The sequence below is a fragment of the Sulfitobacter sp. TMED3 genome (assembly GCF_002167505.1).
Classification (GTDB): Bacteria; Pseudomonadota; Alphaproteobacteria; order Rhodobacterales; family Rhodobacteraceae; genus Sulfitobacter; species Sulfitobacter pontiacus.
Window position 1 is genome coordinate 1 of record NZ_NHBI01000063.1, and the last position, 42,756, is coordinate 42,756.

General features: G+C 60.5%; 36 protein-coding genes and 1 pseudogene. 23 read left to right on the forward strand and 14 right to left on the reverse strand.

Annotated features, from left to right (window positions below):
* The 6 genes from CBB63_RS14855 to glmM all read left to right on the forward strand — a co-directional run.
* On the forward strand, positions 1-237 hold a 237-nt coding region (locus CBB63_RS14855), incomplete at its 5' end, for a DALR anticodon-binding domain-containing protein (protein ID WP_286699698.1).
* A gap of 104 nt (positions 238-341) precedes the next feature.
* The gene (locus tag CBB63_RS14860) at positions 342-2,864 is read left to right on the forward strand and encodes a putative PEP-binding protein (RefSeq protein WP_286699724.1); all 2,523 of its coding nucleotides are present in this window, start codon (positions 342-344) and stop codon (positions 2,862-2,864) included.
* Between the two features lie 128 nt (positions 2,865-2,992).
* The gene (locus tag CBB63_RS14865) at positions 2,993-3,628 is read left to right on the forward strand and encodes a cell wall hydrolase (RefSeq protein WP_037944544.1); all 636 of its coding nucleotides are present in this window, start codon (positions 2,993-2,995) and stop codon (positions 3,626-3,628) included.
* A gap of 108 nt (positions 3,629-3,736) precedes the next feature.
* Complete coding sequence (locus CBB63_RS14870; RefSeq protein WP_286699699.1) at positions 3,737-4,660, forward strand: dihydroneopterin aldolase; 924 nt, start codon at positions 3,737-3,739, stop codon at positions 4,658-4,660.
* Between the two features lie 3 nt (positions 4,661-4,663).
* Complete coding sequence (gene folP / locus CBB63_RS14875) at positions 4,664-5,680, forward strand: dihydropteroate synthase (protein WP_286699700.1); 1,017 nt, start codon at positions 4,664-4,666, stop codon at positions 5,678-5,680.
* Positions 5,677-7,023 (forward strand): phosphoglucosamine mutase, encoded by a 1,347-nt coding sequence (glmM, locus tag CBB63_RS14880; RefSeq protein ID WP_286699701.1) that lies wholly within the window; start codon positions 5,677-5,679, stop codon positions 7,021-7,023. The genes folP and glmM overlap by 4 nt, the downstream gene beginning before the upstream one ends.
* Before the next feature lie 120 nt (positions 7,024-7,143).
* On the opposite strand, the gene CBB63_RS14885 is transcribed toward glmM, so the two are convergent.
* On the reverse strand, positions 7,144-8,070 hold the full coding sequence (locus CBB63_RS14885; RefSeq protein ID WP_286699702.1) for a DMT family transporter: 927 nt from the start codon (positions 8,068-8,070) through the stop codon (positions 7,144-7,146).
* 104 nt (positions 8,071-8,174) lie between these two features.
* A complete protein-coding gene (gene ilvC, locus CBB63_RS14890) occupies positions 8,175-9,197 on the reverse strand; it encodes a ketol-acid reductoisomerase (protein ID WP_286699703.1) in 1,023 nt (340 codons plus the stop codon).
* Between the two features lie 135 nt (positions 9,198-9,332).
* Between ilvC and CBB63_RS14895 the strand changes: the two genes are divergently transcribed.
* From CBB63_RS14895 to CBB63_RS14905, 3 genes are all read left to right on the forward strand, one after another.
* Entirely contained in the window at positions 9,333-9,788 is a 456-nt protein-coding gene (locus CBB63_RS14895) for an Lrp/AsnC family transcriptional regulator (protein ID WP_286699704.1), read from the forward strand.
* The gene (locus CBB63_RS14900) at positions 9,785-10,246 is read left to right on the forward strand and encodes an Lrp/AsnC family transcriptional regulator (protein WP_286699705.1); all 462 of its coding nucleotides are present in this window, start codon (positions 9,785-9,787) and stop codon (positions 10,244-10,246) included. The genes CBB63_RS14895 and CBB63_RS14900 overlap by 4 nt, the downstream gene beginning before the upstream one ends.
* A gap of 49 nt (positions 10,247-10,295) precedes the next feature.
* The gene (locus CBB63_RS14905) at positions 10,296-11,423 is read left to right on the forward strand and encodes an aminotransferase class V-fold PLP-dependent enzyme (RefSeq protein ID WP_286699706.1); all 1,128 of its coding nucleotides are present in this window, start codon (positions 10,296-10,298) and stop codon (positions 11,421-11,423) included.
* Positions 11,424-11,441: 18 nt separating this feature from the next.
* Here CBB63_RS14905 and CBB63_RS14910 read toward each other — a convergent pair whose 3' ends face one another.
* Together CBB63_RS14910 and CBB63_RS14915 are read right to left on the reverse strand one after the other, a co-directional pair.
* Positions 11,442-12,644 carry a UbiH/UbiF family hydroxylase gene (locus CBB63_RS14910; RefSeq protein WP_286699707.1) on the reverse strand — a complete coding sequence of 401 codons (1,203 nt, stop codon included), beginning with the start codon at positions 12,642-12,644 and terminating at the stop codon, positions 11,442-11,444.
* Between the two features lie 9 nt (positions 12,645-12,653).
* Complete coding sequence (locus CBB63_RS14915) at positions 12,654-13,301, reverse strand: pyrimidine 5'-nucleotidase (RefSeq protein WP_286699708.1); 648 nt, start codon at positions 13,299-13,301, stop codon at positions 12,654-12,656.
* 98 nt (positions 13,302-13,399) lie between these two features.
* Here CBB63_RS14915 and CBB63_RS14920 point away from each other — a divergent pair, with 98 nt between their 5' ends.
* Positions 13,400-14,053 carry a GntR family transcriptional regulator gene (locus CBB63_RS14920; protein WP_286699709.1) on the forward strand — a complete coding sequence of 218 codons (654 nt, stop codon included), beginning with the start codon at positions 13,400-13,402 and terminating at the stop codon, positions 14,051-14,053.
* Here CBB63_RS14920 and CBB63_RS14925 read toward each other — a convergent pair.
* Positions 14,050-15,999: a glycosyltransferase gene (locus CBB63_RS14925; RefSeq protein ID WP_502695950.1), complete on the reverse strand. Its 1,950-nt coding sequence runs from the start codon at positions 15,997-15,999 to the stop codon at positions 14,050-14,052. The genes CBB63_RS14920 and CBB63_RS14925 overlap by 4 nt on opposite strands.
* A gap of 64 nt (positions 16,000-16,063) precedes the next feature.
* Positions 16,064-17,224: a glutamine-hydrolyzing carbamoyl-phosphate synthase small subunit gene (gene carA / locus CBB63_RS14930; RefSeq protein WP_005854180.1), complete on the reverse strand. Its 1,161-nt coding sequence runs from the start codon at positions 17,222-17,224 to the stop codon at positions 16,064-16,066.
* A 199-nt stretch (positions 17,225-17,423) separates the two neighbouring features.
* Here carA and CBB63_RS14935 point away from each other — a divergent pair, with 199 nt between their 5' ends.
* Complete coding sequence (locus CBB63_RS14935) at positions 17,424-17,882, forward strand: GatB/YqeY domain-containing protein (protein WP_286699711.1); 459 nt, start codon at positions 17,424-17,426, stop codon at positions 17,880-17,882.
* Positions 17,883-17,885: 3 nt separating this feature from the next.
* Here the strand turns inward: CBB63_RS14935 and CBB63_RS14940 are convergent, their stop codons facing one another.
* From CBB63_RS14940 to CBB63_RS14950, 3 genes and pseudogenes are all read right to left on the reverse strand, one after another.
* A complete protein-coding gene (locus tag CBB63_RS14940) occupies positions 17,886-18,368 on the reverse strand; it encodes a DUF2244 domain-containing protein (protein ID WP_286699712.1) in 483 nt (160 codons plus the stop codon).
* 104 nt (positions 18,369-18,472) lie between these two features.
* Complete coding sequence (locus CBB63_RS14945) at positions 18,473-18,940, reverse strand: VOC family protein (protein WP_502695951.1); 468 nt, start codon at positions 18,938-18,940, stop codon at positions 18,473-18,475.
* Positions 18,864-22,306 (reverse strand): annotated as a pseudogene (locus CBB63_RS14950) (pyruvate carboxylase). Before CBB63_RS14950 ends, CBB63_RS14945 begins: the two are co-directional and overlap by 77 nt.
* Before the next feature lie 349 nt (positions 22,307-22,655).
* Between CBB63_RS14950 and CBB63_RS14955 the strand changes: the two are divergent.
* On the forward strand, positions 22,656-25,076 hold the full coding sequence (locus CBB63_RS14955; RefSeq protein WP_286699714.1) for an ATP-dependent helicase: 2,421 nt from the start codon (positions 22,656-22,658) through the stop codon (positions 25,074-25,076).
* 220 nt (positions 25,077-25,296) lie between these two features.
* Here CBB63_RS14955 and CBB63_RS14960 read toward each other — a convergent pair whose 3' ends face one another.
* Positions 25,297-25,509: a DUF1127 domain-containing protein gene (locus CBB63_RS14960; RefSeq protein WP_009824940.1), complete on the reverse strand. Its 213-nt coding sequence runs from the start codon at positions 25,507-25,509 to the stop codon at positions 25,297-25,299.
* A gap of 514 nt (positions 25,510-26,023) precedes the next feature.
* Between CBB63_RS14960 and CBB63_RS14965 the strand changes: the two genes are divergently transcribed.
* From CBB63_RS14965 to mraY, 8 genes are all read left to right on the forward strand, one after another.
* A complete protein-coding gene (locus tag CBB63_RS14965; RefSeq protein ID WP_009824939.1) occupies positions 26,024-27,094 on the forward strand; it encodes an Mrp/NBP35 family ATP-binding protein in 1,071 nt (356 codons plus the stop codon).
* A 768-nt stretch (positions 27,095-27,862) separates the two neighbouring features.
* Positions 27,863-28,366 carry a division/cell wall cluster transcriptional repressor MraZ gene (mraZ, locus tag CBB63_RS14970; protein ID WP_081781250.1) on the forward strand — a complete coding sequence of 168 codons (504 nt, stop codon included), beginning with the start codon at positions 27,863-27,865 and terminating at the stop codon, positions 28,364-28,366.
* Positions 28,367-28,371: 5 nt separating this feature from the next.
* On the forward strand, positions 28,372-29,364 hold the full coding sequence (rsmH, locus tag CBB63_RS14975; protein ID WP_037953772.1) for a 16S rRNA (cytosine(1402)-N(4))-methyltransferase RsmH: 993 nt from the start codon (positions 28,372-28,374) through the stop codon (positions 29,362-29,364).
* The gene (gene ftsL / locus CBB63_RS14980; RefSeq protein WP_005854161.1) at positions 29,361-29,714 is read left to right on the forward strand and encodes a cell division protein FtsL; all 354 of its coding nucleotides are present in this window, start codon (positions 29,361-29,363) and stop codon (positions 29,712-29,714) included. The genes rsmH and ftsL overlap by 4 nt, the downstream gene beginning before the upstream one ends.
* A complete protein-coding gene (locus CBB63_RS14985) occupies positions 29,711-31,498 on the forward strand; it encodes a peptidoglycan D,D-transpeptidase FtsI family protein (protein WP_005854159.1) in 1,788 nt (595 codons plus the stop codon). Before ftsL ends, CBB63_RS14985 begins: the two co-directional genes overlap by 4 nt.
* 16 nt (positions 31,499-31,514) lie before the next feature.
* Positions 31,515-32,996: a UDP-N-acetylmuramoyl-L-alanyl-D-glutamate--2,6-diaminopimelate ligase gene (locus tag CBB63_RS14990; protein WP_286699715.1), complete on the forward strand. Its 1,482-nt coding sequence runs from the start codon at positions 31,515-31,517 to the stop codon at positions 32,994-32,996.
* A complete protein-coding gene (locus CBB63_RS14995; RefSeq protein WP_286699716.1) occupies positions 32,993-34,429 on the forward strand; it encodes a UDP-N-acetylmuramoyl-tripeptide--D-alanyl-D-alanine ligase in 1,437 nt (478 codons plus the stop codon). Before CBB63_RS14990 ends, CBB63_RS14995 begins: the two co-directional genes overlap by 4 nt.
* Before the next feature lie 31 nt (positions 34,430-34,460).
* Entirely contained in the window at positions 34,461-35,543 is a 1,083-nt protein-coding gene (gene mraY, locus CBB63_RS15000) for a phospho-N-acetylmuramoyl-pentapeptide-transferase (RefSeq protein ID WP_286699717.1), read from the forward strand.
* 160 nt (positions 35,544-35,703) lie between these two features.
* Here the strand turns inward: mraY and CBB63_RS15005 are convergent, their stop codons facing one another.
* Positions 35,704-36,615 (reverse strand): glutaminase, encoded by a 912-nt coding sequence (locus CBB63_RS15005; protein WP_286699718.1) that lies wholly within the window; start codon positions 36,613-36,615, stop codon positions 35,704-35,706.
* A 46-nt stretch (positions 36,616-36,661) separates the two neighbouring features.
* Between CBB63_RS15005 and murD the strand changes: the two genes are divergently transcribed.
* Positions 36,662-38,065 carry a UDP-N-acetylmuramoyl-L-alanine--D-glutamate ligase gene (gene murD / locus CBB63_RS15010; RefSeq protein ID WP_184581777.1) on the forward strand — a complete coding sequence of 468 codons (1,404 nt, stop codon included), beginning with the start codon at positions 36,662-36,664 and terminating at the stop codon, positions 38,063-38,065.
* A gap of 274 nt (positions 38,066-38,339) precedes the next feature.
* On the opposite strand, the gene CBB63_RS15015 is transcribed toward murD, so the two are convergent.
* The 3 genes from CBB63_RS15015 to CBB63_RS15025 all read right to left on the reverse strand — a co-directional run bounded on the left by CBB63_RS15015 (position 38,340) and on the right by CBB63_RS15025 (position 40,587).
* Positions 38,340-38,852, reverse strand: a complete 513-nt coding sequence (locus tag CBB63_RS15015) for a hypothetical protein (RefSeq protein ID WP_286699719.1) — start codon at positions 38,850-38,852, stop codon at positions 38,340-38,342.
* A 12-nt stretch (positions 38,853-38,864) separates the two neighbouring features.
* A complete protein-coding gene (locus tag CBB63_RS15020) occupies positions 38,865-39,866 on the reverse strand; it encodes a YHYH protein (protein ID WP_286699720.1) in 1,002 nt (333 codons plus the stop codon).
* 175 nt (positions 39,867-40,041) lie between these two features.
* Positions 40,042-40,587 carry a TetR/AcrR family transcriptional regulator gene (locus CBB63_RS15025; RefSeq protein WP_286699721.1) on the reverse strand — a complete coding sequence of 182 codons (546 nt, stop codon included), beginning with the start codon at positions 40,585-40,587 and terminating at the stop codon, positions 40,042-40,044.
* 126 nt (positions 40,588-40,713) lie between these two features.
* Between CBB63_RS15025 and CBB63_RS15030 the strand changes: the two genes are divergently transcribed.
* Together CBB63_RS15030 and CBB63_RS15035 are read left to right on the forward strand one after the other, a co-directional pair.
* Positions 40,714-41,394, forward strand: a complete 681-nt coding sequence (locus CBB63_RS15030; protein WP_286699722.1) for a cupin domain-containing protein — start codon at positions 40,714-40,716, stop codon at positions 41,392-41,394.
* A gap of 189 nt (positions 41,395-41,583) precedes the next feature.
* On the forward strand, positions 41,584-42,669 hold the full coding sequence (locus CBB63_RS15035) for a flavin monoamine oxidase family protein (protein ID WP_286699723.1): 1,086 nt from the start codon (positions 41,584-41,586) through the stop codon (positions 42,667-42,669).
* Positions 42,670-42,756 lie beyond the last annotated feature (87 nt).

The window sequence follows — 42,756 nt, forward strand, 5'->3', positions numbered from 1 at the left end:
GCCCTGTTTGCCGCCCTTGATACCGCAGAGGCGCAGATCAAACCGGCGATGGAGGCACAGGATTTCGGCACAGCCATGTCCGCGATGGCGTCCTTGCGCGGCCCGATTGATGCTTTCTTTGACGCGGTGCAGGTGAACTCTGATAATGCGACGGTCCGGCGCAACCGGTTGAACCTGCTCAGCCGTATCCGCACGATCTGTAGCTCGGTCGCGGATCTGACGAAAATCGACGGGTAACGCAGCAGACCCGACACGTGGGCAAGGCGATCACGCCTTGCCACACCACGGCGAAAGCCTATGCTGCGCAGGAACCAAAAGGTGCCGCAGTGCAGAAAGCCGCCATGACAACCCTTGTGACCCAAACCGCCCCCATTGCGAATGATACGCATGGGGGGCGTGCGAAATGTCTGCAACGTCTGGTCCGTCTTGATCTGCCGGTGCCGCGCACCGTGGCGCTGCCCTTTGATGTCGTGCTCGAGATCGCGCAGGGGCAGATCCCCGATCTGCAAGCGGTCGCTGATGAATTCCCCCAAGACGCGCTGCTATGCGTGCGCCCCTCTAGCCAGGACCCGGATTGGGGCGGGCCGGGGGCGGTGATGAACATCGGCATGAACGATGACCGCTATGCCGACTATTGCGAACGCATGGGCGAGGGGCCCGCATCGGCGCTTTATACCCGTTTCGTGCAATCCTATGCCGTCAATGTGGCGCGGCTGGACCCCGATATGTTCGACGACGTCGAAGGCGACGGGCGCGAGGCGCTGCTGCAATCCCTGCGCGCCTACGAGCTTGAGACCGAAGAAAGCTTTCCCCAGGACCGTGTGACCCAGTTGACCGCCGTGCTTAGTTCCATGGCGCGGGCGTGGGAGGGCACCTCGGCGCGGCTGTTGCGCCAGGCCAAGGGGGCACCTGCAGATGCGGGGCTGGGCCTGATCGTGCAGCAGATGGTGTTCGGTGTGGGCACGGGGATTTGCGGCTCCGGCGTGTTGCAACTGGTGGACAGCACCACCGGCCTGCCACAGATCACCGGGCGGTACCTGAGCCAGTCGCAGGGGCGCGACGCCTTGCAGGACACCGCCGATGCGCTTTACCTGACGCGCGATCCACGCGGCCCGTCGCTTGAGGAACACGCCCCCGAAGCTTTCGAGATGCTCAAACAGCACGCGGCGCTGATGCGGGTGCGGCTGCGCGCCGAGATGCAGGTGGAATTCGTCATCTCTGACGGAGAGTTGTTTATCCTTGATGGCGTGCGCGTGTCGCGGTCCTCGCGGGCGGCGGTGCGGATCGCGGTGGCGCTGGCGGACGAAGGGATCATCCCCCGCGAAGAGGCGCTGATGCGTGTCCAGCCCCGCACCCTGACAGAGCTGTTGCACCGGCAGGTTGACCCACGGGTGAAACGCGATGTGATCGGGCGCGGCATTGCCGCCAGCCCCGGTGCCGCCACCGGCCGGATCGTGTTCAACGCGAATGACGCGCAAGCCAGTGCCGCACGGGGCGAGAAATGTATTCTGGTGCGCCGCGAAACCTCGCCCGAGGATATTCGCGGGATGCACGCCGCCCAAGCCGTGCTGACCGAACGCGGTGGCATCACCAGCCACGCCGCGGTGATCGGGCGGGGCATGGGCTTGCCCTGCGTCGTCGGCGCCTCGTCGATGCGGTTCGATCTGGTCAAGGGGGTGATCACGGCCCCTGACGGGCGGATGTTCAAGGCAGGCGATGAAATCACCCTCGACGGCACCTCGGGAGAGGTGCTGTGCGGGGCCGCGGATATGCTTGAGCCGCTGCTGGACGCGACCTTCCAAAAGCTCATGTCCTGGGCCGAAGACGCGGCCGACATCGGGATACGTGCCAATGCCGACACCCCTGCCGACGCGCAAACCGCGCGCAATTTCGACGCGCAGGGGATCGGGCTGTGCCGGACAGAGCATATGTTCTTTGACCCCAGCCGCCTGACCGTGATGCGCGAGATGATCTTTGCCGATACCAGCGAAGGCCGCCGCGCCGTGCTAGAACGCTTGCTGCCAATGCAACGCGATGATTTCATTCAGCTTTTCCGCATCATGCAGGGTCAGCCGGTGTGCATCCGTCTGTTCGATCCGCCCTTGCACGAATTCCTGCCTTCGACCCGCACCGGTCAACGCGATCTGGCCGAGGCGCTGGATTTGCCGCTGTCCAACGTGACCCGGCGGATTGAGGCTATGACCGAATATAACCCGATGCTCGGCCTGCGCGGCGTGCGTCTTGGCGTGACGGTGCCCGAAATCTACGAGATGCAGGCCCGTGCGATCTTTGAGGCTACGATCGAAGCCAGCCGCGATGGCGACCCCGTGGTGCCCGAGATCATGATCCCGCTTGTTTCAGCCAAACGCGAGGTTGAGCTGATCAAGGCCAGCGTCGACAAGATCGCAACGGCTGTGAAATCCGAACGCGGCGCGACCTTTACCTACCGTTTGGGCGTGATGGTCGAAACACCCCGTGCCGCCCTGCGCGCCGGAGAGATTTCGCCCCATTGTTCCTTCCTCAGTTTCGGGACAAACGACCTGACGCAGATGACCTATGGGTTGAGCCGCGATGACGCGGGACGGTTCATGTCGACCTACGTGCAGCAGGGCGTTTTCCCCGAAGATCCGTTCCATATGCTGGACCGTGATGGCGTCGGAGAGTTGCTTCAGCTTGGTGCCGCGCGGGGGCGGGAAGCACAACCTGGGATTACCTTGTCGATCTGCGGAGAGCACGGCGGCAACCCCGAATCGATTGCTTTTTGCCGTGCAGCGGGATTTGACTACGTTTCTTGCTCACCTTTCCGTGTTCCGGTCGCCAGATTGGCGGCGGCGCAGCTCGCAATCGCGGACAAGATCGGGTAGTTTTGCGCGGCTGATCGCCTATATGTTGTTTTCCTGTGCGGGTTCCCGCGCAGGCGGTTTCGGCAGGGTTTACGCTTGGTGCCAGTTTGGGTAGGGGGCGCTGTCCGAAACTACTTGCGAGGCGCTCAATGCGTTCTTTTCAGAAATTCTCGTCCTGCGCTCTGCTGGCGCTGTCTTTGCTTGCTCCTGCCGTGGCGTCCGCCAGCCCGCAACAGGCCAAAGCACTGGCTGACATCGAAGCCAAAGGGCTGCGCTCTGTCGGGTCGGAACGTCTGGAGAGCATGATCGCATCGAACAACGCAAGCGAGGTGGAGTTCACGCGCGCATGGCTGGCCGAACAGCCGAAAGCATCGGGCGGCGAACAATGGCGCTGTCTGGCAGAGGCGCTGTACTTTGAAGCGCGCGGCGAGACGGTGAAGGGCCAGTTCGCTGTGGCCGAAGTGATCATGAACCGTGTGAAGTCCGCGCAGTTTCCCGGGTCTTTGTGCAGCGTGATCAATCAGGGGACAGGCCGCAAGTACCAGTGCCAGTTCACCTACACCTGCGATGGCAATGCCGAAGTGATCGCCGAACCGCGCGCCTATGCGCAGGTTGGCAAGGTCGCGCGGGCGGTTCTGGACGGCAAGGCACCATCGCTGACCGGCGGGGCAACGTATTATCATACCACCGCCGTAAGCCCCCGTTGGTCGCGCGTCTTTACCCGCACCACCAAGATCGGCGTGCACATGTTCTATCGTGACGGCGTTCAGACCGCGTCGAACTAAGCGGCGTTTCTGTCGTCTTTGACGGCTGGCCAGCCGTGTCTGGCTTTGGTACATCCGCGCAAACGGTCTAGGATCGTTTGCGAGTGAGACAAGCAAAGGCCCAAACCCATGACAAGTGACACGCGGCTTGCCTTTGCGCACCCGTCCGAACGCGCTGCTGCGACGGCGGGGCCTGAACCTCTGGACCGGATTTCCCTGCGCGATCATATCGTTGAGGTCGAGATCGGCGCCTTTCAGGCCGAACGTGGTGTAACGCAGCGCATCTGTTTCAATGTCGTCGTCGAGGTGCAGCCGCTGACCGGCCCCGTGGACGACGATGTGGACCGTATCCTGTCCTACGACCGCGTGACCGAAGCTATCGCCTATGAGCTGTCGGACGAACGGCTGAACCTGCTCGAGACGCTGGCCGAACGGGTCGCGGATCGTATCCTGCTGGAACGGCAGGCGATGCGGGTGTTTGTGCGCATCGAAAAGCTGGACCGTGGCCCCGGTGCTTTGGGCGTCGAGATCGTGCGCGCCCGTGATGATACCCCCGACAGTCAGGCCGAAGCGCGCGAGGTGCCACACCCCGAGCTGGTCTATCTGAGCAATGATGCCATCGCCTCGCCGCATCTGGCGGGGTGGCTGGACCAGTTGCACCAGATGGGGCGGCCCTTGATCCTATGTGTCGGCGCTTCGGACACCGCCGCGCCGCAGGTCGGGCATAAAATGGCGCAGCGCCGCATTGATCTGCTGGCGATTGAACAGAANGCCTGGGTGCTGGCCGCAAAGGATGATCGCTGNGTTGTNGTGGCGACGCGGACAGAGCTGGATTGGGCNATGAAGAACGGCCAGACGAGNGTTTGGGCNCCGTCGAAGATCGTGCTTGATAGCGTGGATACCCCCTCGGCGCAGCCGCGCGATGCCGTGGCCCTGGCCGCGTGGTTCGCCGCCAGTTTCGACGCGACAGAGATGTTGGTGATCGGGGCGGACCTGCCGGCTGACGCCTCTGTTCCGCTGCGCGCCGTNGCGGTGGACCANGNCAGGCTGTGAGACATGACCGATTATTTNCGACCTCTCGTCCAGATCGGCCCCGCGCGGCCTGACACNGCGNTGTCTCTCGCNGGGGGGTGGGGCTGGTTCACCCATGCCGAGGTCTTGTCGCGCAGCACGCCGCCNCGNGTTGTNCCCGCGGCCGATATCCCGGCNANCGTGATGGCANGGCTGACCGCGCCCNGACCCGCGATGGCAGGGCTGACGCTGGACCGCCCGCGCATCATGGGCATTCTGAACACGACGCCCGATAGTTTCTCGGACGGGGGGCAGCATAATGCCGTGCCCGATGCGCTGCGCGTCGCNCAANAGATGGTNGCCGCCGGCGCGGATATTCTGGACATTGGCGGCGAGTCCACGCGCCCCGGCGCGGATTTTGTGCCCGTCTCCGAAGAGATCACGCGCACCNCTCCNGTCATCGCCGCATTGCGGGGGGCGGGGATGCACACGCCGATCTCTATCGATACCCGCAAGGCCGCCGTGGCCGAGGCCGCGGTCAGCGCTGGTGCCAATCTGGTAAACGACGTGTCNGGNTTCACNTNTGATCCCGCCCTNGGNCCNCTGTGTCAAAAACTGGCGCTGCCGGTTTGCGTTATGCATGCCCAAGGCGATCCCGCGACCATGCATCTGGACCCACAGTATGATAACGTGCTGCTTGATGTTTTTGACGCGCTGGAGCGGCAGATCAGCATGCTGGAGGCATCAGGCATCCCGCGGGGGGCCATTCTGGCGGACCCGGGCATCGGGTTTGGCAAGACGCAGGATCACAATCTGGCTCTGCTGGCGCGGCTGAGCCTGTTTCACGCTTTGGGGACGCCTATCCTGCTAGGCGTTTCGCGCAAACGGTTCATCGGAACGATCGGCAACGCGCCGCAGGCACAGGACCGCGCGCCGGGGTCGATCGCCGTGGCGCTTGCAGGATTGGGGCAGGGTGTGCAAATGATCCGTGTGCATGACGTNGACGACACCCGCCAAGCGGTCGCTCTGTGGCATGCCGCATATTTTGGGAGCATTTTATGACAAAATTATTTGGAACAGACGGTATTCGCGGAAAGGCCAATGTGCATCCGATGACAGCCGAGGTCGCCCTGAAAATCGGGGCCGCTGTGGGGCGCTATTTTAGCGCNGGTCGTGACGGTGTGCACCGTGTGGTGATTGGTAAGGACACGCGGTTGTCGGGCTATATGTTCGAAAACGCGCTGACGGCGGGGCTGACGTCCTCGGGGATGAATGTGCTGCTGCTGGGGCCGGTGCCCACGCCTGCGGTCGGGCTGCTGACGCGGTCGATGCGGGCTGATCTGGGGGTGATGATCTCGGCCAGNCACAATCCGGCGACGGACAATGGCATCAAGTTCTTCGGCCCNGACGGNTTCAAGCTGAGCGACGCTGTNGANGCAGAGATCGAGGCGCTGATCGAAGGCGGNGTGGAGTTGAACCCCGCCGANAANATNGGCCGTGCCAAGCGGATCGATGACGGGCGGTTCCGCTATGTCGAGCGGGTNAAGTCATCGTTCCCGCGCCAGATGCGTCTGGACGGGCTGAAGGTCGTGATCGACTGCGCCAATGGGGCCGCACACCGCGTCGCCCCCGAAACCCTGTGGGANNTNGGGGCCGAGGTGATCGAGATTGGCGTGTCGCCGAACGGNTTCAACATCAACGAGAANTGCGGCTCGACCCACCCCGAACGNGCNGCAGCGGCNGTGGTNGAGCACGGTGCCCATGTGGGCATTTGTCTGGATGGCGACGCGGACCGCGTGATCCTGATTGACGAAACCGGCAAGGTCGGTGACGGGGATCAATTCATGGCCCTTATGGCGTCCCGTTGGGCGGCCGAAGACCGGCTGGCCAATGGCGCCTTGGTNGCCACCGTGATGAGCAACCTTGGCCTTGAANACTTCTTGCAGGGCAAGGGGCTACGGCTTGAGCGGACNTCNGTCGGCGACCGCTATGTGGTCGAGCGGATGCGCGAAGGCGGGTTCAATCTGGGCGGCGAGCAATCGGGCCATATCGTCATGACNGANCACGCCACCACGGGTGACGGTCTGATGGCGGGGCTGCAGTTTCTGGCAGAGATGATCCGGTCGGAAAAGACCTCGTCCGAGCTGCTGAATAACTTTGAACCCGTGCCGCAACTNCTTAAGAACGTNAGGTTTTCNGCCGGTCAGGTGCCGTTGGAAGACGCGCAGGTGCAAGGGGCCATCGCACAGGCCGANGCCGATCTGGCCGGTCAGGGGCGTTTGCTGATCCGCAAATCCGGCACCGAGCCGCTGGTNCGTGTGATGGCAGAACATGAAGACGCGCAGCTGATGGANCGNGCNGTCGATTCCGTGGTGGATGCGGTCACGGCGGCTGTCGCACCTTAANCTGATCGCAGGGTNGCTGGCGGGGGTGTCCTGCGCGGCGGCCCTGCCGCACCCTCGCGGGACGCGTCGCCTGCGGTGGCTGTGGGATGCCTTCGGCGAGGATTTAGAGCCATTTGGAAGCTAGGCGCGNGTGNGGGTGAACAGNCGGCGGAANGCGCCATATTGGCTGAGTGCGACGCCCGANAGGATCAGNNCCATCGCGTAGAGCAGGGATGGCGGCAGCGGTTCNTTCAGCAAGAGCGCGCCGAGGCAGACGGACCAGACGGGGACTTGGTAGTTCACCAGTGACATAAACACCGGGCCTGCGCTGCGGATCACCAGCACGCGAAGGAAGTTCGCGGCGGCGGTGGGGATCAGGCCCAGAAACGCCAGCGCCGCGAAGATGGACGGCGAGGGGCGGGGCGGTAGACCTTCGATGATGATCGCCATGGGAACGGTGATGCAGGTGGCAATGATCAGCAGGATGGTCGCAAGACCGATCGCGTCCACCGCGGACAGGCGGCGCATGATGATCGAGCTGGTGGCGTAGCACCCCGCCGCTCCCAGGCAGGCCAGACGCCCCTGGGTTTCAAGCGCGGTGCCNGTGCTTTCAAAGGCTTGCGCGCCGATCAGGATGACAACGCCGANAAAGCCCAGGGCAAANCCGATCACCTTGCGCGNGCTCATCGCTTCGCCCGGAACGAAGAAATGCGCAAGCGGCAGGATGATCAGCGCCGTCGCGGCCATGGTCACCCCCGCAAAGCCCGAGGTGACATATTGCTGACCCCANGCGAGCAGGCTGAACGGCACGGCAGAGCTNGCGGCACCGATNAAGATNACGGCCGCGATATCGCCGCGGGTGGGGGATTGGGTAAAGAGCCGAAAGCCGCGCAGACCCCAGATAACGATCATCACGGTGGCCGCGAACCCGACACGTGTGGCCGCGATCCAGAAGGGTGGCATTTCAGTCAGGGCGATTTCGGTCACCAGAAACGTGCCTCCCCAGATGAAGGCAAGCAGCAGGATCATCAGCCAGCTGGATTTGGTGATCTGGGGCGCGTCCGGCATGACATATCCTGTGGGAAANCTCGGCCCGCCAGATGTGACAGCCGGNTGCGCAAAAGAAAAGGCCCGGTGCAGAACCGGGCCTTTNCACATCGCTGCATCGGCGATCAGTTCTTGGATTTGTCGACCATCTTGCCGGCAGAGATCCAGGGCATCATTTCGCGCAGCTTGCCGCCGACGACTTCGATCTGATGTTCGTCATTGGCGCGACGCGAGGATTTCAGCGTGGGCTGACCGACGGAGTTTTCCAGCATGAAGTCACGCACGAATTTGCCCGACTGGATGTCGCTGAGAACGGCNTTCATGCGCGCTTTGGTCTCGTCGTAGGGCAGGATGCGCGGGCCGGAGACGTATTGGCCGTATTCCGCTGTGTTCGAGATCGAGTAGTCCATGTTGGCGATGCCGCCTTCATAGATCAGGTCAACGATCAGCTTGGTTTCGTGCAGNCATTCGAAATAGGCCATTTCGGGCTCGTAGCCGGCTTCGACCAGTGTTTCNAAGCCGCAGCGGATCAGTTCAACGATACCGCCGCACAGAACAGCCTGTTCGCCGAACAGATCGGTTTCACATTCTTCNCGGAAGTTGGTTTCGATGATGCCGGACCGGCCGCCACCGATGGCGGAGCAGTAGGACAGGCCGATTTCCAGCGCTTTGCCGGTGGCGTCGGTGTCTACCGCAACCAGGCAAGGCACGCCGCCGCCTTTGGTGTATTCGCCGCGCACAGTGTGGCCCGGGCCTTTGGGGGCCATCATGATCACATCAACGCCGGGTTTGGGTTCGATCAGGCCGAAGTGGACGTTCAACCCGTGGGCGAATGCGATCGCAGCGCCTTCGCGGATGTTGTCGTGCACGTATTTCTTGTAGGTTTCAGCCTGCANTTCGTCGGGCATGGTGAACATGATCACATCGGCCCAAGCTGCTGCTTCTGCGATTTCCATGACTTTCAGGCCTTCGCCTTCNGCNTTCGCTTTCGAAGCGGAGCCTTCGCGCAGCGCAACGACGAGGTTTTTCGCNCCGGANTCNCGCAGGTTCAGCGCGTGGGCGTGGCCCTGGGAGCCATAGCCGAGGATGGCGACTTTCTTGTCCTTGATCAGGTTCACATCGCAGTCACGGTCGTAATAAACGCGCATTGGGGCGTCCTTTCGGGTTCGTTGAAATCTAGGGAGACCATATCGAAGCTGGTGCGAGATGCTATTGCGGAATTGTGAGTTTATTTGGCAAAATGAAGATGGTAATGCGCNGTATGCGGTAAAAATGGAAAAATCATGCTTGATGATATGGATCGACGACTTCTGCGCCACTGGCAGGCGGATGCGGGGCTGTCGCCGGCGGAGTTGGCCGACCTTACGGGGTTAACTGCGGGTAAGGTGTCGCGGCGGATCACGCGCATGCAGGAAGCCGGAATTGTGCAGGGGGTGGCGGCTGTCATCGATTGGGCAGCATTGGGCTACACGGTCGAGGTGTCCTTGCGGATCACCTTGGACAAGACGCAGGGCANTGCCTTTGACCGCTTTCTTGAAGAGGCACGCNAACTGCCTGAGGTGATCGAGCTCCAGACCTTTCTGGGACGGGTGGATGTGCGCCTATCGGTAATTGCGCGGGATATGGCGCATTATCAGCAGATTTACCGGGAGGGTATTCTGACCTTGCCGCATATTGCCGATATCGAGGCGCTGATGCATGTGGCGCGGATCAAGTCAGAGGAGGCGTTACCGCTATGATCACGCTGGATGAGGTGGACCACCGGCTGATCCGGTCGCTTGNNCGNGATGCNACACAAAGNGCCGGTGCCNTGGGGCGTCATCTGGGGCTGTCGCAGCCTGCCACTTGGCGGCGGATCAAACGGTTGGAGGAGGCAGGCATCCTGCGCGGCAAGAGGTTGCGCTTGAACCGGGAGGCATTGGGGTTCGGCGTCACCGTCTTTCTTGGCGTCAAGCTTGCGACCAAGGGGCGGGTTAGCCTGGAGGATTTCGAACGCGCCGTCAGTGCCATCCCCGAGGTCCAAACGGTGGAGCATGTTCTGGGGCTATATGACTACCGTTTACGAGTTGTTGCGCGGGATCTGGCGGATTTCGAACGGGTCCTGCGGCGGCGGATCATGACCCTGCCGGGGGCGGGGGCGGTCGAGGCAAATGTGCTTCTAAGCGAGGAACGACTGACCGGACCNTTGGGCCTGTGACTTTACCGCGCGAGGGGCTATGTTCGCNCGAAACCATCAGGAGGATATCATGCCCGCTTTGCTAAATTCAGTTGACCCGGAAGGGCTTGAAGAGTTTTCGGTCGTGTTCACCGACCGGTCCTTGAACCATATGAGCGCNGTGTTCCAAGAGGTCATGCGCGACATCAGCNCTNTGCTCAAGGACGTNTACAAGGCCGATGCCGTGGCTGTCGTCCCCGGGGGCGGCACCTACGGGATGGAGGCGGTCGCCCGTCAGTTCGCACGGGGGGCCGAGGTGCTGGTCGTGCGCAACGGCTGGNTTTCCTATCGGTGGAGCCAGATCATCGANANCGGCGATCTGACCGGCAATGCCACCGTCATGAAGGCGCAGATGCAGGGCAACAGCACGCCCGCGCCCTTTGCCCCNAGCCCGATTGATGACGTTNTCAAAGCNATCGAGNCGCANAAGCCGCAGGTGGTTTTCGCACCTCATGTGGAGACCAGTGCGGGGGTGATCCTGCCCGATGACTATATCAAGCAGATGGCAGANGCGGCCCATGCCGTCGGCGCGCTGGTGGTGCTGGATTGCATCGCGTCGGGCTGCGCATGGGTGGATATGAAGGCGCTTGGCGTCGACGTATTGCTNTCNGCGCCGCAAAAGGGCTGGAGCGCTTCGCCCTCTGCCGGGCTGGTCATGATGTCGGATCGCGCNGTTGCACGCATGGGAGAGACAACATCGGACAGTTTTGCCATCGATCTGGCCAAGTGGCATAGCATTATGAAAGCCTATGAANATGGNGGCCACGCCTATCANGCGACCATGCCGACCGATGCGCTACGNCAATTCCGCGATACCATGCTTGAGACGAAATCCTACGGGTTTGACCGTCTGAAAGAGGCGCAGTGGCGTCTGGGGGATTCNGTGCGCAAGATGCTGGCGGAGAGGGGCGTTACCTCTGTCGCGGCGGAAGGTTTTGGCGCGCCGGGGGTGGTGGTGAGCTATACTGCGGATCCCTCCGTGCAAAACGGCAAGGCCTTTGCTGCCGAAGGGATGCAGATCGCCGCTGGTGTGCCNTTGATGTGTGACGAGCCGGAGGATTTCCAGACCTTCCGTCTGGGGCTGTTCGGTCTGGATAAGCTNTACGACGTGGATGCCACGCTGGCGCGGTTGGCNGCCGTGGTCGATAAGGTACTGTAAATNAAGGCGCGCGGCAGGTCAGCCCTGCCGCATNCCCAANCCCATCTCCATCANCATGCGCCGTACGGGGGGCAGGGCNTATAGCGCGCTGAGCCCTTTGGCACGNGCATCGCGGGCCAGNGGCGTTGTCGCCTGACTGGCGCGGTTCAAGAGGTCGATGCCGCGCAAGCGCAGNTGAATGTCGCCAAAACGCGCCTTGTGATAGGCGTCCAGCATGTGCTGGCTGCCCAGATCAGCGCCGTGCTTTTGCGCCAGTTCCAGCAGCGTTGCGATGTCTTGCAGCGACATGTTCAACCCCTGAGCGCCAATGGGGGGCATCACATGGGCGGCTTCTGCAATCAGGGCGATGCGTTCCGCCGAGAGACGCGCGGCATGCTGGCTGATGATTGGCCAGATCGCCCGTTCGGAGGCCAGCGTCAACGGGCCGAGCACATGGGCACTGCGGTCGGTCGCGGCTTGGGAAAACGCATCTGCGTCAAGCGCCATCCGCGCAAGGCAGGACGCGCCGTCATCCATCCACACCACGGCAGAGCAGGGCAGACCGTCGCGATCGGGCAGGGGTACAAGGGTGAAGGGGCCCCCGCTGCGGTGCACCTCGGTCGACACGTTTTCATGCGGGATCGGGTGTGTCACGGCAAAGGCAAGCGCCTTCTGGCCATAGCTTTGGCGGGTCACCTCAATACCGGCAGCGTCGCGCATGGGGCTGTCGCGCCCGTCTGCGGCAATCACGAGCTTGGTCGAAATTTTCGTGCCATCGCTGAGGCTTACGCGTGCGCCGGTGGTGCGGGTGAACAAGCTTGTGGTTGCGGTGCCGGGGCGGAAATCGACGTTCGGCAAAGCCTCTAGCCGCTCCAGAAGCGCGCGCCTTAGCAGCCAGTTCGGGAAGTTCCAGCCGAAAGGTTGGTCCGAAATATCGGAAGCATCAAAAGCGCGGCTGATCACCGGTGCATCGCCGTCACCGCCCGCATCCACAATACGCATCACCTGCAAAGGTGCCGCATGGTCTTCCAGATGGGCCCAGATGCCCGCTGCCTCAAGCACGCGGCGCGCCGGTTGCAGCATCGCGGTAGAGCGCATGTCGGCCCCTTTCGCCGCACCATCGGTGACGGGGGGCGTGGGGTCGACGCAGACNACGTTGAAACCCGCNGTGCCGAAAGCCGCTGCTGCCGTCAAACCGGCAATGCCGCCGCCCGAAATCAAGATATCACATGCCATCGTCATGCCCGTCAGTTAGCCCGTGATCTGTGCAAGAAAAGCCGAAAGATCATCGGTGTGGAAATGGATATGCGGCGCGGGCGCGGGGTGCTCGGCCACATGGACGGTGCCCATCCCCATGTCATGCGGGGCGATCAGGTTGCGGGGGTCGTCCTCGAACATCACGGCGGTGGTTGGNGTCAATGCGTCGGCGGCAAATATCAGGTCGTAGGCGGCGCGTTCGGGTTTGGGTAAAAATGANGCGTGTTCAACGCCGTAGATGGCATCGAACAGGCCCGACAGCCCCCGTGCGGCAATGACTTTTTCGGCGTAGGGGGCAGTGCCGTTGGTNNAGATGATCCGGCGCCCCGGCAGGGCGGCGATCCGCGCGGCNAGCAGAGGATCGGGGATCAGCGCGTCAAAGGAGATCTCGTGCACCTCGTGCAGATAGGGGCCGGGATCAAGGTCGTGTTCGCGCATCAGCCCGGCCAGCGTGGTGCCGTAGGTGTGCCAATAATGTCTGCGCAGATAATCCGCGCGCTGCTCATCGACGTTCAAGGCGGTCATCACCCAATGCGTCATCCGCTGTTCAATCTGGTCAAACAGGCGGGCGGATGGCGGGTATAATGTGTTATCAAGGTCAAAGACCCACGTATTCACATGAGAGAAAGAGGCGTGTGGCATGGGGACTTGCTACGCTGACCAGATGATCTGCGCAAGATCACGGGGTTGCGCAATTGGACGCGGGGGCTAAGGTGCCGGAGCCTTTTGAAAGAGAACCAATGACGACGCCACGCTCCGGACCCACAGACGCCTATTCCATGATCCTGGACGCGATTGACGTGGGCACCTATCGCCCCGGTGATCGGTTGGTGGAAAGCGAATTGGCCGAACGCTTCGGTGTCTCGAGAACGCCGGTTCGTGAAGCATTACAACGGCTTGAGACGCAATCCTTGCTCGCGCGGGACGGGCGGAGCCTGATCGTTGCATCNTTGGACCACAATCAGGTGGCCGAACTTTACGTCGTACGCGGCGAGTTGGAGGGGTTGGCCGCGCGGCTTGCCGCCCGTCACGCCACCGCTGAAGAAGTCCGCGTATTGCGCGAAATGGTCNAGGAAGACGACGCTTTTCGCGACAATCCAGCGGCGTTGGCGCGTGCGAACCGCCGATTTCACAAACAAATTCATCTCGCGTCGCACAACCGGTATCTGGTGCAGCAACTTGATCTGGTGCACCGGTCCATGGCGCTGATGGCGACATCGTCACTGGCCGTGGATGGGCGCGGTGCGATCGCGCAGGATGAACATGACCGCATTGTTCAGATGATCGAACAGCGTGACGAAGATGGTGCGGATGAAGCATTGCGCACGCATATTTCTGTCGCCTTCATGACGCGGCTCAAGCAAGAAGCGGCGCAGCGCAAAGACGAAGGCTAGGGTGGACGAAGTGGGGAGGCCGTAGACCCAATGGGGCTGGATTTATGTGGTACGCCATGTTCGGTCTTGTCCCAATAGAACGGCGTGACCACGAATTCATATAGCGCCTTATAGGCAGCGAAAGAGCCGAGTATAAAGTAAAATGGCAGGGTGATTGCCCAGGGTATAAGGTGGCGATGCTGCGGACCCGAAACCGCNGTCATCGCGACAGATATATTGAGGATTTCCGCGAAGAGGAAATATCCGAAAAGCCCGTAGAACACATCNGCGCCCAGTGTTGTNTGGACAGGATGCGCCGCGCCGAACAGCGGTAGNCANAANGACCAGAGCAGGGGGGCAAAGATNAACTGGCAGAACGTCGCGAGGAACANTACCTGCACGCCCANAAANCGAATAAGCCCGACATCACGGATCAGTTGGANGGGGGCACGGCTGTGCACGACCCATGTNATCAAGAAGCCTTTCAGCCATCGTGACCTTTGTTTGATCCACGGCCACGCACGAAAATTGGCCTCTTCGTAAGTGACAGTNGGCAGCAGGTCGGTTTTATANCCATGCCGNGCGAGGCGGACGCCAAGATCNGCATCTTCNGTGACGTTATGGGCGTCCCAGCCCCGCAGCTTCTCCAAAGCGGCGCGGCGGAAAAATAATGTGGTGCCGCCGAGGGGAATGATCAGCCCCAGATGCGCGACACCGGGTAGGATCACGCGCCACCAAGTTGCATATTCTAGCGTGAAACAGCGCGAGATCCAGTTGGTGCGCGCATTGTAAAAATCCAGAACGCCTTGCACACAAGCGACGTTTTTGTGAGCCTGATCAAAGTGTTGTACAACGCGGTTGATCTGGTCGGCCTCCGGCGCGTCCTCGGCATCCCACACGCCGATAATACTGCCGCTGCAAAATTCCAGCGCGTAGTTCAGGGCACGGGGTTTGGTGCGCAGTTTGCCTGCTTGGGGTACTTCGATCACGTCGAACCAAAAGGGCAGTTCGGTGCGCGCGATGGTGTTGCGGGTCATTTGATCGCCTTCCTCAAGCACCAGAACGATCTGCAACAGCGCCTTGGGATAGCTGAGCTGCGACAGGCGTGCGATCAAGGCGCTGGCAATCTCCTCCTCATGCAGAAGAGGGACGAGAACCGATACCTTTGGCCATCGTGTCGGGGCCGATGGCGGAGCGGGGTCTGAAAGCAGTGGTGTGTTACCCCACAGGCAGCGCGCCAGAAAGGCCGACAGACGTAGCGTCATGATCATCGTACTGCAGAACAATGCCCATAGAACAAACGCCGTAAACGTCACCGCGGGGAGTAACGCGAACAGCATGCTCGCGACAAAAATGACACCGGCGGCCCCAATACGCCGGCGCGGCCCGGCAACCCGCCATGTTCGGCAGCTTTCATGAGGGGGCACACGCTCCGCCGCGCGTTTGGCCAGCTCGGACCCGTAAAGCGCGGTGATCTGACGGTTGATCTGCGCGGGTTCTGCCAGCACCGGTACGATGTCCAGATCGCTGTTGCCGAAGGCCTCATGCGCAAGGGTATGAAGGGTATCCGGCCGGCTGGTCGCGACAAACAGCGTTTGTCCCATCCGCCGCCACGGCACAATCTTATGGTGCAAGCTGGCTTCGGCAGACAGATGGCGCGCAAGCACCGGTTTGGGCGGGTCTGCGTCAAGGTCGACCTGCTGGATCTGGTGTTGCAGTGCCAGTGCTTTGGTCACTTCACTGCGCGAGACAAGCCCTTGAGCCAGAAGGATTTCCCCAAGCGGTGCATCCAGATCGCGCTGCGCTTCAAGTGCGTGAACCAGATCGGCCTGATCGATCAACCCTGCGTCGACCAATATGCGCCCCAAGGGACGATAGCGCCCGCGCACACGCGCGGGACTGGGTGCTTTCAGATCTAATCCGAGGTTGCTCAACGGGCGAATCCCTTCCTGTCGGAATGGGACCACCTTGGGAGAGATGCCTTAATGGGATGTTAATTGCGGATGAAGAGAACGCCCGCAATTGTCAGGTTTAGCTGGCCCGCTCTGCCATCGCCGCGGCGAAGCGTTCAAACAGATAGAAACTGTCTTGCGGGCCGGGGCTCGCTTCGGGGTGGTGCTGAACGGACCAGACGGGCCGCCCCTCCATCCGGATGCCGCAGTTGGAGCCGTCAAACAACGACTGATGGGTTTCAACCACTCCGCTTGGCAGGCTTTGCGCATCGACGGCAAACCCATGGTTCATCGAAGTGATTTCGACCTTGCCGGTATCAATGTCCTTAACGGGGTGGTTCGCGCCGTGGTGACCGTGACCCATTTTGACCGTCTGCCCGCCAAGAGCCAGCGCAAGCATCTGGTGGCCAAGGCAAATGCCGAAAACCGGAAGCTCTGTCTTTTCGATGACATCCTTGATCATCGGCACAGCATACACGCCGGTCGCCGCCGGATCGCCGGGGCCGTTCGACAAGAAAACCCCGTCAGGATTATGCGCCATCACATCTTCATACGTGGCAGAGGCGGGCAGCACCGTGACGTCGCAGCCGGCCGAGGCAAGGCAGCGCAGGATGTTGCGCTTGGCACCGTAGTCGATCGCGACCACTTTATGAGGTGCGTTTTCCTGCGCAGTATAGCCGTCGGGCCAAGCCCACCGCATTTCATTCCAGCGGTAGGATTGTTTGCAGCTGACATCTTTCGCCAGATCCATGCCTTCCAGGCCCGCGAAACCGCGTGCTGCAGCGACAAGCGCTTCGACGTCGAAAACGCCGTCAGGATTATGCGCCAATGCCGCGTGAGGGGCCCCTTGCTGCCGGATGGCGCGGGTCAGGCGGCGTGTATCAATACCACCAATCGCGATACGCCCGCGCGATGCCAGCCATTCGGACAACGGCTGGACCGAACGCCAGTTGCTCGGGTCGGTGGGCATCCATTTGACAACCATCCCCGCTGCGACCGGATCGCCGGTTTCGTCATCTTCGGGGTTGGTGCCGGTATTGCCGATGTGGGGGAAGGTAAAGGTCACGATCTGCCCCGCGTAGGACGGGTCGGTCATGATTTCCTGATAGCCCGTCATCGCTGTATTAAAGCAAAGCTCGGCCACGGTCTCTCCCGTTGCGCCAAAGCCCATGCCGTAGAAAATCGATCCGTCCGCTAGCGCCAGGCAGGCAGTCGGACGAGGTGATGTGGTCGCGGTCATGTCGGGGGCCTCCAGCGGCAGGTATATGGAGCTAAACGGTGGCAACCTAAAGCCGCAGTTCGTCGGGGTCAATAGCAGGTTGAAAATGAAATATCGTTGTTATTCAATGGGTTGCGCGAGGCTTGTGGCATTGCCTGCGCCGCGNAATATCTCTATGTTGCACGGCTTAATACCCCCTAGGGTCAAAAGGACGATGGTAATGGTACTGCGCACTCGCATCTCGGATGCACTGAAACAGGCAATGAAAGACAAGGCGGCGGACCGGCTGTCGACCCTGCGGCTGATCAANGCGGCGATCAAGGATAAAGACATCGCGGCGCGCGCCGATGAGGGCGACACGGGTGTTGGCGATGCCGAAGTGCTCGCGATTTTAGGTAAAATGGCGAAACAACGTATGGAATCCGTACGCGCCTATGAAGAGGGCGGGCGGCTTGATCTTGCGGATCGCGAGCGTGAAGAGATCGCCGTGATCGAAGAGTTTCTGCCCCGTCAGCTGACCGAAGAAGAAACCGCCAAGGCCGTCGATGCCGCCATTGCNGAAGTGGGCGCGACATCGATCCGTGACATGGGCAAGGTGATCGGNCTGCTTAAAGGTAAGTACACGGGGCAAATGGATTTTGGCGCGGTTGGCCCCAAAGTGAAAGAGCGGCTGAGCTAAGGCTCAGCGCANCAGCGAACGGTTCAGCTCGTCATAAAGGGCGATCCTTTCTTCTTCGCTCAGGAAGGTCCCGATTTCGACCTCGCGGCCCATGCCGCGCAGGGTCACGTAATGGGGTACGGGGCCGTCTTTTTCATATTTCGTCACGACGGCCCAATGCCGGTTGCACTGCCATTCCTTGACCTCTCCGCGCGCGGTGCGATGGGATAAATGTGCTGTATTGTGGTCGAGCGTAAACACTTCTTCAATCTGTCTGGCCTTATGGTTGCGCTGTAGCGCCCAATACATTGCCGCGACGGCGGCNAGCATGAAAGGAAGAAGCCCCCACAGCAAAACAGTNCCCAACAGTGGCAGAACGGGGATCAGAATTAGGACGAANGTGANAAGGATAAAACTGGCGAATCCCTTTGCCGGCANGGATTGGTGCGGCCGCAGGCAAAGAACCTGNGTCGAGGCGTCGGGTCGTGTTTTCCATTCATAGGGCATGGGNGGTGTCCATCTGTCGTACCAAGCCTGAACGTAGCAGCAGAACGGGCCTGATCAATGCGGCAGAATGCATCCGGCCCCAAGTGTCAGGGCCGATGTTTTTTCTAGGNGGTCGTGCGCGGTTCAATCAGATCCCAGCGATGGCCGAAAACGTCGCGGAACACGGCGACAGTGCCATAGGGCTCNTGGCGGGGGGCTTCTTCGAATGTNACGCCCCCAGCCAAAAGTCGGGCATGGTCGCGGGCAAAATCNTCGGTCTCTANAAACAACCAGACNCGNCCCGCACCTTGGTTCCCAATCGCTGCACGCTGANNATCGTCGCCCGGTTCGGCGAGGATAAAGCCGGTGCCGCCACCCGAAGGGGTGACGCGCACCCAGCGTTTATGCCCCTGGTCCTCGTCCTGTGTCAGCTCGAACCCCATCGNGCCACAGTAAAAGGATATTCCTTCGTNGTAGCTGGGAACGATCAGGGTCAGGGCAGAAAGGCGCATNGGATCACTCCANCTCGACCAGCAGATCCTTGGCGTCGATCTGGCCACCCGGCGTGACATGNACCGCTTTGACNACAGCATCGCGGTCCGCGTGGATACCGGTTTCCATTTTCATCGCCTCAATGGTCAGAAGCAGGTCGCCGGATTTGACCTTTTGACCCACCGTCGCCCCGACCGAGGCAACAACACCCGGCATCGGTGCTCCGATGTGATTGACGTTGCCNATCTCGGCCTTGGGACGCTGTGCNGTCGTCGCTTTGACCATCCGGTTGGGCACGCGCACCACGCGCGGCTGGCCATTCAGNTCAAAAAAGACCTTAACGTCGCCGTCTTCATTGGTCTCGCTCAAGGCTTGCAGNCGAATTTCCAGCGTCTTGCCCGGGTCGATTTCTGCGGTGATCTCTTCGCCCGGTTCCATCCCATAGAAGAAGGTGCGGGTCGGCAATACACGGACAGGGCCNTAGGTCCGGTGACGNCCCATGTAATCCAGGAAAACCTTGGGNTACATNAGGTACCCNGACAGGTCATCGTCTTCAACCTGAGCCCCTTCCAGAAGGTCGCGCAATTCCTTGCGTGTCGCTTCAAGATCGGCAGGNGGCAGATGGGCACCGGGGCGTTCCGTGTTCGGTTTTTCGCCTTTCAGGATTTTGTCGACNATNGCGTCAGGGAACCCGCCCGGAGGCTGGCCNAGATTGCCGCGCATCATGTCNATCACGCTGTCNGGAAAGGACATTTCTGCCTTCGGGTCTTCGACCTGCGCGCGGGTTAACCCTTGGGATACCATCATCANAGCCATGTCGCCGACCACTTTGGACGANGGCGTCACCTTGACGATATCACCAAACATCTGGTTCACCTCGGCATAGGTTTTGGCGACCTCGGGCCAACGATCATCCAGCCCCATCGACGCGGCCTGCGCCTTGAGGTTGGTGAACTGCCCGCCGGGCATCTCGTGCAGATAGACTTCGGAGGAAGGGGCCTGCATGCCGGTCTCGAACGCGGCATATTCGCCACGCACGTCTTCCCAGTAGTTAGAGATTTCGCGCACCGCGTCCATCGATAGGCCGGTGTCGCGATCCGTGTGTTTCAGCGCTTCGACCACGGACCCGAGCGTCGCCTGAGACGTGTTGCCCGATAGCGCGTCCATGGCGCAATCTACCGCGTCCACGCCCGCCTCGGAGGCCGCCATAATCGTCGCGGTCGCCGTGCCTGCGGTATCATGCGTGTGGAAATGGATCGGTAGGCCGACTTCGGATTTCAGCGCTTTGATCAATACTTTGGCAGCATTCGGCTTGAGCACGCCGGCCATGTCTTTCAGGCCAAGAACATGGGCACCGGCCGCTTTCAGTTCCTTGCCCATAGCAACATAGTATTTCAGGTCGTATTTCGATCGGTCCGGATCAAAAATGTCGCCGGTATAGCAAACGGTACCTTCGCAAATCTTACCGTTTTCAATCACCGCATCCATCGCGACACGCATGTTCTCAACCCAGTTCAGGCTGTCAAACACGCGGAAAACATCGACACCCTCGGTCGCGGCCACGCGGACGAATTCCTGCACCACATTGTCCGGATAATTGGTGTAGCCCACGCCATTCGACCCACGCAGCAGCATTTGCGTCATCACGTTCGGCAGGGCAGCGCGTAGGTCTCGCAGGCGTTGCCACGGACATTCTTGCAAGAACCGGTAGGCCACATCAAAGGTCGCACCGCCCCAGCACTCCATTGAGAAAAGTTGTGGAAGATTAGCGGCATAGGCAGGGGCAACCTTGATCATGTCATGGCTGCGCATCCGCGTCGCAAGCAATGACTGGTGGCCGTCACGCATGGTGGTGTCGGTGATCAACAGCTGTCGCTGCTGCCCCATCCAATCGGCAACAGCCTGCGGCCCTTTTTGTTCAAGCAGGTTACGAGTGCCCATCATCGGCTCGGCTCGGGCGGCGGGCGGCTGCGGCGCGCGGACGGCCGCCGCAGGGCGTTCGAACCCTTTGGTTTCAGGGTGCCCGTTCACCGTAATATCAGCGATATATGTTAATACTTTGGTCGCCCGATCGCGGCGCTTTTCAAAGGTAAAAAGCTCGGGGGTCTGGTCGATAAATTTGGTGTGGTAGCTATTATCGAGGAAGGTCGGGTGTTTCAGCAGATTTTCGACAAAGGCGATGTTTGTCGACACGCCCCGGATGCGGAACTCGCGCAGGGCGCGGTCCATGCGGGCGATCGCTTGCCCGGGCGTTTGCGCTTTCGCCGTCACCTTGACCAAAAGACTGTCATAATAGCGCGTGATCACCCCGCCCGAATAGGCGGTGCCGCCGTCCAAGCGGATGCCCATGCCGGTGGCCTCACGAAAGGCTGTGATGCGGCCATAATCAGGAATGAAGTTGTTTTGGGGGTCTTCGGTGGTGATCCGAGTCTGCAACGCATGGCCGTTCAGCTGCACATCTGCCTGCGTGGCCTTGCCCGTCGCCTCGGCGATGGTCTTGCCTTCGGCAATTAAGATTTGCGCCTGGACGATATCGATGCCGGTGACCTCTTCTGTGACCGTGTGTTCGACCTGAACCCTTGGATTTACCTCGATAAAATAAAACTTGCCGTCGTCCATATCCATCAGGAATTCGACCGTACCGGCACATTCATAGTTAACATGTGCACAGATTTTGCGGCCCAATTCGCAAATCTCGGCGCGTTGTTCTTCGGTAAGATAGGGGGCAGGCGCGCGTTCGACGACCTTTTGGTTGCGACGCTGAACGGAACAATCTCTTTCAAATAGATGGTAGATTTCGCCGTGGCTGTCGCCCAAAATCTGCACCTCGACATGGCGCGCCTTCAGGATCATCTTTTCCAGATAGCCTTCGCCATTGCCAAAGGCTGCTTCTGCCGNNGCTNNCNNCCTTCCATCNCTTTTTCTTTAAGCTCTTCTTCATTCGCGATGGGGCGCATGCCGCGACCCCCGCCGCCCCAGGACGCCTTGAGCATCAGCGGGTAGCCAACCTCTGCNGCCTGCTTGCGGACGACCTCAATATCATCGCCTAGAACGTCTGTCGCGGGGACGACCGGCACGCCGGCCTCCATCGCCACGCGTCGCGCGCTGGCCTTGTCGCCCAAGGCGCGCATTGTTTCCGCACGCGGCCCGATAAAAGTAATGCCGTTCTGCGCGCAAGCATCTACAAAATCGGGATTTTCTGACAACAGCCCATAGCCCGGGNGGATCGCATCCGCGCCCGAGGCTTTGGCCACGCGGATGATTTCATCGATGCTTAAATAGGCGGCGACAGGCCCCAAACCGGCCCCGATCCGATAGGCTTCATCGGCCTTGAAACGGTGTAGGCCCAGCTTATCTTCCTCGGCGAAAACGGCGACCGTCTTTTTTCCCATCTCGTTGGCCGCGCGCATAATTCGAATGGCGATCTCGCCGCGGTTTGCGATTAGAATTTTCTTAAAGTCGGTCATAGCTAGGCCTTCCTGCTGGCGAGAAATCTTAATTTTCAAGCGTCTAGAGCNCGCGCTAACGCTGCGCTGCGGCATTGTTGCGTCTGTTTGACNCGGTGTGCAAGTAGAAGTTTTTTTGCGCTCCGCGGGGGATTTTTAANCATTTGGAAAGAGATGGGGTGCTACGCCGAGTCGAGGGCGCGATCGTANCTATGCAATGACATGAGTAATAAGGAGGAACAGATAGCAATAATTCCTGCGGCTTTGACGCTAGACGGCTNGCAAACCGCTGCTGCTTAATAGAAAATGCGGCGGGAACATTTTGCGAACGTGTCTTTTATTTGGTGCGTGCGCAGGATAGATTAGCCGTATGAATGATTTTGACGAAATGGCCGCCTTTGAGGGCGCTTCCCTATCATCGCGCGCTATGGCTGCGCGTCCGCAACCCTATCTTGATGGGCTGAATCCGGCCCAGCGTGCCGCGGTGGANCAGATGGACGGCCCTGTCTTGATGCTCGCGGGGGCAGGCACGGGCAAGACCAAGGCTTTGACGGCGCGGATCGTGCATCTGATGAACACCGGGCGCGCCCGCCCGAACGAGATTCTCGCGGTAACCTTCACCAATAAGGCCGCGCGCGAGATGAAGAACCGTGTGGGGCACATGCTGGGGCAGAGCATTGAAGGGATGCCTTGGCTGGGTACGTTTCACGCGATTTGCGTCAAGCTGTTGCGCCGCCATGCTGAATTGGTNGGGCTAAAGTCGAANTTCACCATTCTGGACACGGATGACCAGCTGCGCCTGCTCAAGCAGTTGATCAAAGCGGAAGGGATTGATGACAAACGTTGGCCCGCGCGTTTGCTGTCAGGCGTTATTGATGGNTGGAAAAACCGCGCATTGACGCCAGACAAAATTCCTGCGGCCGATGCGGGGGCCTATAACCACCGCGGGGCGGAGCTTTATGCGCAGTATCAAGCGCGGCTTAAAGATCTGAACGCCTGCGACTTCGGTGATTTGCTGCTGCATATGGTCACCATCTTCCAGCAGCACGAAGACGTGCTGGGGCAATATCAGCGGTGGTTTAAATATATTCTGGTGGATGAGTATCAGGATACCAACGTGGCACAGTATTTGTGGCTCCGTCTGCTGGCCTCTGGNCACAAGAATATCTGCTGTGTCGGGGATGACGACCAGTCGATCTANGGATGGCGAGGGGCCGAGGTTGGCAACATCCTGCGGTTCGAAAAAGATTTTCCAGGCGCTCATGTGGTGCGGTTGGAACAGAATTACCGGTCAACACCGCACATCCTGGCGGCCGCTTCNGGCGTGATCGCAGGAAACGAGGGGCGTTTGGGCAAGACNTTGTGGACGGAATCCCGTGAGGGTGAAAAGCTGCGTCTCATCGGCCATTGGGATGGCGAGGAAGAGGCGCGTTGGATCGGCGACGAAATCGAAGCGTTGCAGCGCGGCACNCGCGAGCTTGATCCATACACATTGGACGATATGGCGATTCTTGTACGGGCATCACACCAGATGCGCTCGTTTGAAGATCGATTCCTGACCATTGGCCTACCGTACCGCGTGATCGGTGGCCCGCGTTTCTATGAACGGTTAGAAATTCGCGACGCCATGGCCTATTTCAGGGTGGTTACCTCNCCTGATGACGATCTTGCTTTTGAGAGAATCGTGAACACGCCCAAGCGTGGTTTAGGCGATAAAGCGCAACAAAATATACAGAAAACCGCGCGGGAAAACGGNGTGAATCTCGTGGAAGGGGCGCGGATCCTGTTGGCGAATGGCGGGATTGGCGGNCGTGGTGCGGCGCAGTTGCGTCTGCTCATCGACGGGATTCAGCGCTGGTCCGAACTGGCCCGGGGCCCGCGCCTACAGACTGTGGTTGATGACGATAGCGTCATCGACGAAGGCGCGCCGCTGTTTCACGAGGAATATGGCCCGCCCGAAGTCAGCCATGTGGAATTGGCGCAGATTATTTTGGATGAAAGCGGATATACTGGTTTTTGGCAGAACGACAAAACGCCGGAAGCTCCGGGGCGGCTNGAGAACCTGAANGAGCTGGTTAAGGCGTTGGAGCAGTTCGAGAATCTTCAAGGTTTTCTGGAACACGTCAGCTTGATCATGGATAATGAAAGCGACGATGGTGGCGCNAAAGTGTCGATCATGACGTTGCACGCGGCCAAGGGGCTTGAGTTTCCGGCGGTGTTTCTTCCCGGCTGGGAGGATGGGCTGTTCCCGTCGCAGCGATCGATGGACGAATCTGGCCTGAAGGGGCTGGAGGAAGAGCGGCGGCTTGCCTATGTCGGAATCACCCGGGCAGAGCAGCTTTGCACGATCTCTTTTGCGGCCAACCGCCGCGTGTTTGGTCAGTGGCAAAGCGCCATGCCGTCACGGTTTATCGACGAACTTCCCGAAGCCCATGTGGATGTGCTGACCCCGCCGGGGCTGTATGGTGGCGGGTATGGCGCAGCGATGCCCAAATCGAATCTGCATGAAAAAGCGGCGGAAGCGAATGTATATAATTCTCCGGGGTGGCGCAGATTGCAGACGCGCAGCCAAGCGCGCAGCGTGAGCCAGCCTTCGGAAGCCCGAAATGTGACGATCGACATGTCCGCCGTCAGCAGTTTTGCGATGGGAGAACGGGTGTTCCACCAGAAATTTGGCTATGGCGAAGTTGTTGGAATCGAAGGGGATAAGCTTGAGATCAGCTTTGACAAGGCCGGGGTCAAGAAGGTCGTGTCGCGCTATCTGAGCGCATCGGATGACGTTCCGTTCTAAACGGGCGTCATGAGTTTTACGAAATATCAAGAATTAGATGCAAGAACGGCGGTGCTTTGGGAGGAAAGCACCGCCGTCTTTATCTACGTCCCCAATCCAATCGGGAGGAAAGGGGGAAGGGGACGTTTATGAAAGCCGCCGGTCTCAGGGAGGAGGAGGAGACCCGAAGCTTCCTACAGGCACACAACAGGGAGGGTGCGTGTGCCCGATCCAGTATTATTTATGCAGCGTTGCGTGCTGTTTCCAGCGCGATGCCGCGGATTTGCGAGCGGCCCATGCCCAGGTCGTTCAGCTCGCGGTTGGACAAGGAGCTCAGCTCGTTGAAAGTCGAGCGGTATACGCGGCGTTGCTTGCGGCGAGTCTCGAGTGCGGACATCAGCGCGGCAAAGCGGTCTGCCAGGGTCGGTGCGGTTGTAGCGTTCAAGTAGGCCATCGGATACCTCGTCTTGTTTCGTCTGTGTTCGTTATCATTCGTCTTGTGTTGGTTATGTAGTAAAATGCTGCATCTGCACAATAGTCAGATCGTCAATGCTGCTATGCAGAAAACGCATGGGCAAAAGGTGACGTAACGTCTTGATCGGGAACAAAATAACCCTAACGCAAACGCTTTAGCAGTCAGAAGGAATTGTATGAAAAAAAATGGCGACGATACCAGGGAGGAGGAGGGTATCGCCGCCGAAAACAAACACATCCGGGAGGAGGATGGATGAGTTTGGTCTTATTCTTGGCTCGCAGTGTCTGCGTTCCTGAAACCTTTTTGACCTATTTGCTGCGTTTGCACAATTCTCAAATTGTGCATTGCTGCCATGCAGCGAAAACATAGGGGTTTTGCGTAATTTTTGGGCGCTAAATGTTCGTTTTGCCTTGGTGCTGTGCGGCATGCGAACGTAGGGTTGCGATTTGGCCAGAAACTGCCATGTCAAAAGCAGTCTCGAAAGGAATATGTCATGCCGCTCTCTAAATCCGACGTCGAATCTGCTCTGGCCCGGGTGATGCTGCCGGATGGGAAATCTATCCTAGATCACGATCTGATCCGCGCTTTGACGGTCGAGGGCGATGTGGTGCGCTTTGTTATAGAAGCCCCCAATGCGCAGGTCGCCGCGCAGATGGCCCCGCTGCGCGACGCGGCAGAGGCCGTGGTGCGCGAGGTTGATGGCGTTGCCAGCGTAACAGTCGCCCTGACGGCTCATGGCCCCGCGCCTAAGCAATCGGCCCCAAGCCTCAAGATTGGTGGGCACCCGAAGGCGCAAGATGGCCCGATGAAACCGGCTGGCGTGCAGCGCATTCTCGCCATTGGATCGGGCAAGGGGGGCGTGGGCAAATCGACCGTGAGCTCGAACCTCGCTGTGGCGTTGGCGCGGGCAGGTCGCAAGGTCGGTTTGCTGGATGCTGATATATATGGTCCCAGTCAGCCGCGTATGATGGGGGTGAACAAGCGGCCCGCCTCGCCAGATGGTAAGACGATCATCCCGCTGCACGCCCATGGTGTGACCCTGATGTCCATCGGTTTTATGATGGAGGAAGGGAAGGCAGTGGTCTGGCGTGGCCCGATGTTGATGGGCGCGCTGCAGCAGATGCTGGGGCAGGTAGAGTGGGGCGAGCTGGACGTGTTGCTTGTCGATCTGCCGCCGGGCACGGGCGATGTGCAGCTGACACTATGTACCAAATCCGAATTGTCCGGCGCGATCGTGGTGTCGACGCCGCAGGACGTGGCGCTGATCGATGCGCGCAAGGCGATTGATATGTTCAATACGTTGAAGACACCTGTATTGGGATTGATCGAGAATATGTCGCTGTTCGTCTGTCCTGATTGTGGGTCCGAACATGAGATCTTTGGCCATGGCGGGGTTGCAGCCGAGGCTGCGAAGATGGAGGTGCCTTTGCTCGGCAGTTTGCCCATCGATCTTGATACCCGGCTTTCCGGCGATGGTGGCACGCCGGTGGCCGCGGGGGATGGGCCTATGGCTCAGGCCTATGCACGCATCGCCGAAGGTTTGATCAAGGGTGGGATGGCCTAAGGGGCAACCTTCTTCACCATCCTACCTATACCCAACGCCGCGCAGCCCTCTGCGCGGCGTTTCGCGTTCATCGGCGTCGTGTGGACGTGCGTATGGGATCGCATGGGAAAAGCTCATGGGAAAACATGGGAGATCGCCGGCTGGACCCTGCCGGATTGGCAAGGTGATTCGGCGGAAAATGGCTGTCTGAGGCGCGGAATCCTCAGTTTGCGCGATAAAACAGTTGCAATTGGCATTGCGATCGGGGAACAAGCCGCGAACACAGGTTGTGGATAACTCTGTGGTCTAAAATTGTTGGGAAATTGTGGGAAATTTCAGCACGCGTTTTTAACCTCAATATGTTGTGTCTAAATTTCACAGTTAGTCGAGATGAGCTAAAAATCGCTGATATTTCTTTCCCACATGTTGTTTTACAACCCTGTGCAAAACCAAATTTGGTGTGTATTTCCCAAAAAACTTATAGACGCCCATCAATTCCCATGGCATCCCTAGTGCATCGGATGAGAACGAGACACGGGGCACCAAACGACCCCAACGACCAAATAAAACTCTAGCAGGTTCATACAGGCACCTCGCTTTCATCAGACCAAGAGATCCGGCGCGCGAGCGAGCAGACATCCCCCCAGGTGGCGCGCGCAGTCGGACTTCCCCGCCAAGGCGGGACGGGCGGCGGGTTGATCAGTGGCAGCAGATCCACCCGCCGTTTCTACATCTACCGCCGGGGGTATGATTTTAGGGCGCACAAGCGTCGCAGGCAGGGACAAACACGTGAGCCGCAGGTTCAGAGGCGAAAGCCAACACAAGGTCGATACGAAGGGGCGGGTGTCTATCCCAGCCTCTTTTCGTCGTGTGTTGGAAGCCGGTGACCCGAATTGGCAAAACGGTGGCACGCCCGAGCTGGTGATCGTCTATGGCGACAGCCGCCGCAGCTATCTTGAATGCTATACCATGCAGGCCATCGAAGAGGTGGACGACAAGATCGACGCGCTGCCGCGCGGGTCGATGGAACGCAAGATGCTGCAGCGCCTGTTCCACGGTCAGTCCTTTCCCACATCGGTCGATGAAACGGGCCGCCTGGTTCTGCCCGCCAAGCTGCGCAACAAGATCGACCTGGAAAACGAAGCGTTCTTTATCGCCGCCGGTGATACCTTCCAGATCTGGAAGCCCGAAACCTACGAGACCGAGGAAAAGGCCCGCGAAGAGGAATGGCTGGACGATCTGCCAGAAGACTTTGATCCGATGGCCTTCCTGGACGGCAAGCCGGAGGCTTGATCGATATGAGCGGACCCAGCGATACCCCCTCCGCCCCGCACACACCGGTTCTGCTGCGCCCCTTGCTGGCGGCGGTGGCCCCTGTTTCGGGGCGTTGGCTGGATGGCACCTTTGGCGCGGGCGGTTATACCCGTGGCCTGCTGGACGCGGGTGCTGCGCAGGTGGTGGCCGTGGACCGTGACCCGCTTGCGTTTGAAATGGCGCAGGCCTGGGCCGGTGACTATGGCGACCGGATCGTCATGCAGCGCGGCGTCTTTTCCAAGATGGACGATTATGCGCAGGATCTGGACGGGATCGTGCTCGATCTGGGCGTGTCCTCGATGCAACTGGATCTGGCAGAGCGCGGGTTCTCTTTCATGCGTGACGGGCCGCTTGATATGCGGATGAGCCAGGACGGCCCCTCGGCGGCGGATATCGTCAACGAGGCCGAGGAAGAGGTGATTGCCAATATCCTGTTCCAATACGGTGAAGAACGTGCCAGCCGCCGCATCGCCAAAGCGATCGTACGTGCCCGCGAAGAGGCCCCGATCACCACAACGCTGGCGCTTGCAGGCTTGGTCGAAGGCTGTTTGCCGCGCTCGAAACCCGGCCAGTCGCATCCCGCGACCCGCAGTTTTCAAGCGCTGCGCATTGCGGTGAACAATGAATATGGCGAGCTGTTCAACGGGTTGATGGCGGCGGAACGTGCGTTGAAACCCGGTGGCCAGCTGGCCGTTGTGACCTTCCACTCGGTCGAAGACCGTATGGTCAAACGCTTCCTGACGGCGCGTGCGGGGGCAGGGGGCAACGCCAATCGCTTTGCGCCCGAAATCGAAGCACCCGAGCCGCAGTTCAAGATCCTCAAGCGCAAGGCCATCGGGCCGGATGCGCAAGAGCTGGAAGAGAACCCGCGCAGCCGCTCGGCCAAGCTGCGCGTCGCAATTCGCACTGATGCGCCTGCGGGCAGCATCGATGCCAAGGCACTCGGCATGCCTATGGTCAGGGGATTAACCGTATGAGAACCGTGCTTTACATCCTAACCACCTTTTCGGTGATCGGGCTGGCCTTCTGGGCCTACCGCGAGAATTACGCGACCCAGCAAGCCCTGAGTGATGCCGATGACCTGCGCTATGAAATCCGCGAAGCCTACAGCCGTCTGGCCGTGCTCAAGGCGGAATGGGCCTATCAGAACCGCCCCGACCGTCTGCGCGATCTGGCAGAGCTCAACTTTGACCGGCTGAACCTCTTGCCGCTGCATCCCGACCAGTTCGGATCTATCGATCAGGTGAGCTACCCGCCGCTGCCAGAACTGCCGCTGTTCGAAATCACCGACGGCGTTGACGTATCCTCGATGGAGGCCCCCGAATGATCCGCACCCCGCTGCGCCCGCTGGCCCGTATTCTTGAAGCCCGTCAAAAGGGCGAAAACCCCGATGCGATCGAGCGCGAGAACAAGCGTATCCGCCACGAGCAGATGCGCGACGCCTCGCGGCAGCGCGCCGAGGGGCGTTTGCTGGTTTTGGGTGTCTTCTTTTTCTGCGCCTTCACCGTCGTGGGCGCGCGCATGGGCGTTATGGCGACCACCGACCCGACAGAGCCGCGCGCGGCGGCCCCCGGTTCCGTGATCTCGGCCACCCGCGCCGATATTGTGGATCGCAACGGCAATCTGCTCGCGACCAACTTTGAAACACATGCGCTTTATGCGCAGCCGCACCACATGATCGACCCGCAGGGGGCCGTGAAAAAGCTGATGGCTGTGTTTCCTGACCTGAACGAGGAGCGCCTGCTGCGTGACTTTACCGGCAAGCGCAAGTTCTTGTGGATAAAGAAGAAAATCAGCCCCGAGCAGATGCAGGCCGTGCATGATATCGGCGAGCCGGGGTTGCTGTTTGCCCCGCGTGATATGCGCCTTTACCCCAACGGATCGCTTGCCGCGCATATCATGGGCGGGGCCAGCTATGGCCGCGAGGGTGTCCATGCCGCCGAGGTGATTGGCGTCGCGGGAGCAGAGAAATACTTTGACGATTATCTGCGCGATCCGGCCAATGGGAACAAGCCGCTGGAACTGTCGATCGACATGACCGTACAGGCCGCGTCCGAGCGTATTCTTTATGGCGGCATGAAGCTGATGAACGCCAAGGGGGCGACCTCGGTCCTGATGGATGTGCACACGGGCGAGGTGATCAGCGCCGTATCATTGCCCTCTTTCGACCCCAACGATCGGCCCCATGCCGCCGTCACAGGCGATGCGTCCGACAGCCCGCTGTTCAACCGGTCGGTACAAGGCGTCTACGAGCTTGGCTCTGTCTTCAAGATTTTCACCGCGGCACAGGCGATCGACCTTGGCATTGCCACTGCGGATACGGTGATCGACACTTCTGGCCCGATGAAGGTCGGCGGCTTCCGCATCGGCGAATTCCACGGCAAGAACTATGGCAAGCAGACGGTGACGGGGATCATCGTGCACAGTTCCAACCGCGGGACAGGGCGGCTTGCGCTTGAGATCGGCGCGGAGCGTCAGCAGGAGTTCCTGAAAAACCTCGGGTTCTTTGAACCAACCCCCTTCGAGATCGTCGAAGCCTCTGGCGGCAAGCCCTTGCTGCCGCAGCGCTGGCAAGAGTTGAGCACCGTAACCGTCTCCTATGGCCACGGCCTGTCCTCCAGCCCGATGCATCTGGCGGCGGGCTATTCCGCCATCGCCAATGGCGGGCACAAGGTCACCCCGACGTTGCGCAAGCAATCTGGCCCCGTGGTCGGCCCGCGTGTGATGTCTGAACGCGCGGCGGCGGATGCCCGCGCCATGCTGCGTGCGGTGGTGACCGAAGGCACGGCCAGCTTTGCCGAAGTGCCCGGCTACCAGATCGGCGGCAAGACCGGTACGGCGGATAAACCCGGCCCCCGTGGTGGCTATCTTGAGGATACGGTCATCGCGACCTTCGCCAGCATGTTCCCGGCGCATGATCCCAAATACGTGCTGATCGTCACGCTGGACGAACCTGTCGAGACCTCGGGCGACAAACCGCGCCGCACGGCCGGTTGGACAGCCGTGCCCGTGGCCGCGGAAATGGTCCGTCGCGTCGCGCCCTTGCTGGGTCTGCGACCGACTGTTGAACCGGACAGCCTCGCTGATATAACGCTCTCCAGCAGCAACTAATATAAAGAGCGTCCCCATGGGCACACAGGCCGTCCCGTTATCCTCCCTTGGTCTGACCGCGAAAGGGGGGGGCAACCCGCCCATTGCAGGTATCAGCGTCGACAGCCGTCAGGTCCAGCCCGGCACCCTGTTCGCCGCCATGCCCGGCAGCAAGGTCCACGGGGCCGAGTTTATCCAATATGCGCTGCGCATGGGCGCGGTGGCCGTGTTGACCGACGCCGAGGGGGCCACGCTGGCCGCTGACGCGCTGGCACAGGCCGAGGTCGCCCTTGTCGTCACCGATGCCCCCCGCGAGGCGCTGTCGCGCGCGGCAGCCCTGTGGTACGGCGCGCAGCCGCAGACGATGATTGCCGTCACCGGCACCAATGGCAAAACCTCTGTCAGCACCTTCGTGCGGCAAATCTGGATCGAGATGGGATTGGCGGCTGTCAACCTTGGCACCACTGGCGTGGAAGGCGCATGGACGGCGCCGCTGGCGCATACCACGCCCGAGCCCATCACCCTGCACCGCACCCTTGCCGAGGCCTCTGCCAACGGTATCACTCATGCCGCGATGGAGGCGTCGAGCCACGGGCTGGACCAGCGGCGGCTGGATGGCGTCACGCTCAAGGCGGCGGGGTTCACGAATTTTACCCAAGACCATCTCGACTACCACGAGACCTTCGACGCCTATTTCGACGCCAAGGCCGGACTGTTCTCGCGGGTACTGCCCGAGGACGGCACGGCGGTGATCAATATCGATGATCCCAAAGGGGTCGATATGGTCGCTATCGCACGCGCCCGTGGCTGCGAGGTGATCACCGTGGGGCGCGACGGCGGCGATCTGCATCTGATCGGCCAGCGCTTTGATGCGACGGGGCAGGACCTGCGGTTCAGCTATCGCGGCAAGACCTATCAGAAACGCCTGAACCTCATTGGCGGGTTTCAGGCGGACAACGTGTTGCTCGCGGCGGGGCTGGTGATTGCCTGCGGGGCGGACCCCGCCCATGTGTTCGACACGCTGCCGCATCTGACCACCGTGCGCGGCCGTATGCAGCTTGCCGCCACACGGGACAATGGCGGGGCGGTGTTTGTGGATTACGCCCATACCCCCGACGCCATCGCCACCGCCCTGCAAGCGATGCGCCCCCATGTCATGGGCCGGTTGGTCGCTATCGTGGGCGCAGGCGGTGACCGTGACCGCGCCAAACGCCCGCTGATGGGGCAGGCGGCGGCGGCCCATGCGGATCTGGTGTTCGTGACCGATGACAACCCGCGCTCCGAAGATCCGGCGACCATCCGTGCCGCCGTCATGGAGGGCGCGCCAGAAGCGACCGAGGTGGGTGACCGTGCCGAGGCGATCCTGCGGGGCATCGACGCCATCGGCACGGGCGANGCGCTGCTGATCGCGGGCAANGGCCATGAAACCGGACAGACCATCGGTGACGATGTGCTACCCTTTGATGATGTGGAACAGGCCAGCGTCGCCGTCGCGGCGCTGGATGGGAGATTGGCATGAGCTTGTGGACAGCAAAAGAGGCCGAAAGCGCCACCGGCGGCCGCGCCATCGGGGACTGGACCTGTGACGGCGTGTCGATTGACACCCGCACCCTNGCACCGGGGGATCTGTTTGTCGCGCTGAAAGACGTGCGNGACGGNCATGATTTTGTCGCCATGGCGCTGGAAAAAGGGGCNGGGGCCGCGCTGGTCACCCATGTGCCCGAGGGCGTGGCCGAGGATGCTCCGCTGCTGATCGTCGAGGATGTGCTGAGGGNCCTNGAGGCGCTTGGTGCCGCCGCGCGGGCCCGCACGCAGGCCAAGGTCGTCGCGGTGACGGGCAGCGTCGGCAAGACCTCGACCAAGGAAATGNTGCTTGCGATCTTTGCCGACCAGGGGCGGGCGCATGCCTCTGTNGACAGNTATAACAACCACTGGGGNGTGCCGCTGACNCTGGNGCGGATGCCTGCGGATACNGAATATGCCGTGATCGAGATCGGCATGAACCACCCCGGAGAGATCTCTCCGCTGGCGCAGATGGCCAAGCCGGATGTCGCGATGGTNACCACCGTNGCCGCCGTNCATCTGGAAGCCTTTGCCAATGTCGCGGAAATNGCGGTCGAGAAAGCCGCCGTTTTTGACGGGCTGCAACCGGGGGGCGTGGCGGTGATCAACGCTGACATNGAACACGCCGCGATCCTGATGGCCAAGGCCGTGGATCGCCGTCTGCGCGAGGTCGAATTTGGCGAGCATGGCTATCAGTACAAACTGCTGGATGTGCAGGTGCANGGCGACACCACCGTNGTGCGCGCCGACGCCGACGGCACACCACTGCTGTTCAAGATCGGGACGCCNGGGCGGCATTTCGCGATGAACGCCTTGGGGGCCTTGGCCTCTGCACAGGCCATGGGCGCGGATCTGGCGCTGGCNGCTGCCTCGTTGGGGCGCTGGACACCGTATAAGGGGCGCGGCGTGCGNGAGGTCATCCATCTCGACGTGGTCGACACCCATCTGACGCTGAACCTCATCGACGATAGCTATAACGCGAACCCCACCTCAATGGCCGCCGCCCTAGAGGTGCTGGCCGCCGCCGAGGTGACCCATGANATCGGCCGCGTCAGCAAGGGNCGGCGCATCGCNTATNTGGGGGACATGAAGGANCTGGGACCGGACGAGATNGCNCTGCACGCAGGGCTCGCGCATCTNGACGCCACCAAAAAGCTGGATGTGATCCACTGTGTGGGCCCGCTGATGAAGTCGCTTNATGACCTGCTGCCNGCGCATCAACGTGGGGAATGGGCCGAAACCGCCGCCGACCTGCTGCCCGCGCTTTCNTCGCATCTGGACAGTGGCGATGTTGTGCTCGCCAAAGGCTCCTTGTCCATGAAACTAGGGCTGATCGTTGACGCGATCCGCAAAATGGGCCATCCGGTCCNGAATGAACGACAGGGCTAAGCCCACAAGATTTTGAGTTAGGACGCGTACGATGCTCTATTGGTTGACCCTCCTGTCAGATGGCGGCGATTTCTTTAACCTTTTCCGCTACATCACCTTCCGCGCCGGTGGGGCCTTCCTGACAGCGCTGGTGTTTGGCTTTCTGTTCGGCAAGCCGCTNATCGCCGTGCTGCGCAANCGGCAGGGCAAGGGGCAACCGATCCGGGATGACGGACCCGAGGGGCATTTTGTCAAGGCGGGGACGCCGACCATGGGCGGGCTGCTGATTGTGGGGGCCTTGCTGACCTCCACCCTGCTGTGGGCGCGGCTGGACAACCCGTTTGTNTGGATGGTGCTGCTGGTGACAATGGCATTTGCCGCCATCGGGTTTGCCGATGACTACGCCAAGGTCAGCAAGCAGACGACCGCTGGTGTTTCCAGCAGAATGCGTCTGTTGCTGGGCTTTATCATCGCGGGCAGCGCGGCCTATTGGGCAGCGCAATTCCACCCCGCAGAGCTGCAGAACCAACTGGCGCTGCCCGTGTTCAAGAACACGCTGATCAACCTTGGATATCTGTTCGTGCCCTTCTCGATCATCGTGATCGTGGGGGCGGCGAATGCGGTGAACCTGACGGACGGGCTGGACGGGCTGGCGATCATGCCCGTGATGATCGCCGCTGGGGCGCTTGGCGTAATCGCCTATGCCGTCGGCCGCGTCGATTTCACCGAATATCTGGACGTGCACTATGTGCCTGGCACGGGCGAGATTCTGGTCTTTACCGCCGGTATCTTTGGCGGTGGTCTGGGCTTTTTGTGGTATAACGCCCCCCCCGCCGCGGTCTTTATGGGCGACACCGGATCGCTGGCCCTTGGCGGCGCCTTGGGGGCCATCGCGGTTGCCACCAAGCACGAATTGGTGCTGGCCATCGTCGGCGGCCTGTTTGTGGTCGAGGCGCTGTCGGTGATCATTCAGGTGCTCTATTTTAAGCGCACGGGCAAACGGGTCTTCCTGATGGCCCCGATCCACCATCACTATGAAAAGAAAGGCTGGGCCGAGCCGCAGATCGTCATCCGCTTCTGGATCATCTCTTTGATCCTCGCGATGATCGGGCTGGCGACGCTGAAGGTCCGCTGAGCCGTTTATCAAAGCGGTAAGAAACCAGAGGGCGCGCTACAGGGATATGGCGCGCTTTTTTTATGGCGGACGGGGGCCAGCCCCCGCGCGGCCAAGGGGCCGCGTCCCCCGGAGTTTATTTGGCAAAATGAAGGGCGGCGGAGGCTGGACGCGGGGGGTGTCAGAAGATCGACCAGCCCATTTCGCGCGCGAGGCGGGCCATGGCCTGGGTGCCTTTTTTCGAGTTGCCATAGCGGTTCAGACCCGGCGACCAGACGGCGATGCTGGCGCGGCCGGGGACAATGGCAAGGATACCGCCGCCCACACCGGATTTCGCCGGAAGCCCTACGCGGTACGCAAAATCGCCCGACCCGTCATAATGCCCGCAGGTGAGCATCAGCGCATTGAGGCGCCGGATGCGGGGCGGCAGGATCATGCGGGGGAGCTTGTCGGTTTCGATCAGGAACCGTCCGGCCATCGCCAGTTGCCGCGCGGACATGTCGATGGCGCAGTGGTGGAAATAGGTGCCGAGCGTCTTCTCCGGCGGGTTGTTCAGGTTACCGCAGGAGGCCAGAAAATGCGCCAGGGCAAAATTGCGGTGGCCATGGGCGGTTTCAGAGGCCGCGACGGTTTCGTTGATGTGGATGTCGTCGTCACTGGCGGCGGCGCGCACGAATTGCAGGATTTCGGCCAAGGTCTCGCGCGGTTCGCGGCCCGTGAGCACCTCGTCCGTGGTGACAATGGCACCGGCGTTGATGAACGGATTGCGCGGGCGGCCCTGTTCGGCCTCAAGCTGCACAATGGAATTGAATGCACGCCCCGATGGCTCGCGGCCCACGCGCTTCCACAGCTGGTCGCCTGACCGTCCAAGGGCGATGGCAAGGGTGAAGACCTTGGTGATGGATTGCACGGAAAACGGCGTATCGGCATCCCCGGCGGTAAAGACCTCCCCGTCCGCGGTGGTGATCGCGATACCGAATTGCGCAGGATCGACAGAGGCCAGCTGCGGGATATAGGCTGCCACGTCTCCCCAGTCACCCGTGGCGCGCATGTCGGCGTTGAGCTGGGCTAAAATCTCTGGCAGAGGGGGCATAAGGGGCTCCGAAAGTTTCAGGGTCATCGCTAACAGGAGAGCAGGCATGATACCAGTTCAAGGTTTGACCGGCGCAAAGGTCGCCATTCTGGGGCTCGGGCGGTCGGGGCTGTCTGCGGCCCGTGCGCTGGCCGCCGGGGGCGCTGTGCCTATCTGTTGGGATGATAACCCCGCCGCGCGCGCCGCCGCGCAGGCCGAAGGGTTCGATTGTGTGGATCTGGGCAAGGCCGGCGTCTTTGATGACATCGCGCGGCTGATCGTATCGCCCGGCATCCCGCATCTTTATCCGGCACCGAACCCGGTGATTGTCGCCGCGCAGGACGCAGGTGTGCCGGTGGACAATGACATCGGGCTGTTCTTCCAAAGCTTCGCGACGCTGGCCTGGGATAACTTTGACGTGGTGCCCAAGATCATCGCGATCACCGGGTCGAACGGGAAATCCACCACCTCGGCGTTGGTGCATCACATTCTCAAGCACGCGGGCCGCCCGACGCAGCTGGCGGGAAACATCGGTCGCGGGGTTCTGGACATAGAGCCTGCCATTGATGGCGAGGTCGTGGTGCTGGAGCTGTCGAGCTACCAGACCGATCTGGCGCGCAATCTGACGCCGGATGTCGCCGTCTTCACCAACCTTAGCCCCGATCATCTGGATCGCCATGCGGGCATGGGCGGCTATTTCGCGGCCAAACGGCGGCTCTTTGCTGAAGGCGGGCCGGATCGTGCCGTCATTGGCGTGGATGAACCCGAAGGGCGTTTTCTGGCGGGACAGCTCAGCGAAGGGGCGGCCGACGACCGGGTGATCCGCGTGTCGGTGGACCGCAAGCTCACGGGGCTTGGGTGGCAGGTCTTCGCGCGCAAAGGCTTCTTGTCGGAATATCGCGGCGGCAAGCAGATCGGGTCCATCGATTTGCGCAGCATTACCGGCTTGCCCGGCGCGCATAACCACCAGAACGCCTGTGCCGCCTATGCCGCCTGTCGCACGCTGGGGTTCGCGCCCAAGATCATAGAAGCGGCGTTCCATTCCTTTGGCGGCCTGCCGCACCGCAGCCAGACCGTGGGCGAGGCGGACGGCGTGCGCTTCGTCAATGACAGCAAGGCGACCAATGTGGACAGTGCGGTCAAGGCACTGGCGGCGTTCAAGAACATCCGCTGGATCTGCGGCGGGCTGGAGAAAGAGGGCGGTTTGGGCAGCTTGTCAGAACCGCTGGAGACAGTACGCAAAGCCTATGTGATCGGGCGCGAGGCGGCGCAGTTCGCCATGAAGCTTGGGGTCGAGGCCGAGGTCTGTGGCACGATGGACGTCGCGGTCGCGCGCGCGGTCGAGGATGCCGAGGCGGGGGATGTCGTCTTGCTGGCCCCTGCGGCCGCGAGCTTTGATCAATACGACAGTTTCGAGCGGCGCGGAGAGGACTTTGTCGCGCAGGTGCAGAAGCATCTGACGGGCGCGTAACTGCGTTTTTGGGGAGAAGGAGCGCCGCATGGGCAATGATTGCGGTGTTTCGGTCTGCTCCGGTCCAGATCGCGGCGCGTGACTGGTTGATTGGGGCAATCGGATGAATGGCTGCTTGTTCAGGAATGCAGGTTTCGAGGCTGGCTATCGAAGAAAAAGGTCTTGTTCCTAATCCTATGCGGCCGAGAACTGATGAGATTTACTTGCGGCGTATCGGGCATGCGCGATAAGAGGCTCGGCGTTCTGTTGAAGGGAGGCCTTAGGGGTGGCCTCCCTATGGGGTGGCCTCGGGGATGAAAACCTTGACGGTTGATGAAATTGGGACGCCGTTCACCGACCACGCGCTGTGATCATTTGCGTTCAATGTCACTCTGACTTCATTCTCGCCCGGCACCAGTGAGGTGCCCGACAGATGATACCAGTTGGAATAGACCCGCGCTATTTTCACGCCATTCACATAGATATGGGCATGACCTTCGTTCTCTTTCGGTGCGTGATTGATCGCTGCGGGTGTGAACTTGAAATGAACGGGCAGGATCTGAACATTATACCCGCCCATCACGTCCGGAAAAACCAGATGCGTGACACTTGGCTGTGGCAGTTCGGCAGAGACGTCGCGCGGAGGATGCCGGTGCACTGGCACCGCGCCGGGCGCTTTCGCCATATCTATCGCTGCCTTGCCGATGTCAGGTGACATGGGGGCATTGGGGGCGCGCGACATCGGAAAAAGCGTCATGACCGCGACAGCCATCGACGCCCCGATTATTGCATAGGCGAGTTTTTCCACCAGATCCGGTCTTTACTGGCCAGGTGCGGGCATAGCTGCGCGCAGGTCGTCTTCGCTGACGCCAAGTGCCTGAGCCGCCGCGGCAAAGTCCGGCGGGCGCGTGTCACCAAGTGCCCCGACCAACTCAGCCTCTGTGATGCCCAGTTGATCGGCAACTGCGGCAAAATCCGGTGCGGCACCACCGCCACCGGGGCCATTGTTCGCGGCCACGTCGACCTCACCATGGTAGCAGTCGATCATATAGGGCGCTTCATCTGCCGTGAGGTGGTAGTGGTAAATCCCTTCCGGGAATTCAGGTGTCGGGCCGGAGTGGCCGCTGCACGCATCCAGATCGTCATTCACCACGACAATGCCACCGACATCATTGTTGCCATAGACAGGAAAGCCGTCGGCCAAAACACCGATCATCCGCGAATGTTGCCCGGCTTGCGCCGCAGACTCGGCGATACAAACAGGGATGCCATGATAGTGGTAATTCGTCCCGTCCACGAGCGTGTGCCCGTTGCAGTTGTCCAGAAATGCCACGTGATCATGAACAACCTGATCGTCAATCGCAACGACGGAGCGGTCGGGGTTCTCGTAGTCGTTAAAAATTTGGGCGCCACTCAAGGCCACGCCAATTCTCCCCAGCGAGGTGTCCGTTGATGTATCCGAATAGACAGGCTGCGTTGTGATTGTCGCGTCGATCTCGGTCTCTTTGAAGTAGTCGGCAGAGTTCTGCACGTCAAAGAACTCCAGCGGCTTGTCGGCAAAAGGTTGATCGTTGGGATCGCTTGGGATCAGATATTGTTCCGCAAAGCCGTGGTCCGGGATGCCGTTAGATTGGAAGCGGAATGTCTTTGCGTCAGCATCGACCGTGATCGTGACATGACCTGCCCAATTTGCCGCTTCAACGACCGCCGCAGTGTCATTCGACTGTTTCACATTCTGAGCCGATGAAGGCGAATAGATCAGGGATGCGGCGGCCAGCACAACCGATGCGGCGGCTGTCCCATAGAGAGTTTTCCTGGACATGATTTTCTGATCTCCCATGAGATGTCGGTATCTACACTTCCAACTTCGGGTCGAGGCGCTGCTAAGCCGAAGCTAGGCCTTAAACGGACACGTGACAACTTTCCGTCGTTTTTATTCAACAGAAATATAGAGAAATATAGCGCCCTAGAATTTTCCGAGCGCTGCCATATCGACGTCAAATCTTGGCGATACTTCGGATCGCGGCTTTGGCAATCTGGTCAAACATCGCACGATCGTCGGAGGATGACGCAACGATCATGCCGCCTTCCAGCGCCGCGACGATGAGGCAGGACGTGTCTTCGGGGTTTTCGACGCCATTACGGTGGAACAGGTCAAGCAGCCACATCCTGTTCATTTTGAAGAATGCCTTTGTTTTCTGGTTAACATTCTTGGGCAGCCCGATTGCTTCTGCGCCCATGATCGCGCAAAGGCAGATGGTTTCGTCCAAGACAAGCGCTTGAGAGTAGAGCGCGACATAGCTGTCCAACGCCGTTTGCAAGCTGGCCGTATCGATCTGTTCAAGGTGCTCTTTGAACCGGCTGGTGTAGCGATCCACCAAAGCTTCGCCAAGATCAGGTTTGGTCGGAAAGTGATAGTGAACGCTTGCGCTTTTGATGCCGACATCGCTTGCCAGGTCGCGAAAGCTCATCGCCGAGAAACCGGCACCACGGACACGCTTTTCAGCGGCATCAAGGATTTTGTCTTTCATTGTCTGCGGCATTTGGGGCTCCTGTCTATCATGTGGTAGATAGGTGTTGACAGGGGAGAGGGCAATATCTAACTGGAAGCCTATCAACTGATAGGTAGCTATACAGCGCCGCTGCGCGCTGAACTGGAAGGATGTACCATGGACCTGAACGCAAATTTTGATGAACGTGCTGTTGTACATTCGGATCGACAGCCGTGGGTTGCATCTCCGATGAAAGGCGTAGACCGGCGGATGCTGGACCGGATCGGGGACGAAGTCGCGCGGGCGACAACGATCGTCCGCTACGCGCCGGGCAGCGCGTTTTCGGCCCATACCCATACCGGCGGCGAAGAGTTTCTGGTGCTTGAGGGCGTGTTTCAGGACGAACACGGTGACTTTCCGGTAGGCACCTACGTGCGCAACCCGCCGACGTCTTCGCACACGCCAAGCTCGGCCGAGGGGGCGACGATCTTCGTCAAGCTGTGGCAGTTCGACATGGATGACCGTCAGCAGATCACCATAGACACCACCACCCAGACCCCGCAGCCGGTGCGTGCGGGTGTTTCAGAAATCCCGCTGTTCGCGGATGCGCACGAACGGGTGCGGATCGAGCTTTGGGAGCCCAACGTGGCAGTGACACAGGCCGGCCACAACGGGTTCGAAGCCCTTGTGGTCGAAGGAAGCTATATCGAAGGGGATGAGGTCTTCGGGGTCAATTCCTGGCTGCGCCTACCACCCCACACGCCGCTGAACGCCGTTTCCGGGCCCGAGGGCGCGCGGCTTTGGGTCAAATCCGGCCATCTTGCAGACACGCCGACCGCCCCGAATACCGGGGGCTGAGATGTCAGATCCACTTGCAATCATTGGCGGGGTGGGTGCCGGTCTTGCTAACCGCGCCCTGCACAGAATGGACCCTATACGGATGATGAAGTCAGCCGATATTGCCCGAACCTATCTGGCGCTGGCGGATCAACCACGGTCCACCTGGACGCATGAGCTGGACCTCAGGCCGATGGGAGAGGCGTTCTGATGCAGACCGATGTTCTGATTGTGGGCGGTGGTTTGTCGGGTCTTGCGCTTGCCGACCATCTTGCCCGCCAAGGCCGCGATTTCTTGCTGGTTGAAGCGCAGGACCGCCTTGGCGGGCGCATCCTTACACAGGAGTTTTCGGGTGGCGCCTTCGACCTTGGGCCTGCATGGTTCTGGCCGGGCCAGCCGCGCATGGCGGCCCTCGCGGAACGCTTTCAGATCCCTGTGTTTGGGCAGTTTTCAACTGGTGACTTGGTCTATCAAGAGCAAAACGGCACCGTGCAGCGCGGGCGCGGCTATGCCTCTATGGAGGGGTCCTACCGCTTGGCCGGTGGGATCGGCTCTGTGGTGCATGCTTTGGCCAAAGGTTTGGATCCGGTGAAGATCATGACCGGCACGCGGCTGACGTCGGTCGATCACTCGGCGGGCAACATCACGGCGCAGGTTGATCAAGGCGGCACCGCACAGATCATCACGGCCAACCGGATCGTGATGGCCATGCCGCCTCGGGTCATCGCCGATACCGTTTCCTTCGAACCCGCACTGGATGCGGGCCAAATGCAGGTATTGCAAGACACGCCGACCTGGATGGCCGGTCAGGCCAAGATCATTGCGGTTTACGATCAGCCTCATTGGCGACATGCCGGGCTGTCCGGCGACGCCATGAGCCAGCAAGGGCCAATGGTCGAAATTCACGATGCTTCGCCAAGGCAGGGCGGTCCCTATGCGCTATTTGGTTTTGTCGGGGTTCCTGCGGATGCGCGTGCCCAGCACAAAGATGAGATGATGCGCCTTGCGGTGACGCAGCTTACGGCGATGTTCGGTCCGGAAATGGCCGACCCGATGCACCTTGTTTTGCAAGACTGGGCGACCATTCCCCACATCGCGCGGCCACAGGATCGACAGCCGGTCCGAAGCCACCCCCGCTATGGTTTGCCGTCCAAACTGCATGCCCTTTCAGCACGCGGAATGGTATTTGCGTCGACCGAAACCGCCCCGGAATTCGGAGGCTTTCTGGAGGGCGCATTAGAGGCGGCAGAACATGCGGCCAGCACGCTGGCGCTGCACGATCCCATGCAGACCTGATCACCACCCGCCCGCATGACTTTGGGCATGCAATAGAGAAATGAAAGCACGCCGCGCCAAGCCAATCCAACGGGCATGGTGGCCATA

Excerpts from the sequence above, each read along its gene's own strand:
- CBB63_RS14860 (WP_286699724.1), top strand. The coding sequence starts at position 342 with ATGACAACCCTTGTGACCCAAACCGCCCCCATTGCGAATGATACGCAT.
- CBB63_RS14865 (WP_037944544.1), top strand. The coding sequence starts at position 2,993 with ATGCGTTCTTTTCAGAAATTCTCGTCCTGCGCTCTGCTGGCGCTGTCT.
- carA (WP_005854180.1), bottom strand. The coding sequence starts at position 17,224 with ATGACCGCGACCACATCACCTCGTCCGACTGCCTGCCTGGCGCTAGCG.
- CBB63_RS14960 (WP_009824940.1), bottom strand. The coding sequence starts at position 25,509 with ATGGCCTACTTGAACGCTACAACCGCACCGACCCTGGCAGACCGCTTT.
- CBB63_RS14965 (WP_009824939.1), top strand. The coding sequence starts at position 26,024 with ATGCCGCTCTCTAAATCCGACGTCGAATCTGCTCTGGCCCGGGTGATG.
- rsmH (WP_037953772.1), top strand. The coding sequence starts at position 28,372 with ATGAGCGGACCCAGCGATACCCCCTCCGCCCCGCACACACCGGTTCTG.
- ftsL (WP_005854161.1), top strand. The coding sequence starts at position 29,361 with ATGAGAACCGTGCTTTACATCCTAACCACCTTTTCGGTGATCGGGCTG.
- CBB63_RS14985 (WP_005854159.1), top strand. The coding sequence starts at position 29,711 with ATGATCCGCACCCCGCTGCGCCCGCTGGCCCGTATTCTTGAAGCCCGT.
- CBB63_RS15005 (WP_286699718.1), bottom strand. The coding sequence starts at position 36,615 with ATGCCCCCTCTGCCAGAGATTTTAGCCCAGCTCAACGCCGACATGCGC.
- murD (WP_184581777.1), top strand. The coding sequence starts at position 36,662 with ATGATACCAGTTCAAGGTTTGACCGGCGCAAAGGTCGCCATTCTGGGG.
- CBB63_RS15020 (WP_286699720.1), bottom strand. The coding sequence starts at position 39,866 with ATGTCCAGGAAAACTCTCTATGGGACAGCCGCCGCATCGGTTGTGCTG.
- CBB63_RS15025 (WP_286699721.1), bottom strand. The coding sequence starts at position 40,587 with ATGCCGCAGACAATGAAAGACAAAATCCTTGATGCCGCTGAAAAGCGT.
- CBB63_RS15030 (WP_286699722.1), top strand. The coding sequence starts at position 40,714 with ATGGACCTGAACGCAAATTTTGATGAACGTGCTGTTGTACATTCGGAT.
- CBB63_RS15035 (WP_286699723.1), top strand. The coding sequence starts at position 41,584 with ATGCAGACCGATGTTCTGATTGTGGGCGGTGGTTTGTCGGGTCTTGCG.